The organism is Amnibacterium flavum (assembly GCF_003097495.1).
Classification (GTDB): domain Bacteria; phylum Actinomycetota; class Actinomycetes; order Actinomycetales; family Microbacteriaceae; genus Naasia; species Naasia flava.
The window spans coordinates 1,365,618-1,422,120 of the sequence record NZ_QEOP01000001.1; the positions used below are offsets into that span (position 1 = coordinate 1,365,618).

56 protein-coding genes (2 of these 56 only partly in view) are annotated in these 56,503 nt (G+C 70.1%); 33 read left to right on the forward strand and 23 right to left on the reverse strand.

The genetic code is table 11. From position 1 onward, the window contains the following. The 6 genes from cofD to DDQ50_RS06325 form a co-directional block, all read right to left on the reverse strand. On the reverse strand, window positions 1-7 hold the 5' end (the start) of the coding sequence (cofD, locus tag DDQ50_RS06300) for a 2-phospho-L-lactate transferase (RefSeq protein WP_116755784.1). It extends 1,001 nt beyond the left edge of the window; the window shows 7 of its 1,008 coding nt (coding positions 1-7); the start codon lies at window positions 5-7; the stop codon falls past the left edge of the window. Then, a complete protein-coding gene (locus DDQ50_RS06305) occupies window positions 4-822 on the reverse strand; it encodes an ABC transporter ATP-binding protein (protein WP_116755785.1) in 819 nt (272 codons plus the stop codon). The genes cofD and DDQ50_RS06305 overlap by 4 nt, the downstream gene beginning before the upstream one ends. Next, a complete protein-coding gene (locus tag DDQ50_RS06310) occupies window positions 819-1,883 on the reverse strand; it encodes a putative F420-0 ABC transporter permease subunit (RefSeq protein ID WP_116755786.1) in 1,065 nt (354 codons plus the stop codon). Before DDQ50_RS06310 ends, DDQ50_RS06305 begins: the two co-directional genes overlap by 4 nt. Window positions 1,884-1,906: 23 nt before the next feature. Then, window positions 1,907-2,938, reverse strand: a complete 1,032-nt coding sequence (locus DDQ50_RS06315; protein ID WP_377940293.1) for a putative F420-0 ABC transporter substrate-binding protein — start codon at window positions 2,936-2,938, stop codon at window positions 1,907-1,909. Between the two features lie 145 nt (window positions 2,939-3,083). Next, entirely contained in the window at window positions 3,084-3,797 is a 714-nt protein-coding gene (locus DDQ50_RS06320) for a ferredoxin reductase (protein ID WP_240614252.1), read from the reverse strand. A gap of 49 nt (window positions 3,798-3,846) precedes the next feature. Continuing rightward, window positions 3,847-4,446 carry a molybdopterin-dependent oxidoreductase gene (locus DDQ50_RS06325; protein WP_116755788.1) on the reverse strand — a complete coding sequence of 200 codons (600 nt, stop codon included), beginning with the start codon at window positions 4,444-4,446 and terminating at the stop codon, window positions 3,847-3,849. A gap of 142 nt (window positions 4,447-4,588) precedes the next feature. Between DDQ50_RS06325 and moaA the strand changes: the two genes are divergently transcribed. The 3 genes from moaA to DDQ50_RS06340 all read left to right on the forward strand — a co-directional run bounded on the left by moaA (window position 4,589) and on the right by DDQ50_RS06340 (window position 6,437). Beyond that, on the forward strand, window positions 4,589-5,653 hold the full coding sequence (moaA, locus tag DDQ50_RS06330; protein WP_116755789.1) for a GTP 3',8-cyclase MoaA: 1,065 nt from the start codon (window positions 4,589-4,591) through the stop codon (window positions 5,651-5,653). Window positions 5,654-5,658: 5 nt separating this feature from the next. Beyond that, a complete protein-coding gene (locus DDQ50_RS06335) occupies window positions 5,659-5,904 on the forward strand; it encodes a MoaD/ThiS family protein (protein ID WP_116755790.1) in 246 nt (81 codons plus the stop codon). A gap of 158 nt (window positions 5,905-6,062) precedes the next feature. After that, window positions 6,063-6,437, forward strand: a complete 375-nt coding sequence (locus DDQ50_RS06340; RefSeq protein ID WP_116755791.1) for a hypothetical protein — start codon at window positions 6,063-6,065, stop codon at window positions 6,435-6,437. A gap of 39 nt (window positions 6,438-6,476) precedes the next feature. Here DDQ50_RS06340 and DDQ50_RS06345 read toward each other — a convergent pair whose 3' ends face one another. From DDQ50_RS06345 to DDQ50_RS06380, 8 genes are all read right to left on the reverse strand, one after another. Beyond that, window positions 6,477-6,827, reverse strand: coding sequence for a VOC family protein (locus DDQ50_RS06345; protein WP_116755792.1), 351 nt, complete (start codon window positions 6,825-6,827; stop codon window positions 6,477-6,479). A gap of 150 nt (window positions 6,828-6,977) precedes the next feature. Next, entirely contained in the window at window positions 6,978-7,391 is a 414-nt protein-coding gene (locus tag DDQ50_RS06350; RefSeq protein ID WP_116755793.1) for a molybdenum cofactor biosynthesis protein MoaE, read from the reverse strand. Further along, window positions 7,388-8,479, reverse strand: coding sequence for a bifunctional molybdenum cofactor biosynthesis protein MoaC/MoaB (gene moaCB, locus DDQ50_RS06355; RefSeq protein ID WP_116755794.1), 1,092 nt, complete (start codon window positions 8,477-8,479; stop codon window positions 7,388-7,390). The genes DDQ50_RS06350 and moaCB overlap by 4 nt, the downstream gene beginning before the upstream one ends. Next, window positions 8,476-9,690: a molybdopterin molybdotransferase MoeA gene (locus tag DDQ50_RS06360; protein ID WP_116755795.1), complete on the reverse strand. Its 1,215-nt coding sequence runs from the start codon at window positions 9,688-9,690 to the stop codon at window positions 8,476-8,478. Before DDQ50_RS06360 ends, moaCB begins: the two co-directional genes overlap by 4 nt. Window positions 9,691-9,692: 2 nt before the next feature. Beyond that, window positions 9,693-10,892, reverse strand: a complete 1,200-nt coding sequence (locus DDQ50_RS06365; RefSeq protein ID WP_116755796.1) for a ThiF family adenylyltransferase — start codon at window positions 10,890-10,892, stop codon at window positions 9,693-9,695. Window positions 10,893-10,933: 41 nt separating this feature from the next. Continuing rightward, window positions 10,934-12,301 carry a hypothetical protein gene (locus DDQ50_RS06370; RefSeq protein ID WP_116755797.1) on the reverse strand — a complete coding sequence of 456 codons (1,368 nt, stop codon included), beginning with the start codon at window positions 12,299-12,301 and terminating at the stop codon, window positions 10,934-10,936. Window positions 12,302-12,419: 118 nt separating this feature from the next. Beyond that, a complete protein-coding gene (locus DDQ50_RS06375) occupies window positions 12,420-13,202 on the reverse strand; it encodes a TIGR03943 family putative permease subunit (protein WP_116755798.1) in 783 nt (260 codons plus the stop codon). Next, a complete protein-coding gene (locus tag DDQ50_RS06380; RefSeq protein WP_116755799.1) occupies window positions 13,195-14,199 on the reverse strand; it encodes a permease in 1,005 nt (334 codons plus the stop codon). The genes DDQ50_RS06375 and DDQ50_RS06380 overlap by 8 nt, the downstream gene beginning before the upstream one ends. A 100-nt stretch (window positions 14,200-14,299) precedes the next feature. Between DDQ50_RS06380 and DDQ50_RS06385 the strand changes: the two genes are divergently transcribed. Next, entirely contained in the window at window positions 14,300-14,710 is a 411-nt protein-coding gene (locus tag DDQ50_RS06385) for a TOBE domain-containing protein (protein ID WP_116756140.1), read from the forward strand. A 24-nt stretch (window positions 14,711-14,734) separates the two neighbouring features. Here the strand turns inward: DDQ50_RS06385 and DDQ50_RS06390 are convergent, their stop codons facing one another. The 4 genes from DDQ50_RS06390 to DDQ50_RS06405 form a co-directional block, all read right to left on the reverse strand. Beyond that, window positions 14,735-15,352, reverse strand: a complete 618-nt coding sequence (locus DDQ50_RS06390; protein ID WP_116755800.1) for a sulfate/molybdate ABC transporter ATP-binding protein — start codon at window positions 15,350-15,352, stop codon at window positions 14,735-14,737. Then, window positions 15,349-16,146 carry an ABC transporter permease gene (locus DDQ50_RS06395; RefSeq protein ID WP_116755801.1) on the reverse strand — a complete coding sequence of 266 codons (798 nt, stop codon included), beginning with the start codon at window positions 16,144-16,146 and terminating at the stop codon, window positions 15,349-15,351. Before DDQ50_RS06395 ends, DDQ50_RS06390 begins: the two co-directional genes overlap by 4 nt. Continuing rightward, on the reverse strand, window positions 16,143-16,946 hold the full coding sequence (gene modA, locus DDQ50_RS06400) for a molybdate ABC transporter substrate-binding protein (protein WP_116755802.1): 804 nt from the start codon (window positions 16,944-16,946) through the stop codon (window positions 16,143-16,145). The genes DDQ50_RS06395 and modA overlap by 4 nt, the downstream gene beginning before the upstream one ends. A 70-nt stretch (window positions 16,947-17,016) precedes the next feature. Then, the gene (locus DDQ50_RS06405; RefSeq protein WP_240614253.1) at window positions 17,017-18,357 is read right to left on the reverse strand and encodes an aminotransferase-like domain-containing protein; all 1,341 of its coding nucleotides are present in this window, start codon (window positions 18,355-18,357) and stop codon (window positions 17,017-17,019) included. 106 nt (window positions 18,358-18,463) lie between these two features. On the opposite strand from DDQ50_RS06405, the gene DDQ50_RS06410 reads away from it, so the two are divergent. The 8 genes from DDQ50_RS06410 (at window position 18,464) to DDQ50_RS06445 (ending at window position 27,381) form a co-directional block, all read left to right on the forward strand. Continuing rightward, the gene (locus DDQ50_RS06410; RefSeq protein ID WP_116755803.1) at window positions 18,464-19,312 is read left to right on the forward strand and encodes a nitrilase-related carbon-nitrogen hydrolase; all 849 of its coding nucleotides are present in this window, start codon (window positions 18,464-18,466) and stop codon (window positions 19,310-19,312) included. A gap of 129 nt (window positions 19,313-19,441) precedes the next feature. Further along, window positions 19,442-20,881 carry a dihydropyrimidinase gene (hydA, locus tag DDQ50_RS06415; protein WP_116755804.1) on the forward strand — a complete coding sequence of 480 codons (1,440 nt, stop codon included), beginning with the start codon at window positions 19,442-19,444 and terminating at the stop codon, window positions 20,879-20,881. Between the two features lie 95 nt (window positions 20,882-20,976). Next, window positions 20,977-22,017, forward strand: coding sequence for a TIGR03842 family LLM class F420-dependent oxidoreductase (locus DDQ50_RS06420; RefSeq protein ID WP_116755805.1), 1,041 nt, complete (start codon window positions 20,977-20,979; stop codon window positions 22,015-22,017). Window positions 22,018-22,065: 48 nt separating this feature from the next. Further along, window positions 22,066-22,983 (forward strand): ABC transporter permease, encoded by a 918-nt coding sequence (locus DDQ50_RS06425; protein WP_377940294.1) that lies wholly within the window; start codon window positions 22,066-22,068, stop codon window positions 22,981-22,983. Next, window positions 22,980-23,789 carry an ABC transporter ATP-binding protein gene (locus tag DDQ50_RS06430; RefSeq protein WP_116755806.1) on the forward strand — a complete coding sequence of 270 codons (810 nt, stop codon included), beginning with the start codon at window positions 22,980-22,982 and terminating at the stop codon, window positions 23,787-23,789. The genes DDQ50_RS06425 and DDQ50_RS06430 overlap by 4 nt, the downstream gene beginning before the upstream one ends. Continuing rightward, entirely contained in the window at window positions 23,786-24,580 is a 795-nt protein-coding gene (locus tag DDQ50_RS06435; RefSeq protein ID WP_116755807.1) for an ABC transporter permease, read from the forward strand. Before DDQ50_RS06430 ends, DDQ50_RS06435 begins: the two co-directional genes overlap by 4 nt. A gap of 37 nt (window positions 24,581-24,617) precedes the next feature. Then, window positions 24,618-25,772 (forward strand): ABC transporter substrate-binding protein, encoded by a 1,155-nt coding sequence (locus DDQ50_RS06440; protein WP_116755808.1) that lies wholly within the window; start codon window positions 24,618-24,620, stop codon window positions 25,770-25,772. 277 nt (window positions 25,773-26,049) lie between these two features. Next, complete coding sequence (locus DDQ50_RS06445; protein ID WP_116755809.1) at window positions 26,050-27,381, forward strand: aspartate aminotransferase family protein; 1,332 nt, start codon at window positions 26,050-26,052, stop codon at window positions 27,379-27,381. 118 nt (window positions 27,382-27,499) lie between these two features. On the opposite strand, the gene DDQ50_RS06450 is transcribed toward DDQ50_RS06445, so the two are convergent. Continuing rightward, complete coding sequence (locus DDQ50_RS06450) at window positions 27,500-28,384, reverse strand: LysR family transcriptional regulator (RefSeq protein WP_116755810.1); 885 nt, start codon at window positions 28,382-28,384, stop codon at window positions 27,500-27,502. A gap of 148 nt (window positions 28,385-28,532) precedes the next feature. On the opposite strand from DDQ50_RS06450, the gene DDQ50_RS06455 reads away from it, so the two are divergent. Next, the gene (locus tag DDQ50_RS06455; protein WP_240614254.1) at window positions 28,533-32,009 is read left to right on the forward strand and encodes a bifunctional proline dehydrogenase/L-glutamate gamma-semialdehyde dehydrogenase; all 3,477 of its coding nucleotides are present in this window, start codon (window positions 28,533-28,535) and stop codon (window positions 32,007-32,009) included. 24 nt (window positions 32,010-32,033) lie between these two features. On the opposite strand, the gene DDQ50_RS06460 is transcribed toward DDQ50_RS06455, so the two are convergent. Continuing rightward, entirely contained in the window at window positions 32,034-32,738 is a 705-nt protein-coding gene (locus tag DDQ50_RS06460; protein WP_116755811.1) for an HpcH/HpaI aldolase family protein, read from the reverse strand. A gap of 151 nt (window positions 32,739-32,889) precedes the next feature. Between DDQ50_RS06460 and DDQ50_RS06465 the strand changes: the two genes are divergently transcribed. From DDQ50_RS06465 to DDQ50_RS06515, 11 genes are read left to right on the forward strand one after another with little or no spacing between them, the layout of a single operon-like run. Then, entirely contained in the window at window positions 32,890-34,071 is a 1,182-nt protein-coding gene (locus tag DDQ50_RS06465; protein WP_165829720.1) for a pyridoxal phosphate-dependent aminotransferase, read from the forward strand. Window positions 34,072-34,094: 23 nt separating this feature from the next. Beyond that, window positions 34,095-36,116 (forward strand): hydantoinase/oxoprolinase family protein, encoded by a 2,022-nt coding sequence (locus DDQ50_RS06470; protein ID WP_116755813.1) that lies wholly within the window; start codon window positions 34,095-34,097, stop codon window positions 36,114-36,116. Beyond that, window positions 36,113-37,795: a hydantoinase B/oxoprolinase family protein gene (locus DDQ50_RS06475; RefSeq protein ID WP_205663577.1), complete on the forward strand. Its 1,683-nt coding sequence runs from the start codon at window positions 36,113-36,115 to the stop codon at window positions 37,793-37,795. Before DDQ50_RS06470 ends, DDQ50_RS06475 begins: the two co-directional genes overlap by 4 nt. Window positions 37,796-37,827: 32 nt before the next feature. After that, complete coding sequence (locus DDQ50_RS06480; RefSeq protein WP_116755815.1) at window positions 37,828-39,408, forward strand: ABC transporter substrate-binding protein; 1,581 nt, start codon at window positions 37,828-37,830, stop codon at window positions 39,406-39,408. Beyond that, window positions 39,408-40,511 carry an ABC transporter permease gene (locus tag DDQ50_RS06485; RefSeq protein ID WP_116755816.1) on the forward strand — a complete coding sequence of 368 codons (1,104 nt, stop codon included), beginning with the start codon at window positions 39,408-39,410 and terminating at the stop codon, window positions 40,509-40,511. Before DDQ50_RS06480 ends, DDQ50_RS06485 begins: the two co-directional genes overlap by 1 nt. Further along, entirely contained in the window at window positions 40,508-41,365 is an 858-nt protein-coding gene (locus DDQ50_RS06490) for an ABC transporter permease (RefSeq protein ID WP_116755817.1), read from the forward strand. The genes DDQ50_RS06485 and DDQ50_RS06490 overlap by 4 nt, the downstream gene beginning before the upstream one ends. Then, a complete protein-coding gene (locus tag DDQ50_RS06495) occupies window positions 41,362-42,246 on the forward strand; it encodes an ABC transporter ATP-binding protein (protein ID WP_116755818.1) in 885 nt (294 codons plus the stop codon). Before DDQ50_RS06490 ends, DDQ50_RS06495 begins: the two co-directional genes overlap by 4 nt. After that, on the forward strand, window positions 42,243-43,067 hold the full coding sequence (locus DDQ50_RS06500) for an ABC transporter ATP-binding protein (protein WP_165829721.1): 825 nt from the start codon (window positions 42,243-42,245) through the stop codon (window positions 43,065-43,067). The genes DDQ50_RS06495 and DDQ50_RS06500 overlap by 4 nt, the downstream gene beginning before the upstream one ends. Continuing rightward, the gene (locus DDQ50_RS06505) at window positions 43,064-43,966 is read left to right on the forward strand and encodes a TIGR03619 family F420-dependent LLM class oxidoreductase (protein WP_116755820.1); all 903 of its coding nucleotides are present in this window, start codon (window positions 43,064-43,066) and stop codon (window positions 43,964-43,966) included. Before DDQ50_RS06500 ends, DDQ50_RS06505 begins: the two co-directional genes overlap by 4 nt. Beyond that, window positions 43,963-44,415 (forward strand): DUF4440 domain-containing protein, encoded by a 453-nt coding sequence (locus DDQ50_RS06510; protein ID WP_116755821.1) that lies wholly within the window; start codon window positions 43,963-43,965, stop codon window positions 44,413-44,415. Before DDQ50_RS06505 ends, DDQ50_RS06510 begins: the two co-directional genes overlap by 4 nt. 44 nt (window positions 44,416-44,459) lie before the next feature. Further along, window positions 44,460-45,662, forward strand: a complete 1,203-nt coding sequence (locus DDQ50_RS06515) for a M24 family metallopeptidase (RefSeq protein WP_116755822.1) — start codon at window positions 44,460-44,462, stop codon at window positions 45,660-45,662. A 192-nt stretch (window positions 45,663-45,854) separates the two neighbouring features. Here the strand turns inward: DDQ50_RS06515 and DDQ50_RS06520 are convergent, their stop codons facing one another. Beyond that, window positions 45,855-46,619: an SDR family NAD(P)-dependent oxidoreductase gene (locus DDQ50_RS06520; RefSeq protein WP_165829722.1), complete on the reverse strand. Its 765-nt coding sequence runs from the start codon at window positions 46,617-46,619 to the stop codon at window positions 45,855-45,857. Continuing rightward, a complete protein-coding gene (locus tag DDQ50_RS06525) occupies window positions 46,616-47,368 on the reverse strand; it encodes an SDR family NAD(P)-dependent oxidoreductase (RefSeq protein WP_116755824.1) in 753 nt (250 codons plus the stop codon). The genes DDQ50_RS06520 and DDQ50_RS06525 overlap by 4 nt, the downstream gene beginning before the upstream one ends. A gap of 127 nt (window positions 47,369-47,495) precedes the next feature. Between DDQ50_RS06525 and DDQ50_RS06530 the strand changes: the two genes are divergently transcribed. From DDQ50_RS06530 to mutM, 7 genes are read left to right on the forward strand one after another with little or no spacing between them, the layout of a single operon-like run. Next, on the forward strand, window positions 47,496-48,470 hold the full coding sequence (locus DDQ50_RS06530; protein ID WP_116755825.1) for an LLM class flavin-dependent oxidoreductase: 975 nt from the start codon (window positions 47,496-47,498) through the stop codon (window positions 48,468-48,470). Next, window positions 48,467-49,228, forward strand: coding sequence for an LLM class flavin-dependent oxidoreductase (locus tag DDQ50_RS06535; protein WP_116755826.1), 762 nt, complete (start codon window positions 48,467-48,469; stop codon window positions 49,226-49,228). The genes DDQ50_RS06530 and DDQ50_RS06535 overlap by 4 nt, the downstream gene beginning before the upstream one ends. Before the next feature lie 48 nt (window positions 49,229-49,276). Further along, window positions 49,277-49,831, forward strand: a complete 555-nt coding sequence (locus tag DDQ50_RS06540; RefSeq protein WP_165829723.1) for an Lrp/AsnC family transcriptional regulator — start codon at window positions 49,277-49,279, stop codon at window positions 49,829-49,831. Between the two features lie 48 nt (window positions 49,832-49,879). Continuing rightward, entirely contained in the window at window positions 49,880-50,413 is a 534-nt protein-coding gene (locus DDQ50_RS06545) for a YceD family protein (RefSeq protein ID WP_116755828.1), read from the forward strand. Between the two features lie 3 nt (window positions 50,414-50,416). Further along, on the forward strand, window positions 50,417-50,620 hold the full coding sequence (gene rpmF / locus DDQ50_RS06550; protein WP_116755829.1) for a 50S ribosomal protein L32: 204 nt from the start codon (window positions 50,417-50,419) through the stop codon (window positions 50,618-50,620). A 19-nt stretch (window positions 50,621-50,639) separates the two neighbouring features. Then, window positions 50,640-51,356: a ribonuclease III gene (gene rnc / locus DDQ50_RS06555; protein ID WP_240614255.1), complete on the forward strand. Its 717-nt coding sequence runs from the start codon at window positions 50,640-50,642 to the stop codon at window positions 51,354-51,356. Between the two features lie 44 nt (window positions 51,357-51,400). Next, on the forward strand, window positions 51,401-52,309 hold the full coding sequence (gene mutM, locus DDQ50_RS06560; RefSeq protein ID WP_116755831.1) for a bifunctional DNA-formamidopyrimidine glycosylase/DNA-(apurinic or apyrimidinic site) lyase: 909 nt from the start codon (window positions 51,401-51,403) through the stop codon (window positions 52,307-52,309). Between the two features lie 3 nt (window positions 52,310-52,312). Here the strand turns inward: mutM and DDQ50_RS06565 are convergent, their stop codons facing one another. Continuing rightward, window positions 52,313-52,906: a hypothetical protein gene (locus tag DDQ50_RS06565; protein ID WP_116755832.1), complete on the reverse strand. Its 594-nt coding sequence runs from the start codon at window positions 52,904-52,906 to the stop codon at window positions 52,313-52,315. Window positions 52,907-53,210: 304 nt separating this feature from the next. Between DDQ50_RS06565 and DDQ50_RS06570 the strand changes: the two genes are divergently transcribed. After that, entirely contained in the window at window positions 53,211-54,002 is a 792-nt protein-coding gene (locus DDQ50_RS06570) for a metal-dependent hydrolase (protein WP_165829724.1), read from the forward strand. 26 nt (window positions 54,003-54,028) lie between these two features. After that, window positions 54,029-56,503, forward strand: the 5' portion of a protein-coding gene (gene smc, locus DDQ50_RS06575; RefSeq protein ID WP_116755834.1) for a chromosome segregation protein SMC. The gene runs 1,077 nt beyond the window's last position; only the first 2,475 of its 3,552 coding nucleotides appear in the window; its start codon is at window positions 54,029-54,031; its stop codon lies beyond the right edge, outside the window.

The window sequence follows — 56,503 nt, forward strand, 5'->3', positions numbered from 1 at the left end:
CGGTCATCGGTTCCCCTTCGGGTCGGCGGACAGGCCGAGCGAATGCTCGGGAAGCGAGAAGGCGAGCACCGGAGCGCCCGTGACGGGGTGCGTGAGCACCGTGGTGTCGACTCCGTAGACGGAGCGCACGAGCGAGGCGGTGAGCACGTCGGTGGAGGGCCCTGCCGCGACGACCTGTCCATCGGCGACGACGATCACGTGCTGCGCCCACGCGGCGGCGAGGGTGAGGTCGTGGAGGGCGGCGATGACGGTCGTCCCCGATGCAGTGAGGCCGCGCAGCAGCTGGAGGGTCGCCAGCTGAGCGGCGATGTCGAGATGGTTCGTCGGCTCGTCGAGCAGCAGCAGCGGCGTCTGCTGGGCGAGTGCCTTCGCGAGCATGACGCGCTGCCGTTCCCCGCCCGAGAGCGTGCTGAAGTCGCGGTGTTCGAATCCGGTCGTGCCGGTGGTCGCCATCGCCTCGTGCACGATGTCGCGACCGCGCTGATCCTCGGTGCCGAAGAGGCCCTCGTGCGGCACCCGTCCGAGACCGACGACGTCGAAGACGGTCGAGTCGAGGTCGGTTCCGGCATCCTGCTCGACGAGGGCGGCGAGCTTGGCCCGTTCGCGGCGGCGCAGGGCGAACAGGTCGGATCCATCGGCCTCGACGCGTCCCGACTCGGGACGGTCGATGGCGGCCAGGGCGCGGAGAAGAGTGGATTTGCCCGCACCGTTGGGCCCGACGAGCGCGGTCAGCGTGCCCGTCGGCGCGGTGCAGTCGACGCCGTCGATGAGGATCCGCCCGCCGGCGCGTACGACGACCCGGCGCGCCTCGAGCGCGGTCACGCCCTGCTCCTGCGTCGGATGAGGAGGGCGGCGAACACGGGTGCACCGACGATCGCGGTGACGATGCCGACCGGCAGCTCGCGGGGGTCGAAGAGGGTGCGGGCGAGGGTGTCCGCCCAGATCAGGAAGACCCCGCCGACCAGCGCGGACAGCGGGAGCAGTGCGCGGTGCCGGGATCCGACGACGAGTCGCACGGCGTGCGGGACGACGAGTCCGACGAATCCGATCGATCCGCTCACCGACACCATCGCTCCGGTGAGCAGCGCGGTCGCGATCAGGAGGATCCATCGTGTCGACTGGACGTTCACGCCGAGCCCTGCGGCGGCGGTGTCGCCGAAGCCGAACGTGTCGAGCACGCGGGACCCGAGGAGGAGCGGAACGCCGATCACGACGAGCGCGGTCACCGCGATCGCGACGGCGGGCCAGCGGGCGCCGGCGACCGATCCGAGCAGCCAGCTGAGGATCTCGCGGTAGGAGTCACCCGTCGCGGTCCAGAAGATGACGAGGCTCGTGATCGCGCTGGCGAGGGCCGAGACGGCGATGCCGGCGAGCACGGTCCGCGTCGGTGTGATCCTTCCCGCTGCGCGCGCGAGAGCGAGCGTGGCGACGAGGGCCGCGAGGGCGCCGACGAACGCCGCGACGGGCAGCAGTGCGCCGATCCCGAGGAGCAGGACTCCGACGGCACCGAGCGACGCGCCGGACGACAGCCCGAGCAGATACGGGTCGGCGAGCGCGTTGCGGGTGAGCGCCTGCATGACCGCGCCGCTGATGGCGAGGCCGGCTCCCACCGCGGCGGCGGTGAGGATCCGGGGGAGGCGCAGCTCCCAGACGATTCCGTCACGGAGCGTGCTGAGCGGCGTGGCTCCGATGCCGAGGTGCGAGGCTATCGAGCTCCACACATCGCCGAAGCGGATGTCGGCGGGTCCGATCGTCACCGCGAGTCCGATCGAGAGGACCAGCACGGCGGCGGCGATCGCGCCGGCCCCGACCGAGATGCGCGCCGACCGGGCCCACGCGGGCGCGGCGGCCCGCGTGGCCGGGAGTGCTCGGTCGGACGCCATGCTGTTAGCTCTTCGGACCCGGGTCAGTCGAGGTCGAGGGATGCGAGCTGGTCGGCGAGGTCGACGGCGGCAGGTGCGCTGCGCACTCCCGCCTCGCCCGCGGCGAACGGGATGATCAGGTAGCGCGAGTTCTTGACGGCGTCGAGTTCGGCGGTCGCGGGGCTCGAGGTGAGGCGGTCGATCTTGGACTGAGCCGTGTTCCAGGTGGCGTCGACGAGCACGATCACGTCGGGGTTCGCGTCGACGACGGACTCCCAGCTGTAGGAGGTCCAGGTGTCGTGCACGTCGGCGGCGATGTTGGTGAGACCGACGGTGTCGAGGAGCAGCTGCGGGTTGCCGATTCCGGCGCCGACGTAGGGGGTGTCGCTTCCGGACGAGTACCAGAGGGCTGTGAGACCGGAGTCGTTCGGGGTGATGGAGTCGATCTCGTCCTTCTGCTCGGCGATCAGCTCATCGGCCGCGTCGGTCACGCCGAAGATCGAGCCCACCTCGCTGATCTCGGAGAAGACCTCGTCCCAGGTGAGCGGGTCGGGCTGGTAGCCGGCCTCCTTGCAGGCGGCGGGGGAGACGTAGGTGGTGATGCCGAGGCCCTGCAGTTCGCCGCGATCGCCTGCGCCGTCGGCGGTGAAGTTCGACTCCCAGCCGCCGTAGACCATGTCGGGTTCGAGTTCGAGCACGGCCTCTTCGCCCGGGACCTTGTCGGAGACCTGGACGAGGTCGGCGCCGTCGGCGGCGAGGTCCTCGGGGAGCGGGCCGTCCTGGAAGGCGGTGCCGATGATGCGGTCGCCGAGTCCGAGCGCGAGCATCATCTCGGTCGACGTCGACTTGATCGTGAGCACCCGCTCGGGCGGGCTGTCCACGGTGACCTCGGTGCCGCAGTTGTCGACGGTCACGGGCCCTGCCGCCTCCGCGGGTGTCGTCGTGGTCGGTGCGGCAGCGGGAGCGGACGCGCATCCGGCGAGCAGGAGGCCGACGGCGGACAGCGAGAGGAGTGCGGGAAGACGACGAGGCATGAGGCTCCAGGCAGAGGGGGATTCGGCAGTAGCGGCAGTCATCGCCGCAGGGAAGGAACCTGCCGACCCACAATCCGGGCCGTCACGCCGGGCCAGATGATGCCCGGGGGTCGCAACGAGTCTACTAGCCCGCCCCGCCCGCCCCGCTCGTCGAAACGAAGGCGCGCCCCCTCGACCGGTGCAGGCTTCAGCCCGAGGCGCCGAAGCGCTCGGTGCGCACCTTGGCGGGGTCGTGACCCATCTGCATCAGAGTGTCGGCGACGACCTCGACGAACGGGGTCGGACCGCACACGTAGATCGAACTACCCATCTCGGGCGCGAACGCGAGATCACGGAGGTCATCGGCGTTGAGCCGGTGCGCCCCGCGCGCATCCGACGGGGGAGCCTGCCGCGTGTAGAGGGTGTGCAGGGTGAACCAGTCGGCCTCGGCGTCGAGCGTCATCAGCTCCTGGCCGTAGATGAACCGCTCGGGCATGCGCGTCGAATACAGCAGGCGGAAGTCGCCACCGGTCTGCGCCGCCTGCCGGGTGCGGATCATCGACATCAGCGGGACGACTCCGGAGCCGCCCGCGATCAGCGTGATCGGCTCGACCTGGACCGGCCGCCAGACGAACCAGAGGCCGATCGGACCGCGCACCTCCAGCATGTCCCCGATCTCGACGCCGTCGACCAGGTAGGGCGAGACCTCCCCGTCGGGCAGACGGTCGACGGTGATCTCGAACGGCTTCGCGCCCGCGGGAGACGCGAGCGAGTACGAACGCTGCGCCGTGTAGCCGTCCTCCGCCGTCAGTCGAATGTCCACGTGCTGGCCCGCCAGCGCGGGGGTGAAGTCCTCGGAATCGATGACGAGCGTGCGTGTGCCCGGAACCTCGGTGCGACTGCCGACGAGCGTCGCCTTCACCCAGCGGACGCTACCCGGGGCGGGCATCGGCATCGGGGCCGCCGTCAACTCAGGAGCCCCAATAGCGCTCCTCGCGCCACGGGTCGCCGTGCATGTTGTAGCCGTTCTGCTCCCAGAAGCCCGGCTCGTCCTGCTGCATGAGCGTGAGGCCGTTGACCCACTTCGCGCTCTTCCAGAAGTACAGGTGCGGGACGAGCAGTCGCGCGGGCCCGCCGTGCTCGGCAGGGATCGGCCCGCCGTCGTATCCGACCGCGACCCAGGCCTTGCCGCCGAGCAGGTCGTCGAGGGGGACGTTGGTCGTGTACCCGCCGTACGAGTGCGCCATCGAGTATTCGGAGCTGTACTCGATCCCGTCGAGGAACTTCTCGATCGGGACACCCTTCCAGTCGGTGTCGAGCTTCGACCAGCTGGTCACGCAGTGGATGTCGGTGTGGATGTCCTCGACACCCAGCGCGATCATCTCGTCCCACGTCCACGAGTGCTTCTCACCGGTCTCGGTCGTCAGCGTGAACGTCCAATCGGTCGTCGCGACGCGCTGGGTCGGACCTGCCGACAGGACGGGGAAACCGTGCTCGAGGTACTGGCCGGGCGGGATGCGCCCGTCGTCGGCGTGCTCGCGACCGCGGAATCCGGGGGAGAAAAAGCCCATGGCGGGAATCCCTTCTCGTATCCGTCCACCTTGGCACGTAGGGGACCCGTCATCCACTTGCGGGACGAAATAGTGCGGCGAGAAGACGACCCTCGGAGGGCCACCCAGCCGCGGGTACCCGGGAGGGGTTTACGGTAAGGGGGTGACGGCGATCTCGCTCGGCCTCCCCGCGCTCCCGCGGCCGGTCGGCGCGCCCTCGATGGCCGGCCGCCCCGAGAGCGCCGACCTCATCGACCGCTTCGGTCGCGTGGCCCGCGATCTCCGCGTCTCGATCACCGAGAAATGCACGCTGCGCTGCACGTACTGCATGCCGGCGGAAGGCCTTCCGCTGATCCCTCGGGATGACCTCCTCAGCTCGCAGGAGATCGCTCGACTGGTCGGCCTGGCCTGGCGCGACCTCGGCGTTCGCGAAGTGCGCTTCACCGGCGGTGAGCCTCTCGTGCGTCGCGACCTCGACGAGATCATCCGGCTCTCGGCAGAGGCGGCGCCCGGCATCGGCATCGCCATGACGACCAACGGGATCGGCCTCGACAAGCGCCTCCCCGGCCTTCTCGCCGCGGGACTCGAACGCGTCAACGTCTCGCTCGACACCATCAACCGCGAGCACTTCGCGCGGCTCACCCGCCGCGATCGGCTCGAATCGGTCGTGGCCGGCATCCGCGCCGCCCATGCCGCCGGGATCGCGCCGCTCAAGATCAACGCCGTGCTCCTCCGCGAGACGCTCGAAGGTGCGACCGACCTCCTCGCGTGGGCGATCGAGAACGACTGCCAGCTGCGCTTCATCGAGCAGATGCCCCTCGACGCCGACGCGCTGTGGCGCCGTGAGAACCTCCTCGACGCCGAAGAGCTGCTCGCCGTCCTCGGCGAGCGCTTCACCCTGACACCGCTGGAACGAGATGACCTGTCATCGCCGGCCGAGGAGTGGCTCGTCGACGGCGGCCCGCACACGGTCGGCATCATCGCCTCGGTCACGCGCCCGTTCTGCGAGGCGTGCGACCGCACCCGTCTGACCGCTGAGGGAACGGTCCGCTCCTGCCTGTTCGGCGACGACGAGATCGACCTGCGCGCACTGCTGCGTGGGGGAGCCTCAGATGCCGAGATCGGCGACGCCTGGCGCGGCGCCATGTGGAACAAGCAGGCCGGTCACGGCATCAACGCCGATGGTTTCGCCCCGCCGGTGCGCAGCATGGGCGCGATCGGGGGCTGAGTCCGATGGCACAACTGCGGATCCGCTACTTCGCGGCCGCCGCCGAGATCGCCGGCGTCGAGGAGGAGGTCGTCACGACCTCCGCAGCGACGACGGGTGAGTTGAAGGCCGAGCTGCTGTCCCGCTTCGGAGGCGGGATGACACGCGTGCTGGCCGGCGGATCGCTGCTGGTCGACGGGGTCGTCCGCCGCGACGACTCGACCCCGCTGGGGGCGGCCGTCGATGTGCTGCCCGCCTTCTCCGGCGGCTGATTCGCTCCGTCCGGTCGCACGGTTCAGGATTCTCGCGAACCGACCACGGGTCAGGAGCGATCGGTGAGGATCTCCTGATCCGTGCGGGACCGCCGATCCGCGGCTGTCCCCCCTGAGTGGGAGTTATCCGCAGGCCCGCACGGTGGTTCGATGCCCACATGACCCCGAACTACGCGGAGGCGATCCTGCCGCTGCTCGCTGTGCTCGGGATCGTGCTGCTCGGCATCCAGTTCGTCGTGAGCGGTGTGCGCGGGCGGGCCAAGGCACGCAGAGACGCCCGCTACCGCCTGGACCACGCCACTGAGCTGGGGACCCGGCTCCTCAACGAGATCGGACCGATGTCGGACCTCGATCTGCTCCACTTCTACAACCTGCTCGCCATCCATGTCTCCGCGTTCGGCCACGCCGACGCGGATGCCCTGCGGTCGCTCGCGGCGGACGCCCGTGCTCTCGGCGCGCAGCGGGGGCGACCGCTCGGGGGACTCCCGCCGCTCGCGCCCGTCTCGCCGATCGGGCCCCGGACCAGGAAGTAGTCCGCTCCAGGTGCGCGGACCAGCAGACCCGCGCCGACCTCAGGATCTGCAGACGCAGAAGTAATTGCCGTCGGGGTCGGCGAGCACGATGTAGTTCGCGTCGTCCTCGTACCGCCACTCCGGCACCTCTGTCGCTCCCAGATCGAGGAGCCGAGCGACCTCGGCGGCCTGGTCGTCGGCGTCGAGGTCGAGATGGTGACGTCGACGCTGCTCGGCCGGCGCGGAGACCTGCATGATGTCGACGCGCTGACCCCGGCCGTCACGCGAGGTGAGGAACGCCCAATCGCCGTCGTCGCCCAGCTCCACGTCGTAGTCGAGGGCAGCCGACCAGAACTCCACAGCACGCGGGAAGTCGCGTGCGCCGATCACGATGGCACCGATGCCGAGCATGGAATCAGTCTGGGCCCGGTGCTCGTCAGATGCCAGAGGTATGCGTTTCGCTGCGCTCAACGGGCGGGGAGGCAGGTGCTCGTTTCGCTGCGCTCAACGGGCGGGGAGGCAGGTGCTCGTTTCGCTGCGCTCAACGGGCGGGCGCTCGGGTCAGAGGCCGACCCAGTCGCTCTCACCGTCGGGGTAGTGCTGCTTCTTCCAGATCGGGACCTCGACCTTGATCCGGTCGACGAGGAGCTGACAGGCGGCGAACGCGTCGCCGCGATGCGGGGAGGCGGCGACGGCGACGAGTGCGACGTCGCCGACCGTCAACGCTCCGACACGATGGACCGCTGCCAGCGTCACGCCGGTTTCGGCGGCGACGGATTCGCACGTCTCGCGGAGGATCCGCGCCGCGTCGGGATGCGAGCTGTAGTCGAGCGCGTTGACCTCGCGTCCGCCGTCGAGCTCGCGGACGACACCGCGGAAGGTGACGAGCGCGCCATCCGTCGACGAGAGGACGAGCGCCTCGAGCGTGTCCGCATCGATGGGCGTCTCCGTGACATCCGCGTGGACGACGGTCATTCGGTACCCCCGTGCTTGTGGCCGTGCCTGTGGCTCTCGCCGTTCGCGTGGCTGCCGTGATCGTGGGGCGCGGGGCCACCCGCGGGGGCGGAATCGTGGATGGGCGCCTCGATCGAGTGATCGCCGCCACCCGAGACCTGCGCGAGCAGGTGCTCGAGCACCCCGCTGAGGACCCCGAGCCCGTCGCGTACCCCGCCGGGCGAACCCGGGAGGTTGACGACGACCGTGCCGCGAGCCAGTCCCGCGACCCCGCGGCTGAGCGCCGAGGTGGGGATCGCCGAACCGGCGTTCCGGATCGCGTCGGCGAGGCCGGGCAGTTCGCGGTCGAGGAGAGGAGCGGTCGCCTCGGGTGTGGCGTCCGTCGGGCTGGGGCCCGTGCCGCCCGTCGTGACCACGATGGCCGGACGCGAGGCCACGATGCGTCGGAGGGTGTCTGCGATGTCGGCATCCGCGACGACGGCGACCTCGTCGATGGTGAGCCCGCGAGCATCGAGCCAGTCGGCGATGAGAGGACCCGTGGTGTCCTCACGGGTACCGGCGGCCGCGCGGGTCGAGGCGACGACGACCGCCGCGGTCCCCGGACGCAGACTCGGTGCCGCGACCTGGTCGGCCTGATGGTTCTCGCGGGTCCAGTGCCCGCGTTTGCCGCCGGTCTTCTCGAGCAGCCGGACATCCGTGAGCGTGGCGGCGGGGTCGACCGCCTTGACCATGTCGTGCAGGGTGAGCCCGGCGATCGTGACCGCGGTGAGCGCCTCCATCTCGACTCCCGTGCGACCGCTCGTCGATGCGGTCGCGGTGATCGTGACCGAGTCGCCCGCGGGCACCAGATCGATCGAGACCGAATCGAGGGGGAGCGGATGGCAGAGCGGGATGAGGTCGCTCGTGCGCTTCGCGCCCGCGATGCCGGCGATGCGTGCGGTCGCGAGAGCATCCGCCTTCTTGAGGGCGTCGCGCAGCAGCAGATCCACGACCTCGGCCGTCGTGACGAGGGTTCCTCCCGCCGTCGCGACGCGCTGGGTGACCTCCTTGCCGCCGACATCGATCATGCGCGCGCGACCGTCGGAGTCGACATGGGTGAGTTCGTTCACAGCGGCACCACTTCGATCGCGTCGCCCACGTGCAGGCGAGTGACATTCTCCGGGACATCGAGCAGAGCGTCGGCCGCAGCCATCGTGGCGACGAGATGGGAACTGGGTCCCGAGACCACGCGGACCCGACCGCCCGGCAGGCGCTCGGCACGCAGCCACTGGCGTCGGTTCGGCACCGAAACGGCCTCGTCGGTCAGGGTGCGCACCTCGTTCACGATGGCGGGCAGCCCGGAGAGTCGCCTCAGGACGGGACGCAGGAACACCGCGAAGGACACCTGCGCGCTGACCGGATTACCGGGGAACGAGACGACGGGCACGCCCTCCACCGTCGTCGTCGCCTGCGGGCCGCCGGGCTGCATCGCGACCTCGGCGACGTCCGCGCCGAGCGGCTCCAGCACGTCGCGGACGACCTCGAAGTCGCCCTTGGACACCCCACCGGAGGTGATCACGAGATCGGCGGTGCGGACGGCTTCGTCGAGTGCGGCACGGAACGCAGCGTGATCGTCGCTCGTGCGGGCGATGAGCGCGATCTCGGCACCCGCCTCGCGGGACGCGCTGGCGAGCGCGATCGTGTTCGCGTCGAACACCTGGCCGGGCGCGGGCGTCTGGCCGGGGGCGACCAGTTCGGCGCCCGAGCTGATGACCGCGACGCGGATGCGCGAGAGCACGGACACCTCCGTCAGGCCCGATGCGGCGAGGGCCGCGAGGTGGCGGGGTGCGAGCACAGTCCCCTCGGAGAGGATCCGCGCCCCCGTGCGGACATCGGATCCCGGCTCCCGCACATAGTCGCCCGCCGAGCGTGCGACGAGAACGGTCAGCCGATCGCCTTCGACGCGGGTGTGCTCGACGGGGACCACGCAGTCGGCGCCCTCGGGGACCACGGCGCCCGTCATGATCCGGGATGCGGTGCCGCGCGCGAGCGGGCTCGGCGAGGTGGGTGCGGCGGCGATCGTCTCACCGATGGTCAGGGTGACCGGAACGCTCACCAGGTCGCTGCTGGACAGGGCGAAGCCGTCCATCTGCGAGTTGCGGAACAGCGGTAGGTCGACGGGGGAGAGAACCGGCGCCGCCGTCACCCTGCCGCGCGCGCGCTCGAGGGGGACGGTCTCGGACCGGAGTGCGATGTCGGCGAGCAGCGCCTCGATGCGGCGCGCGTGCTCGTCGACACTGCGGCGGGGTTCCTCGACGACTCCGTCGTTCGGGGCGGCCATGCTCAGTAGCGGGCGATGCTGGGGTCGATGATGCGGGCCCAGGAGTCGATTCCGCCCTGGAGGTGGGTGCCGGTGAGTCCGGCCCCGCGGAACGCCGCGAGCATTCGCTCGGACCGGCCGCCGTGGTGGCAGTAGACGATGATCGGCACGTCGGGATCGAGGGCCTCGACGTCCTCGCGGGTGGTCGAGGACATGGGCAGCGAGATGGCGCCGTCGATCGCGGCGATCTCGCGCTCCCACGTTTCGCGCACGTCGATCAACTGGAACTCCGTGCCCGAGCGGCGCAGCGCGTCGAGTGTCGTGGCGTCGATCTCGTCGGCGGTCTGCCAATCGGCGGCGGGGGTCGCGTCCGCGGTCATGGTGCTCTTCTCCTCGTCCAGGGTGGCCTCGCCGGGCTCGGCGGGCGCGTCTCCGAGCGTATCTGCGGTGCCTGACCGTCCGGCGGCGGTGCGCCACGGGGCGTCGGGGTCGGCCCCGTAGGCGAGCTCGCGGGTGCGAGCCGTCCGCGCGTCGTAACTCGTCACCTTGCCGAGCAACGGCTCGGTCGTGCCGCTCAGCACGGCGAGGACCTGGGCTGCCATGAGCGCTCCCGCGACCGTGCACACCGTGGGCAGGATGCCGCCCTCCGCGCAGGACAGCACCGTGCCCGGTGCGGGCGGCTCGGGGAACAGATCGCGGTAGGTCGGTCCGCGACCCTCCCAACTGAGCCCGACCTGTCCGCCGTACTGCGACACGGCACCCCAGACGACCGGGATTCCGCGCCCGCGGGCGAGGTCGTCGACCAGGTAGCGGGTGTCGAAGTTGTCGCTGCCGTCGACGATCAGGTCGATGTTCTCGAGCAGGCTCGGGCCGGTCTCGGCCGTGAAACGCTCCCGGTGGCCCACGACAACGCCCGCGCCGAGAGCGGTGAGCGTCTCGACGGCGGAATCCACCTTCGAGCGTCCGACGTCGGCGGCGCCGTGCAGGGACTGGCGCGGCAGGTTGGAGGCCTCGACGACATCGTCATCGACCACGTGGACCTCGCCGACGCCTGCCGCGACGATCGCGGGCAGCACCGCGCTGCCGAGTCCGCCCGCCCCGATGACCAGGACGCGCGCGTCGCGCAGACCGGAGAGTGCGGGGCCGTCGAATCCGGGCAGCACGGTGAACCGATCCCAGCGGCCCTCCAACGAATCGGTGGATGGCAGGGAGATGAACGACATGCAGCAATCCTGCACCCAGTCGACGCTCGCTCGGCCTGCGGTCAGCCGCACCAGTCGGGGAGGAAGCCGGCCATGCCGCCGGCGACGACCCCGTCGGCGATGTCGACGAAGTAGGTCGTGGTGTTGCTGTAACCGAGGATCAGGTCGTAGTCGTCCGGAACGCCCTCCGAGGTGACCTCGACCGCGAGGAACTCGGCATTCGGCGAGACGCAGAAGTCGCCGATGCGGCTCGATTCCGCGGACGGGCGGTAGAGCTCCCTCGTCCACGTCCGGTCGGTGATCCAGATGGACGAGGACACACTCGACGGCGTGGTGCTGAAGTCGACCTCGTCGTACACCCGGATGAAGCTGCGATCGCTCAGAACCGAACGCTTGCCGGGGTAAAGGAGGGGGTCGATGTCCGCTTGCGGCAGCTCGAGTGGGGTGACGTCTCCGCTCAGGAGGTCGATGAGGGAGTCGCCCGACGGGTCGCTGACGACGGCCTCGACGGTGCCCGGGACGAAGCCCTCGAGCTGGAGATGCTGCCCGAGGGGCTCGACCGAAGCGACGTCGAGGGAGTCGATGAGGTACAGCTGGAGGTCGATGCCCTGCACGAGGACGGACGTCGTCCCCGGCACGAAGTACCAGTCGATGACGGGCAGGGGTGCGCCGCCGATTCCCCGGATCTCGGTCGGCACGGCGGATGAGTCGGTGAAGTCGTAGACGAAGAGCGCGTTGTTGTAGCTGCGCCCACCCGGGTCGGCGCCGCCGTTGATCACGTAGCCGAGAAGATCCGACGACGGGGCCCCGCGCAGGTCGCGGACCGTGCTCGCGCCCCCGGTATCGATGCGAGCCGTCGTCGACCCGGCAGGTCCGTAGGCGAGGACGAGCGACGGCGAGGAGTCCTCGATGACGACGGCCGCGATCGTGTCGTCGACCACGGCGTACTGCTGGATCCGCGGGGCCTCGAAGACCGCCTCGTTGACCGACTCGCCCGAGACGCGGTGACGGAGGATCTGATCGGGCGCGTCCGACCCGTCCGCTCGCGTCCCGGTGTTCCGGAGGAGCGAGTGGACATCGCTGTCGGGGGTGGCGAAACGGTAGGCCAGCTCGGAGCTCGCTCCCGTGTAGAGCCCCACCGCGGGATCGATCCGAACCGTGTACTCGGTGTCGTACCGGAGAAGATCGGTGAACCGGACGGTGACGCTGCCGCCCTCCGCGGACACCTCGAAATCCGCCGCCGGCGTGACCTCGACGGAGCCGGGATCGAGGTGCGCCAGGGACTGGTTCGCGGTCAGCACCAGGCGCTGACCGGAACGGGTCGTCGTTCCCTGGATGTTGATCTCCGCCGAGGTCAGTCGCGGTCCCTGAGCGGCGCTGACGAAGCCGAGGCCCACGGCGCCCGCGCCGAGGAGTGCGATCACGGCCACCGAGAGAATGCGGAAACCACGACGGCTCGGCCCGCGGGATCCCTCTCCCGGACTGTGCGGCTGGGAGGCGTCGTCGTGTCTTCGGGGGTCAGCGGGCGTCTCATCCGGCCGCGGGCGCTCAATAGACATACGGTTCGGCGGGTTGCTCGGCCGGCGTGATGTCGCTCGGCTCGATGACGGTGACCTGGGTGGACGTGATGCTCGGGTTCTCGACGAATCGCCCGGTGACGCTCACCCATTCGTCGACCTCGAACTCGTCGGCCCACCCGGGGTGGTAGACCGGAACGCCGACCGGCTGAGCGTCAACGGCGCAGCAGGTCACGACGAATCGCGCCACGTAGAAGATGTTCTCGGGGTCGTCCCGATCGGGGGTGACGAAGCCCACCATCGTCGCGGTCTTGTCGGCGAGGAAGTCGCCGCTCGTTCCCTGCCTCAGCAGTCCGGCCCAGTCCTTCACGGTGAACGAGGTGTAGTCGCCGCCGACCAGTTCGGGCGCGTCAGCGTCCGGTGCGCTCGCTGACCCGTTGATGTCGCGCTGCTCCACGGTGGAGGTGGTGAGAGTCGCCGGTGGCAGCACGAGCAGGGAGGCCGCGGTGGCCGCGATCAGCGCGGCGCTTCCGATGATCCAACCCCACCGGCCCCGCCGCGGAGCCGGCGGCTGCTCGTCGTGTTCGTGGTCGTGTCCGTGGTCGTGGTCGTGTTCGTTGCCGCGCTGCGGCAGGACTGCGAACGCCACGAGTGCGAATACGGCGGCGATGACGGCCATGACGGTGGTGAAGACGAAGTAGCGCGGGTGGATGTAGAGACCCAGCTGCCCCGTGGCGGCGAGCCACACGGTCGAGACGATGCCGATCAGGCTCAGCAGTACGCCCCGCCAGCGGGACAGGAAACGGCTAGGCAATGAGGTTCACCCCGAAACCGAGGATGGCGCAGCAGAGCGCGACGACGACCGTCAGCCGGATGAGTGTCGCGGCGGTGAAGGTGGTGCGCAGCAGGGCGAGCATCTTGATATCGACCATCGCGCCGAAGGTGAGGAAGGCGACGATGCTGCCCGGCATGAACGTCGAGCCGAACGAGAGGATGAAGAAGGCGTCGACGTTCGAGCAGATGGCGATGATGAAGGCGAGGCTCATCAGCGCGAGGACCGACCAGACCGGATTCGACCCCAGAGCGATGAGGATGTCGCGCGAGACCCCGACCTGGATGATGCCGGCGATCGCGCAGCCGAGCACCAGGGCGGGCAGCATCGCGCTCGTCTCCTCGGCGAAGCCGATCACGCTGCGGCGTACTCGCGATCCGCGGAGGGCGTGATCGTCGTGCGCGCGGCAGGTCGCCTCGAATCCGGGGGTCAGCAGCTCGTGCTGACGCGGATGCCTGCTGAACAGCCAGCCGACCAGGTTCGCGATCGCGAAGCCGCCGAGGACCCGCCCGATGAGGATTCCGTTGTCCCATCCGAACGCCTGATAGGTCGTGATGATCGTGACCGGATTGAGGATGGGCGCGGCGAGCAGGAACGTGATCGACTCCGAGACGGTCAGTCCTTTGATGATCAGCCCGCGGGCCAGCGGCACGTTCCCGCACTCGCAGACGGGCAGCAGCACTCCGAGCGTCGACATGACCATCCGGCGGAGGGCGGGACGGCGGGGGAGCAGGCGTGTGAACAGCGTCGCAGGGAGCCACACCTGGACGAGTATCGACAGCAGCACCCCGAGGAAGACGAAGGGCAGCGACTCGATGAGCACACTGATGGACAGCGTGAAGAAGTCGCGGATCGCCTCGGGCAGGGTGCTCCCGCCGGAGGCGGGGGAGAAGAGGCGGACCGCCAGCAGGACCGCTGCGGCGATGATGCCGAGGAGGAGTCCACGCAGCGGAGTCACGCGGAGGCGGTGCGGATGCATCCGTTCCAGCGTAGGTCGAGCTCAGCGGCTGCGCCGGTTGCCGCGGCCGATGATGCCGAGTGCCCGCGGTCCGAAGCCGCAGTCCAATACCCTGAACCCCATGACGGCAGGCCGGATCCGGATCAGCGAGGCGGCAGCGCTCCTCGGGGTGAGCGACGACACGATCCGTCGATGGGGCGAATCGGGCCGCATCGAGATCGACCGCACGACCCCCGGCCCCGCGACCGTCGACGGAGCGGCTCTCGCATCGCTCGCCGTCAGCGCGGCCGAGGAGTCGACATCGGCAACCCTCGCGGCCGGTGGCACGTCATCGGCGCGCAACCGGCTGGCGGGAATCGTCACCCGGGTGGTGAAGGACACGGTCATGGCCCAGGTCGAGTTGCAGGCCGGTCCGTTCCGGCTCGTGTCGCTCATGAGCCGCGAAGCAGCCGATGAGCTCGGCCTCGAAGTCGGCTCGATCGCGGTCGCCTCGGTGAAGGCGACGAACGTCGTCGTCGATCTTCCCCGCTGAACCGAGCGCCCGAGCCGGGTGGAGTCAGCGGGTCAGGCGGATCGTGCGGGAGGTCAGGGCTGCGGCGTCATCCTCGTCGTGGCTGACGATCAGGCAGGTGCGCCCCGCGAGATGCGACCGCAGAACATCGCGGATCCCGTCCCGGCTGGCGGCATCCACGGCCGACAGCGGCTCGTCGATGAGCAGGACGCGCGGTCCCGCCGCGAGGGCGCGTGCGATCGCCACGCGCTGCGCCTGACCGCCCGACAGCTCCGACGGTCGGCGCCTCTCGAGCCCACCGGCTCCGACACTGTCGAGCAGCTCGAGCGCCTGCGTGCGTGCGGCGGATCGGGAGGCACCGCGCATCCGCGGACCGAAGGCCACGTTCGACACGCTGTCGAGGTGAGGGAACAGGGACGGCTCCTGGGGCAGGTAGCCGACGCTGCGCAGGTGCGGCGCGACGCTCCTCCGGGCGGTGGCGACGACCTCGCCATCGATCTCGACCCGTCCCTCGTCGAGTCCGATGAGTCCCGCGACGAGCAGCAGGATCGTCGATTTGCCGGCGCCGTTCGGTCCGGTGACGGCGACGGCCTCACCGGTCGCGATCTCGAGGTCGACCCGCACATCGCGTTCGCGCACGGACGCGTCGACGAGGACGCTCACCGGTACGACCTCAGTCCGCGTCGGAGCGGCCCGCTCGTCAACGCCACCACGGCGACGGCGACGACGACGAGCACGAGGGCCAGCGCGGCGGCCGCGTCGGGGTCGACCTCGCGCTGCAGATAGATCTCGAGCGGCAGGGTGCGGGTCACGCCTTCGAGGCTGCCCGCGAAGGTGATGGTCGCGCCGAACTCGCCCAGCGCGCGAGCGAACGCGAGCACACCGGCGGAGGCGATCCCGGGCAGCACGAGCGGCAGTGTGACGCGGGCCAGCACGCGCGTCGGCGATGCGCCGAGTGTCGCCGCGACCGCCTCGTACCGCGTCCCCGTGCTCCGGAGGGATCCCTCGAGGCTCACGATGTAGAAGGGGAGCGACACGAACGTCTGGGCCAGGACGACGGCGACGCTCGTGAACGCCACCGTGATCCCGAGCGCCTCGAGCCCCTGCCCCACGATGCCGCGCCGGCCCAGCGAGTAGAGCAGCGCGAGTCCTCCGACGACCGGAGGCAGCACGAGCGGAACCAGGATCAGCGACCGCAGCAGTCGCCGGCCCGGGACCGCGTCGCGAGCGAGGAGGAGGGCGACTGGCGTGCCGAAGAGGAGGCAGAGCAGAGCGCTGATCGAGGCTGTCGCGACGCTCAGCGTCAACGCCGCGACCGCCGAAGGTGCGGTGATGAGCTCCCCGAACCGCGGCCAGGGCACTCGCGCGGCGAGCGCGAGGAGCGGGACGACGATCAGGAGGAAGGCGACGGCTGCCGGGGCGAGGAGCCACGGCGGCGTGCCACGGTAGCTCGTCACGGTGCGGCTCCGAACCCGGCGGCGGCGAGCAGCCTCTGGCCCGTGTCACCGAGCACGAACGCGACGAACGCGGCGGCGGTCTCGGGATCGGCGGCGCCCCGGGTGACGGCGATCGGATAGAGGTTCACCGCGGCGGCCGATGCGTCGAACGCGATCCCCTCGACGGCGTCGCCCGCTCGCTTGACGTCGGTCACGTAGACGAGTCCGGCATCGGCCTCGCCGGAGCTGACCTTGGCGAGCACGTCGGTGACGGACTGCTCCTCGCTCACGGGCGCGAGAGCGACGCCCGTCTCGGCTTCGACCTTCTCGGTCGCAGCACCGCAGGGCACCTGCGGGGCGCAGACCACGACGCGGACACCCTCGCCTGCCAGATCCGCGAAGTCCTCGACGCCGGCGGGATTCCCCGCGGGGACCACGATCGAGAGCGTGTTGGAGGCGAAGAGCTCCGGCTCGCCCGCGATGACGCCGCCCTCGACCGCCTTCGCCATGTTGTTCTGATCCGCCGAGGCGAACACGTCGGCGGGGGCGCCTTCGATCAGCTGACTGACCAGGTCGCTCGATCCGCCGAAGCTGAAGGCGATGTCGGTGCCGGGGTTCGCTGCCATGAACTCGTCGGCGATCTGGCCGAAAACGTCGGTCAGAGAGGCCGCGGCGAATACGGTCACCGTTCCGCTGAGCGTCGACTCACTGGCGGTGGGACTTGCGGCGGGGGTCTCTTCGGTGGATGCGGGGGCGCTGCATCCGGTGAGGGTGACGAGGGCGGCCCCGATGACCGCAAGAGCGGAAAAAGATCGTCTCATGCTCCGAGGATACGGAAAAACACCTGTATCCCTCCATCGTCGCCCTCATGGGGTCAGTCGCGGCGGAAAACTACTCCGCTCCTGCGCGGCTCGCTGTCGCCAGGGCGGAGGCCACTCGATGGACATCCGCCCGAAGCACGCCGACCGTAACGCGCACGTGAGGGCTGCTCGTCCCGACCTGGAATGGCTCGCCCGGCGCCACACGGATCCCCTCCGCGGCGAGCGCGACGAGGGCCGCGCGTTCGTCTGACACGGGCAGCCAGAGGTTGAGGCCGTCGCTCTCGGGCAATCGCACCCCGTGTGCCCCGAGGGCGTCGAGCAGTGCCCGTTGCCGAGCCGCGTACTCGGTGCGAGCGCGGGCCACTGTCGCGACGGCCTCGTCGTCGGTGAGCAGGTCGAAGAGCAGTCGCTGGGTCATCCGCGAGGTCCAGCCGGCGCCGAGCATCCGCCGGGAGACCACGCGATCGACGAGTGCGCGGGGGCCGCCGAGAGCTCCGATGCGCAGATCGGGTCCGTGCGATTTCGCGAAGCTGCGGATGTGCAGGGTCCGCTCCGGGAGCAGTCCCGCGAGCGTCGTGTCGGGGGAGGAGCTGATCTGCCCCGAGTGGTCGTCCTCGATGACGAGGGGGCCTGCCCCTCGTGAGACGCGGCCGATGGCCCGCGCGAGAGCCTCCGCGCGATCCTCCGTCATCGAGGCGCCCGTCGGATTGTGGGCCCGCGGCTGCAGCACGATCGCGGCCGGATGCGACGACAGGGCCGATGCGAGCGAATCGGGGCGCATCCCGTGCTCGTCGACGTCCGCTCCGACGGGTTCGACGCCGTAGTGCTCCAGCAGGTCGATGATCGGCGGGAAGCCCGGGTTCTCGACGACGACGCGGTCGCCGAAGCGGAGCACGGTGCCGAAGACGCGGTCGAGCGCGTCGAGCGCGCCGTTCGTCACCGTGACGGATTCGACGGGAGCGGGCCAGGTCTCGCGGAGCAGGTCGTGCAGCTCGGGGATATCGGGCTTCTGCTGGTAGCTGGCGGTCTCGGCTCGTGGAGACAGGCGTGACAGCGAGCCCTCGAGCGCGGGGAGGAGCTGCGGATCGGGGGTGCCCCGCGAGAGGTCGAGTGCGGCGTCGGCGGACGCGTCGAGCCCGCGGTACCGCTCCGGCATCCAATCGCGGGGGGCGCCGCGCACCAGGGTGCCGCTGCGTCCGCGCGACACGACGAGTCCGGCACGGGAGAGCGCCTGCCAGGCGTTGCTCACGGTCGCGGGACTGATGCCCAGATCGGCTGCGAGCTCGCGGACCGTCGGCAGGCGATCGCCCGGAGCGAGCTCGCCCGAGTGGATCAGACGCGCCACCGCCGCCGCGATCGAATGCGAGGTGGGGTCTTCGATGAGAGCGGTCAGAGCGGAGGAATCAAGCACGTCGCACCCCGCCGTCCGACTGTTTACGCCCCTGTCATGCGGCGTAACCGAAGAGAAATGTCCACCGCGAATAATAACAAAGCGAACCACCCGCGTTAGGAGCATCATGACCGTCGTCCGTGCCGCGATCACCCAGACCACCTGGACCGGTGACAAGGAGTCGATGCTCGACAAGCACGAGCAGTTCGCCCGGGACGCGGCCGCCGACGGCGCGCAGGTCATCTCGTTCCAGGAGCTCTTCTACGGGCCCTACTTCGGCATCACCGAGGACAAGAAGTACTACGACTACGCCGAGCCGGCCGACGGTCCGATCGTGCAGCGCTTCGCGGCGCTCGCGGGGGAACTGGGGCTGGTGATGATCCTTCCGATCTACGAGGAGGACCAGCCCGGCGTCTACTACAACACCGCGGTCGTGGTCGATTCCGACGGCACGATCCTCGGCAAGTACCGCAAGCACCACCTGCCGCACCTCGAGAAGTTCTACGAGAAGTTCTACTTCCGCCCCGGCAACCTGGGGTACCCGGTCTTCGACACGGCGGTCGGGAAGATCGGCGTGTACATCTGCTACGACCGGCACTTCCCCGAGGGGTGGCGCGAGCTCGGCCTGAACGGCGCCGAGATCGTCTTCAACCCCAACGCGACCAAGCCGGGTCTGTCGAACCGGCTGTGGGATCTCGAGCAGGCTGCCGCCGCGGCGGCGAACGGATACTTCGTCGCGGCACCGAACCGCGTCGGCCGCGAGGACAACGAGTACGGCGACCTCGCGGTCACCTTCTACGGCACCAGTCAGTTCGCCGACCCCCAGGGCAACTTCGTGGGGGAGCGCGGCAGCAGCGAGCACGAGGAGATCGTCATCCGCGACCTCGACCTCGACATGATCCGCCAGGTCCGCAACGACTGGCAGTTCTACCGCGACCGCCGCCCCGACTCCTACAAGGCGATCACCGCCCCTTAGTCGGATATTCCGGGCGCGAACGCACGTTCCGGCGTGCGCAATCGCCCGGAACGTGCGGTCTCGCGACACGCCGCACCATCGCAGACGCAGCACATCGCAGACGAGCCCCACCCCAGAGACGAGGACAGGATGGCCAAGACCCTCATCAAGAACGGAACCGTCGTGAACGCGACGGGAACCGCACAGGCCGACGTGCTGATCGACGGCGAGACGATCGCCGCGGTTCTCGCACCCGGATCCAGGCTCCTCGGCTTCGACATCGAGGCCAACGTCGACCGCGTGATCGACGCCACCGGCAAGTACGTCATCCCGGGCGGGGTGGATGCGCACACGCACATGGAGATGCCCTTCGGCGGCACGTTCGCGAGCGACACCTTCGAGACCGGCACCCGCGCGGCGGCCTGGGGCGGAACCACGAGCATCGTGGACTTCGTCGTCCAGTACCCCGACGAGAACCCGCTCGAGCGCTACGCGGCCTGGCAGGAGAAAGCCGCCGGCAACTGCGCGATCGACTACGGCTTCCACCAGATCCTGTCCGATGTCCAGGACAGTTCGCTCACCGCGATGGACGAGCTGATCGACGAGGGCGTCACGAGCTTCAAGCTGTTCATGGCCTACAAGGGAGTGTTCCTCTCGGACGACGGGCAGATCCTGCGCGCCTTCCAGAAGGGCGCGAGCAACGGGGCGCTCATGATGATGCACGCCGAGAACGGCGCCATGATCGACGTCCTCGTCAAGCAGGCTCTCGAGGCGGGCAACACCTCGCCGTACTTCCACGGCACCTCTCGTCCGTGGCAGGCGGAAGAGGAGGCCACGCACCGCGCGATCATGATCGCCAACCTCACCGGGGCGCCTCTCTACGTCGTGCACGTGTCGGCCAAACAGGCGGTCGACCAGATCGCGATGGCCCGCGACAACGGGCAGAACGTGTTCGGCGAGACCTGCCCGCAGTACCTCTACCTCTCGCTCGAGGAGCAACTCGGAGCGGTCAGCGATCAGTGGGGCGACTTCGAGGGTGCCAAGTGGGTGTGCTCGACGCCGCTGCGGTCGCGCGCGGAGGGTCACCAGCACCACATGTGGGAGGCCCTGCGCACCAACGACATCCAGATGGTCTCCACCGACCACTGCCCGTTCTGCATGAAGGGTCAGAAAGACATGGGGATCGGCGACTTCTCCAAGATCCCGAACGGCATCGGATCGGTCGAGAACCGCATGGATCTGCTCTACCAGGGCGTCGTCGACGGCAACATCTCCCTCGAGCGCTGGGTCGAGGTCACCTCCACCACTCCGGCCCGCATGTTCGGCATGTACGGCAAGAAGGGCGTCATCCAGCCCGGCGCCGACGGCGACGTCGTCGTGTACGACCCGAACGGTCACACCTCGATCGGTGTCGACAAGCAGGCCCACCACATGAACATGGACTACTCCGCGTGGGAGGGCTTCGAGATCGACGGACACGTCGACACCGTCATCTCGCGCGGCAAGGTCATCGTCGATGACGAGCAGTACATCGGCACCAAGGGCGACGGTGGCTACATCAAGCGCGGGCTCAGCCAGTACCTCATCTGAGTGCGCACGTTCCGGGCAGAAACGCACGCCGGAACGTGCGCTTACGCCCGGAATATCCGAGTTGGTCGCATCAGTAGTCGAAGTGAAGAGGACGCATGGATTTCGGAGCAGTTGTTCAGACCGATCCGCCCGCCGCGCGCACGGTCGCGCTCGCGAAGCTGAGCGAGCAGTACGGGTTCGACTACTTCTGGACCTTCGACTCGCACGTGCTCTGGCAGGAGCCGTACGTGATCTACAGCCAGATCCTGGCCGAGACGCACAAGATCAAGGTCGGCCCGATGGTCACCAACCCGGCCACCCGCGACTGGACCGTCACCGCGTCGACCTACGCGACCCTCAACGAGATGTACGGCAACCGCACCGTCTGCGGGATCGGCCGCGGCGACTCGGCGGTCCGCGTCGCCAACGGCCGACCGACCACGCTGAAGGCTCTGCGCGAGTCGATCCACGTCATCCGCGAGCTCGCCAACTCGCGCCCCGTCGAATACAACGGTGCGACCCTGCAGTTCCCCTGGAGCAAGGGCAGCTCGCTCGAGGTGTGGGTCGCCGCCTACGGCCCACTCGCCCTCAAGCTCGCCGGTGAGGTCGGCGACGGATTCATCCTGCAGCTCGCCGACGTCGACATCGCCACCTGGATGATCGGCGCCGTCCGCGAGGCCGCCGCGAACGCGGGCCGCGACCCCGACTCGCTCCAGTTCTGCGTCGCAGCACCCTTCTACATCGGCGACGACTGGGCGCACATGCGCGACCAGTCCCGCTGGTTCGGCGGCATGGTCGGCAACCACGTCGCCGACATCGTCGCGAAGTACGGCACGCCGGCGGAAGGCTCGGAGACTTCGGGGGCCGCGGTCCCGCAAGCGCTCACCGACTACATCGCCGGCCGCGAGTCGTACGACTACAACGAGCACGGCCGCGCCGGCAACTCGCACGCGAACTTCGTGCCCGACGAGATCGTCGACCGCTTCTGCATCCTCGGCACCGCCGCCCAGCACATCGAAAAGCTCGAGCAGCTGAAGTCCATCGGCGTCACCCAGTTCGCCGGCTACCTGCAGCACGACAACAAGGAGGAGACCCTCCGCGTGTACGGCGAGACCGTGATGCCGGCGCTGCGCGACTCGATCGTCGCCAAGGCGTGACCCCGTGACACGACCGGGGGAGACCATCATCAGCACCGGGGGAAGCCGGTGACGGCTCTCGACGCGCCACCGGCGCTGCGACGTCGGCGCTCGCCGCGAGTCGCCCTCACCCGCATCGGGATCGGTGCTCTCGGGATCCTGGCCATCGCCGCGATCTGGGAGCTGTACAAGGCGTTCGGGCCTGCCGACGGCGTCGTCATCGGCGACTCCCGCATCCTGCCGCGCACCAGCGACCTCGCGATGCCGCACATCGTCGACATGGTGTCGCGTCTCTTCGAACCCGTCACCCGGGCGGACGGCTCCCCGCCGCTGTGGCTCGAGGTGTCGGGCGCCGCCGCGGTCACGCTCGGGATCGCCGCCGTCGGCTGGGTCGTCGGCCTCATCGTCGGGGTCGCGCTGGCGCTCGTGATGGTCCGCTCGCGCCTCGCCGAATCGAGCCTGCTGCCCTGGATCGTGCTCAGTCAGACGGTCCCGCTCATCGCTTTCGCCCCGGTCGTGCGCAGCTGGGGATCGAAGATCGAGATCGGCGCGTTCGAATGGCAGGACTGGATGTCCGTCGCCGTCATCGCCTCGTACCTCGCGTTCTTCCCCGTCGCGATCGGTGCGCTGCGCGGACTGCAGTCGCCGGATGCGATCCACACCGAGCTGATGCGGTCGTACGCCGCCGGCTGGTGGGCGACTCTCGTCAAGCTGAGATTCCCGGCGAGCGTGCCCTATCTGCTGCCGGCCCTGCGCCTGGCGGCCGCGAACGCCGTCGTCGGCGCCATCGTCGCCGAGGTCTCGACCGGTCTGCGCGGTGGCATCGGCCGGATGATCGTGCAGTACGCCGGTCAGGCGAGCGGCGATCCCGCCAAATCCTGGGGTCCGATCTTCGGAGCCATCGTCCTCGGGCTCGTCGCTGCCGGCTCCGTCGCCCTCATCGGCGGCACCCTGGGCAACTACCGCCGTGCGGAGGTCAACTCGTGAGTCCCCTCGATGAGACGACGGACGCGGTGGTCGCGACCGGCGTCGGCAAGGTGTTCCCCGCCGGAAACGTCACTGCGCTCGAAGGCGTCGACCTGGTCGTGCGCTCCGGCGAGTTCGTCTCGCTGATCGGGCCGTCCGGCTGCGGCAAGAGCACGCTTCTGCGCCTCATCGCCGACCTCGATGCGCCGACGAGCGGCACGCTGACCGTGTTCGGCAAGTCCGCCGAGAAGGCGCGGATCGATCAGGACTACGGCATCGCGTTCCAGCAGGCGGGCCTGCTGCCCTGGCGCACGGTGTCGGCGAACATCGAGCTGCCGCTCGAGCTGCACGGCGTCGGCAAGGCGGCGCGCAAGCAGCGATCCGCCGAGCTGCTGTCCCTCGTCGGACTCACCGATTTCGCCGACCGCTTCCCCGACCAGTTGTCGGGCGGCATGCAGCAGCGCATCGCGATCGCCCGTGCGCTCGCCGAGCAGCCCAGCCTGCTGCTCATGGACGAGCCGTTCGGTGCGCTCGACGAGATGACGCGCGAGCGGATGCAGACCGAGCTCTCGAACATCTGCGCCGAGACGGGCGCCGCCGTCGTCTTCGTGACCCACTCGATCCCTGAAGCGGTCTTCCTGTCGGATCGCGTCGTGGTCATGTCACCGCGGCCGGGTCGGATCGAGACGGTCCTGTCGATGGATCTCGGTTCCGCGAGCGAGCGAGCGGAGTCGCTGCGGGAGGACACGGCTTTCTTCGAGATGGTCACCGCGGTCCGTGAAGCGCTCCACCAGGGCGCCCCGGCCAGGGGAGTGGACGACCGATGAACGGCCCCGCCTCCTCTGCCGCGTTGCGCATCGGGGCGCCGGTCGCTCTCGGTGTCGTCGTGCTCGTCGCGTGGCAGCTGCTCGTCACGCTCGCCGGCATCGACGACTACCTGCTGCCCAGCCCGCTGAGCATCGTCGAGCAGATGATCGAGTTCTGGCCCGCGCTGATCGCCGCCATCGCCTCGACCGGGCTGAACGCGCTGATCGGCCTCGTCGTCGGATCGATCGTCGGCATCGCCGCGGCGCTCGTCGCGTCGCTCAGTCGTTTCTTCGACCAGCTGACCGCGCCGATCGTCGCCGCCCTCGCGGTCGTGCCGATCGTGGCCCTCGCGCCCGTGCTCAACACCATGTTCGGCGCCGACTCCGAGGTGGGGCGGCGCACGATGGCGGGCCTCGCGGTGTTCGTGCCGGTCTTCATCAACACCCTCCGCGGGCTGCAGCAGACGCGGCCCGTCCATCGCGACCTGATGCGCGCCTACGCGGCCACCCGGCCTCAGACCCTGCGGGTCCTCACCCTTCCGGCGGCGCGCGGGTACATCTTCACCGGCATCCGGATCGCCTCGTCGCTCGCCGTCATCTCCGCGCTCGTCGCCGAGTACTTCGGCGGCCCCCGCGGCGGTCTCGGCAGCCTCATCTCGACCTCGGCATCCACGAGCGCCTACGCCCGGGCATGGGCGTACGTGGTCGGCGGGATCGTGCTCGGCCTGATCTTCTTCCTCGTGACGGCCGCACTGGAGCGGCTCGCCTCCCCGATGTCCCGCAGCCTCACGGTGACCGGGCGCAGCAAATGACCGACGCACCATCCACGCACCAGGAAAGGCAACTGACATGACCCACAGCACACGTCGTGCCATAGCGGTCGGGGCCGGGCTCCTCGCCTCGGCACTCGTCCTCTCGGCCTGCTCATCGCCCGCGTCGAACGAGGAGGGCGCCGGGGGAGGCGGCGAGGAGGAGCTGACCCCGGTCAGCCTGCAGCTGCAGTGGCTGCCCCAGGGGCAGTTCGCGGGGTACTACGCCGCACTCGACCAGGGCTTCTTCGAGGACGAGGGCCTCGACGTCGAGATCATCCCGAGCGGTGGCGACATCGTGCCCCAGGATGCGCTCGTCGCGGGCGACGTCGACTACGCGATCGCCTGGGTGCCGAAGGCGCTGGGCTCGATCGAGGCGGGCGCGAACATCACCGACATCGCGCAGATCTTCCAGCGATCCGGCACCCTGCAGGTGGCATGGGCCGACAGCGGCATCGACTCGGTCGCCGACTTCGAGGGCAAGAAGATCGGCAGCTGGGGCTTCGGCAACGAGTGGGAGATCTTCGCGGCGATGGCGGCGGAGGGTCTCGACTCGACCACCGTGCAGATCATCACGCAGGACTTCAACATGAACGCCTTCCTCGAGGGCGACATCGATGCTGCCCAGGCGATGACCTACAACGAGTACGCGCAGCTGCTCGAGGCGACCGACCCCGACACGGGCGAGCTGTACCAGCCCGAGGACTTCAACGTCATCTCCTACGAGGAGGCGGGCGGTGCCATGCTCCAGGACGCGATCTGGGCCGACACCGAACGACTCGAGAGCGACGAGGAGTACCAGGAGACGACGGTCAAGTTCCTGAAGGCCGTCATCAAGGGCTGGGTGTACGCGGCGGGCGACCCCGAGTCGGCAGCCGACATCACGATCGCGGAGGGCTCCGGATGGGGTCTCAGCCACGAGCTGTGGATGGTCAACGAGACCAACAAGCTCATCTGGCCGTCCGACAACGGCATCGGCATCATCGACGAGGCCGCGTGGGACGCGACCGTCGAGGGCGCCCTGTCGGCGACGAACGAGACCGGCGCGAAGCTGATCACCGAGGAGCCGCCGGCGTCCGCCTGGACGAACGAGTGGATCCAGAAGGCTCTCGATGAGCTGGAAGGTGAGGACCTCGACCTCACGGGCGCCGACTTCACCCCGATCGACGTCACCCTCACCGAGGGCGGCGCGTAACACCACCGCCCGGACCCCCGCTCGCAAGATCGGATGTGCCGGGCAGGACCGCACGTTCCGGCGTACGCATATGTCCGGAACGTGCGGTCACCGACACCAGGCGTTCCGGGCGAACGCGCACGTTCCGGCGGGCCCCACCCGCCGGAACGTGCGCGCGGTCCTTGGCTTCGTCCGCTAAGACTTGAACTGCAGGATCGTCGCGCGCACGTTGCGGCGTTCGGGGCCCGCCGCAACGTGCGACCTCGCCCGGAACGCCCTACAGAGGAAGAAGAGAGTCATGGAACTGGATGCCGAGCTCGGCGAGCGCGCCCACGATCTCGACCGGGCGCACGTCTTCCATTCGTGGTCGGCGCAGGCGTCGCTCGATCCCATGGTCATCGCAGGCGCAGCGGGCTGCGAGGTCTGGGACTTCGACGGCAACCGCTACCTCGACTTCTCGAGCCAGCTCGTCAACACGAACATCGGCCACCAGCACCCCAAGGTGATCGCCGGCATCAAGGCGCAGGCCGACGTGCTCGCCACCGTCGCTCCCGCGCACGCCAACCTGACCCGGGGCGAGGCGGCGTCCCGCATCCTCGCCCGCGCCGGCGACGAGTTCTCGAAGGTCTTCTTCACCAACGGCGGCGCCGACGCCAACGAGAACGCGGTCCGCATGGCCCGCCTCGTGACGGGCCGCGACAAGGTGCTCTCGATGTACCGGTCCTACCACGGCAACACCGGCGCGGCGATCGTCGCGACCGGCGACTGGCGCCGCGTGCCGAACGAGTACGCGCGCGGCCACGTGCACTTCTTCGGACCCTTCGCCTACCGCAGCGAGTTCTGGTCCGACTCGCCCGAGCAGGAGAGCGAGCGCGCCCTGCACCACCTCGAGCGGGTCATCCAGGCCGAGGGGCCCGCGGGGATCGCGGCGATCCTCATCGAGACGGTTCCCGGCACCGCCGGCGTGCTGCTTCCGCCGCCCGGATACCTGGCAGGAGTGCGCGCGCTCGCCGACAAGTACGGCATCGTCCTGATCTTCGACGAGGTCATGGCCGGCTTCGGCCGCACCGGCGACTGGTTCGCGTTCCAGAACCCCGAGCTCAACCCCGAGGGCGTCGTACCCGACCTCATCACCTTCGCGAAGGGCGTCAACTCGGGCTACGTTCCCGCGGGCGGTGTCATCATCCCCGCCTGGATCGCCGAGGCGTTCGACGACACCGTCTTCCCCGGCGGCCTGACCTACTCGGGCCACCCGCTGGCGATGGGCTCGATCGTCGCCACCTTGGACGCGATGGCGGAGGAGGGCATCGTCGAGAACGCCGCCCGTGTCGGCCGCGACGTGATCGGCCCCGGTCTGCGTGCTCTCGGGGAGAAGTACGACGTGATCGGCGAGGTCCGCGGAGTCGGTGTCTTCTGGGCGCTCGACCTCGTGGCCGACCCCGTCACCCGCTCGCCGATCGGCCCCGCCGAGATGGCGACCCTCAAGAAGGCGCTGCTGTCTCGGGGCCTGCTCCCGTTCGCCGCGGACAACCGCATCCATGTCGTCCCGCCCTGCATCGTCACCGACGCCGAGGTCGAGCGCGCCCTCGCGATCTACGACGAGGCGTTCGCCGAGTACTCCGCCCGCTGACACTCACCGCGCTCCGAGACCGATGTCCCGGACTCAGGCGCACGCCGCATCCCTCTGCAAGCGTGGCCGAGGACCCAGTGGTGACGAGTCCGGGATATTCGAAGGGGGTGCTCCGGGCTCAGGGGGTGGAGGCGGCCAGGGCCTCGCGGACCGCGCCCACGGCCGGTGAGGTGCGCGCCGCCAGCCTCGTCGAGGTGATCAGGGTTCGGCGCGGGGCTCCCGGGAGGGGGAGCAGGTGCACGGTCGGTTCCTCGCCCGCCCAGATGAACTCCGGCAGCAGACCGACGGCGTTGCCCGACCGCACCAGGCGGATGTGCGCCATCAGGTCCGCCGTCTCGTAGCGCACGTCCGGCTCCACCCCCGCGGTGCGGCACAGCTGCGTCGCCCACGCCCTGGAAAGGGTGCCGCGCGGCTCCATCACCCACGGCAGCCTCGAGGTGTCGGCGAGAGATCCCACCTGACCTGCCAGCGAGTCGGGCACCGCGAGCGAGATCGAGTCCGACGCGAGCACGACGCGATCAAGGTCCTCGCGGAGGGGTCGCGTCTGACCGGGATACTCCTCGGCGATCACGAGGTCGAACGATCGCGCCGCGGTCTCGAACAGCGCCTCCTCCGGCTCGCGCTGCTCCACCTCGACGCGCAGTCCGGGATGCCGGCCCGCGAGCAGCGTCAGCATGGCGGGCACGAGCGCGTGCGCTGATGACTGCAGGGTCGCGACCCGCACGGTGCCCGCGAGCTCGGATTCGGACGACTGCAGCGCACCCTCGGCCTCCTCGACGAGGTCGAGCAGTCGGACCGTGTAGTCGCAGAGGATCTCGGCTCGCGCGGTGAGAGCGACCCGGCGGCCGCGACGCTCGAGCAGCGAGTGCCCGACCTCGCGCTCCAACAAGGCGAGCTGCTGCGAGATGAACGAGGTCGTGTAGCCGAGCGCCTCCGCGACGGCGCCGAGCGTGCCGCGCAGCTGCAGTTCGCGCAGCAGGCGCAGGCGGCGGATCTCGAGCATGAGGACCTCCGGGGCGGGGACAGGAACGACCCACTCGATTAAGTGATGCTGAACGGTTCTGTTCATTCTTACGTACTTTCGCTTCACTGGCGGGATCCGCAGACTGGAGCCATCCCGCAAGGGATGCCCTGACCTCGAGGAGCACGCCATGACGATCACGACGCCGCAGGGACCGGGTGCGATGGCCGACGCGCCTGACGACCTCTCGGAGATGGCCGACGCGGCCGTCCTGCTCGCTCGCGACTGGGCTGCCACCGCCGCGGGCGTGGCCCCCGACGCCTCCGCTGCACGCCTCGCCGGAGTGCTCGCCGACCCCCGCGGCCTGCCGTTCACGCTCGGCTTCGTCGACGGGGTGCTGCGCCCCGACGACGCCCGCATCGCCGCCGCCAACCTGCGCGAGGTCGCGCGGATCACACCCGCGTTCCTGCCCGCCTACCAGCGAGGAGCGATCCGCCTCGGGGCCGTCGCCTCCCGCGTCGCCCCCGGCATCGTCGTCCCCGCGGCGAAGTCGGTGTTCCGGCGAATGGTGCAGCACCTCATCATCGACTCCGCACCCGGTTCGCTCGGTCGCACCATCACCCGCCTCCGCCGTCACGGCGACGCGCTCAACATCAACCTCCTCGGCGAGGCCGTTCTCGGCGAGCGCGAAGCCGCGCGTCGCCTGGCGGGCATCAAGTCCCTCCTGGCGCGCGACGACGTCGACTACGTCTCGATCAAGATCTCGGCGATCGCGCCGGCCCTGTCGATGTGGGCATTCGACGAGACCGTCGACCTCGTCGAGAGCCGGCTCGCACCCATCTACGAGATGGCCGCCGCCAGCACCGCGGCCGGCCGCCCGAAGTTCATCAACCTCGACATGGAGGAGTACCGCGACCTCGACCTCACGATCGCGGTCTTCACGAGACTGCTCGACCGACCCGGGATGACGCAGCTGGAGGCCGGTATCGTCCTCCAGGCCTACCTCCCCGATGCCCTCGGTGCCATGCAGCGCCTCTCCGAATGGGCGACGGCCCGTGTCGACGCGGGCGGCGCGCGGATCAAGGTGCGTCTCGTCAAGGGCGCGAATCTTCCGATGGAGGTCGTCGAGTCGCGGGTCCACGGCTGGCCGCTCGCGACGGCGCCCAGCAAGCTCGCGACCGACGCGAACTACAAGCGCGTGCTCGACTGGGCGATGACCCCCGAGCGCACCCGCTCGATCCGCCTCGGCGTCGCCGGCCACAATCTCTTCGACATCGCCTTCGCCCGCACGCTCTCCGAGCGTCGCGGGGTCACCGGCGACGTCGAGTTCGAGATGCTGCTCGGCATGGCGACCGGCCAGGTCGCGGCCGTCCGCGCGGCCGTCGGACATGTCCTCCTCTACACGCCCGTCGTCGCGCGCGACGAGTTCGATGCGGCCGTGAGCTACCTCGTCCGCCGCCTCCAGGAGGGGGCGTCTCCCGAGAACTTTCTCTCCGCGTCCACGCGGATCACGAGCGACCCGTCGCTGTGGACGCGGGAGGAGACCCGGTTCCGGGCCTCCGTCGACGCCCTCCGCGAGACCCGAGGCGAGCTGCCCGGTCCGAATCGCACGCAGGACCGCACCGCCCCGGCCGCTGCGCCGCGCGGAGTCGACGAGCCGTTCGCGGGGGAGCCGGACACGGACCCCGCCCTGCCCGCCAACCGTGCGTGGGGCCGCGCCGCCCTGGTTCGGGCGACGACCAGCACCGCCGGCATCGAATCGGACGCGGACGCGCCCACCGACTCCGCCGGTGTGGATGCCCTCGTCGAACGCGTCCGCGCGGCCGGAACGGTGTGGGGAACCCGCCCCGCCGCCGAACGCGCCGCCCTCCTCGAGACCGCGGCCTCCGCGCTGGCGGCAGGTCGCGATCGACTCATCGAGGTCTCCGCCTCCGAAACCGGCAAGACCATCGCCGAGGCCGACCCCGAGATCAGCGAGGCCATCGACTTCGCCCGCTACTACGCGCGTCAGGCGCTCGGGCTCGAGTCGGTCGACGGTGCTCGCTTCGAGCCGGTCGCCCTGACGCTCGTCGTCGGCCCCTGGAACTTCCCCGTCGCCATCCCGTTCGGCGGTGTCGCCGCGGCGCTCGCCGCCGGCTCCGCCGTCATCCTGAAGGCCGCCCCGCAGGCCCGTCGCACCGCCGCCGTGGTGTGCGAGCTGCTCTGGGCCGCGGGTGTTCCGCGCGATCTCGTCGCGCTCGCCGATGTGCCCGAGGATGAGACCGGGAAAGCGCTCATCACGCACGAGTCGATCGACCGGGTCATCCTCACCGGGTCGTTCGAGACCGCCGAGCTCTTCCGCTCCTGGAACCCGCGTCTGCCGCTCATGGCCGAGACGAGCGGCAAGAACGCCGTGATCGTCACGCCCGCGGCCGACCTCGACATCGCGGTCGCCGAGACGGTGCGGAGCGCGTTCGGGCATGCCGGCCAGAAGTGCTCGGCCGCGAGTCTCGTCGTGCTCGTCGGGTCGCTCGAGAAGTCGGATCGCTTCACCGCCCAGCTGATCGACGCCGTCACCTCACTGCGCGTCGGTCCCGCCGATTCGCCGCTCACGCAGATGGGACCGCTGGTCGAGGAGCCGGGGGAGAAGCTGCTCGGTGCACTCACCCGCCTCGAGCCGGGGGAGAAGTGGCTCGTCGAACCGCGCCGTGTGAACGACTCGCTCTGGACGCCGGGCGTCAAGACCGGGGTGCGCCGCGGATCCGCTTTCCATCGCACCGAGTACTTCGGGCCCGTGCTCGGCGTCATGACCGCGCCGACCCTCGCCGACGCGATCTCCATCGTCAACGAGACCGATTTCGGGCTCACCTCGGGACTCTTCACGCAGGACCCCGCCGAGCTGGCTCAGTGGCTTCAATCGGTGGAGGCCGGCAATCTCTACGTCAACCGTGCGACGACCGGCGCGATCGTCGAGCGCCAGCCGTTCGGCGGATGGAAGCGCTCGTCGGTCGGCGCCGGCACCAAGGCGGGCGGCCCGAGCTACCTCGCCGCACTGGGCGACTGGCGCGATGCGCCGACCGTTCGGACCGAGGAGCCCGGGATCAGCCCCGCGATCGACGCGGTCCTCGCCGCAACGGCTCCGCATCTCACCGAGACCGAGCAGGCGTGGCTCCGCGACGCCGCGGCATCGGACGAGTCGTCCTGGCGGACCGAGTTCGGCATCGCCCGCGACCGTCAGCAGCTCGGACTCGAGCGCAACCTGCTCCGCTACCTGCCCGTGCCCGTCGAACTGCGCGCCTCGCGCGATGCCTCGACGGCTCAGCTGCTCCGCGCCCTCATCGCCGCCCAGCGCGCAGGTTCGGTCGTGACGGTCAGCGTTCCGGACGGGGGAATCGCGGCGGCGCTCGGCGCGGTTGCGTCACCGCGCGTCGAGGCGGACACCGCCTGGCTCGAGCGGATGCGAGCGGAGACGCCCGCGCGCGTTCGGATCGTCGGCGGCGCCGCCCGCGCCGCCCTCGCAGACGATCTGGCGACCGCGGTCGCCGGTGCGCCTGATGTGTCGATCCACGCGGGCGAGTCGGTGCGCGCCGGTCGCGTCGAGCTGCTGGCGTACCTGCGCGAGCAGGCGGTCACTGTCGTCGCCCACCGCTTCGGCGAGGCCGACAGCTGGTCCGAGTCCGTCGTCTGAGCGCCAGCTCCACGCGAACGCGGGTCAGGCCAGCGCGGCCGTGGCGCCCAGCTGGACCAGAAGGGTGTCGCTCGCGACGGCGACCGTGTCGAAGCCGAGAGCGGCGAGCGTCGCCGCCCGGGCGGGAGTGCCGCCGAACGCGCCGGCCTTGATCCCGGCTCGCTTCGCGGCGTCCACGATGCGGTGCAGCGGGGCGTCGGGACCGTCGGCCAGCAGCAGGGTGTCGAGTTCGACGCCGAGCGCGAGCGCGAGGTCGAACGGGCCCACGAACAGCATGTCCACCCCCGCGGTGGCAGCGATCGAGTCGACATCGGCCAGTGCGGCAGCGGTCTCGATCATGACTGCGCACACCATGTCGGAATGCGGCGCCTCGCCTGGCGAGGAGTAGCCGCCGGCGAACGGACCCCAGCTGCGCGCTCCACGCGGCGGGTATCGTGTCGCACGTGAGGCTTGCTCGGCCTGGGCGCGCGAGTCGACCATCGGGACGACGACGCCCTGGGCCCCGGCATCGAGGGCCCGTCCGATGAGCCCGTCGTCGAGGGACCTGACCCGCACCCAGCGCGGTACGCCTCCTTCGGTCGCGGCCAGCAGGGAGATCATCTCGCTGTCGCCGAGGCGTCCGTGCTGCTGGTCCAGGACGATCCAATCGAACCCGGACGCGGCGATGGCGGCGGTGATCCCGGTGTCGGTGCCGAGGATCCAGGCTCCGCGTGTCAGTGCTGTAGGCATGATCGATTGTATGCAGAGCTCCCTCGCCTGCGCTCAAACAGAAAGTCACAGACGCCAGCGCCTTACATTTAGCAAGCTTGTAACAATCGGCGCTGTCATTCGACATATTTAGTTCGTACGGTGGGTGTACCCCCCCCGACGAAAGAGCACCGTGCCGCACCTCGCCCCCCACATCGATCACCTCGGAGCCTCCGGCATCCGCGAGATCGTCAACCTGGTGCTCGCCAGCGACCGTGACATCGCGCGGCTCGAGGTGGGCGAGCCCGGCTTCCCGACGCCCGACCACATCGTCGAGGCCGCCGTCCGCGCGGCGCGCAGCGGGATCGGCTACACCCACAGCGCAGGCATGCAGGCACTCCGCGAGGCCATCGCCGAGTCCGTCGAGCGCCGGTACGGAACTGCCGTGCCGTTCGATCGCGTCATCGTCTGCCAGGGTGCGGGCCAGGGGATCTCGGCGGTCCTCAGCGCCGTCCTCAGCACGGGCGACGAGGTGCTCGTCCCCGATCCCTCCTGGCCCAACTACGCCATGCTCACCGTGCTGCACGGTGCGCGTCCTGTCTTCTACGGCCTCCGCCCCGAGAACGGCTTCGCGCCCGACCTCGCCGAGCTCGAGTCGCTCGTCACCGAGCGCACCCGCGTCATCATCCTCAACTCCCCGGGCAACCCGACCGGCGCCGTGCTTCCGCGGGACGTCATCGGCAAGATCGTCGCGTTCGCGGCCGACCGCGGGATCCTGGTCATCTCCGACGAGGTCTACGACGAGCTCATCTTCGACGGCGAACCCGCCGATGCCGCCGGGTTCGGAACCGACAACGTCGTCTCCGCCTTCTCGTTCTCGAAGACCTACGCGATGACCGGATGGCGAGTCGGCTACGTCATCGCCCCCGAATGGCTCGCGCCGACCCTCGTGCACGTGCAGGAGCCTCTGCTGTCCTGCATCTCCGGTGTCTCGCAGATGGCCGCGATCGCCGCACTGCAGGGGCCGCAGGCGCCCGTCGCCGCGATGCGCGACGCCTACCGCGCGCACCGCGACCTCGCCGTGTCCCTGCTCGAGCCCACGATCCCGGTGGTCCGACCCGAGGGCGCCTTCTACCTCATGATCCCGCTCGCGCCGGGCGTCGACAGTCGCACCGCGGCCCTCGAACTCGTCGAGTACGGGGTCGCCGTCGCTCCCGGCAGCGCATTCGGGCAGGTCGCAGCCGACCACGTCCGCATCTCCCTGGCGAGCGGCACCGATGTCCTCCGCACGGGCATCGAGAGATTCCTCACCTGGCACGACGTCACGGAGGCCGGACTGCGCCCGGCCATCGCGGCATCGACGGCAGTTCACTGAGAGACGGAAAGGGCGCAGCCACCATGGGATTCAGAGTCGGTGTCGATATCGGCGGCACATTCACCGATGCGGTCGCGGTCGGAGACGACGGGACGCTCCGCACCGCGAAGGCGCTGACGACGCCCGGCGTGCTCGCCGACGGCGTGCTCGCCGCCGTCGCCGGCCTCGACGTGACCCTCGACGAGGTCGACTCGTTCGTGCACGGCACCACGGCCGGTCTCAACGCGTTCCTCGAGCGCCGCGGGTCGCGGGTCGCTCTGCTCACGACCCGCGGGTTCCGCGACGTCTACGAGATCGGGCGCGCCAACCGGCCGGCGATGTACGACCTGCGCTTCACCGCACCCAAGCCGCTGGTGCCCCGTCGCGACATCCACGAGATCGACGAGCGCCTCGCGCCCGACGGCAGCACGGTGACCGAGCTGGACGTCGCCCAGGTCGAGTCCCTCGCCCGCGAGCTCGACGGGACCGTCGACGCCGTTGCCGTCGTGCTGCTGCACGCCTACGCCAACCCGGTGCACGAGAAAGCCATCGCCGAGATCTTCGCGCGCGTGGCCCCGACGATCGCCGTAGTGTGCTCGAGCGACATCGCCCCCGAGTGGCGCGAATACGAGCGCACCAGCACGACCGCGGTCTCGGCGTACATCGCGCCCATCGTCCTCGAGTACCTGCGGGTCCTCGAATCGTCGCTCCAGGACGGCGGCCTGAGCAGTGCGCTCAAGGTCATGCAGTCCAACGGCGGCGTCATGACAGTCGACCGGGCCAGGGAGCGTGCCGTGCAGACACTCTTCTCCGGTCCGGTCGGCGGCACCATGGCCGGTGTCGCCGTCGCGAACGACCTCGGACTCGACAAGCTCCTCTGCGTCGACATGGGAGGCACGTCCTTCGATGTGAGCCTCGTCGTCGACGGCGAGGCCGACATCGCCTCGCAGACCGAGCTCGAAGGTCACCCGCTCCTCGCCCCGTCCGTCGTCATGCACACGATCGGTGCAGGCGGCGGATCTGTTGCGCACGTCGTCGCCGGCGCGCTCCGGGTCGGACCCCGATCGGCCGGCTCGGTCCCCGGACCCGCGAGCTACGGCCGCGGCGGCACCGAGCCGACGGTCACCGACGCGAACCTGCTGCTCGGGCGACTGCCCGACGTCGCGCTGCTCGGCGGAACCCTCGCCCTCGACAAGTCCGCCGCCCGCGACGCGGCCGAGCGGGTGGGCGACGCCCTCGGACTCGACGTCGAGCAGACCGCGCTCGGCATCGTCGCGGTCGCCGATGCGGCGATGGCGAACGCGATCCGCGAGATCACCGTCGCCCGCGGCATCGACCCGCGCGACTTCGGGCTGCTCGCCTTCGGCGGTGCGGGTCCCCTGCACGCCGTCTCGATCGCGGATGAGCTCGAGCTCGGCCAGGTCATCGTGCCCGGCAGCCCGGGCGTGCTCTCCGCCTGGGGCATGGTCCACACGGACCTGCGCCACGACCTCGTGCAGAGCTTCTTCCACGGTCTCGACGACCTCGGACCCGACGTGCTGAAGGGAGCGACCACAGCGCTCCTCGACCGCGGCGCCGCACTGCTCGACACCGACGGCGTCGCGCCCGACCAGGTCGACCTCGCACCCGGCCTCGACGTCCGCTACCTCGGCCAGGAGTACACGCTGACCGTCGGCTTCGATCCGGACGCCGAGCCGGAGGAGGTCCTCGCCGGACTGCAGACCCGCTTCGACGCCGAGCACCTCGAGCGCTTCGGGCACAACAACCCGGGGGAGAAGGTCGAGGTCGTCGCCCTCCGCCTCGTCGCCCGCGGTCTCACTCCTCGCCCACCCGCCGTCGACTCCGCTGCGGGGGACGAGCCCGTCGTCCTCGGCCAGCAGAGCGTCCGCTACGCCGGCGACACCCTCGACAGCGTCGTCTACGACCGCGCATCCGTCCGGCCCGGCCGAGCGGTCGCGGGGCCGGCGATCCTGCTCGAACCCGGCTGCACCGTCCTCGTTCCGCCCGGATGGGTCGCGACCCCGTCGGCTCACGGACACCTCGTGCTCGAAAGGAGCGCCTCGTGACTCTCCAGACCACCGAACCCGACGTCGCGCTGCGCGTCGACCCCGTGACCGTCGAGGTCATCCGCAACGCGTTCGACTCGATCGCCGCGCAGATGAACAACAACCTCGCGCGATCCGCCTACACGCCGATCATCTACGAGATGAAGGACTGCAGCGTCGGTCTCTTCAACGCCGACGGCCACCTGCTCGGCCAGGCGCCCGGCCTGCCCATCTTCCTCGGGGCGCTCGACGCGGCCATCGCCGTCACGACCGAGCACATCGGCGGACCCGAGAACTACCGCGAGGGCGATGTCTTCGCCATCAACGACAGCTACCTTGTCGGCAGCCACCTCAACGACCTGTCGATCTTCTCGCCCATCTTCTACGAGGGGCGGCTGATCGGCTTCGGCGCGACCAAGGCGCACTGGCTCGACATCGGCGCGAAGGACGCCGGTCAGGCGATGGACTCGACGAACATCTACCAGGAGGGCTACCGTCTCGGCCCCACCTACCTGTACCGCGCGGGCGTCCGCGACGACCAGACCATCGACTTCCTGATGCGCAACTCGCGCCTGCCGCGCTCCATCTGGGGCGACATGCACGCGCAGGTCGCTGCCTGCCACACCGGCGAGAAGATGCTGCAGCGCCTCTACGACAGGTTCGGCGGCGAGACCGTCGAGGCCGCGTCCGAGCAGGTCTTCGAGCAGTGCGAGCGCCTCGACCGCGAGACGGTCTCCGCGATCCCGGACGGGGTCTACTCCGCCGAAGCGTCACTCGACTCCTGGGGACCCAACGGCCAGCCCGTCCCGGTGAAGGTCACCGTCACCGTCTCGGGCGGCGAGATCCTGCTCGACCTCAGCGGTTCCAGCCCGCAGACGCCCGGATCGATGAACTGCGGCTACGCCCAGACCGTCTCGGCGGCACGCCTCGCCTACAAGTTCCTCATCAACCCCGAGACGCCGGTCACCGCCGGCACGTTCCGCAACATGACGGTCAAGACCGAGCCGCGCACCGTCTTCGACGCGCGCGAACCCGCGGCCTGCCAGTTCTACTACCCGCACCTCGGCATGATGATCGACCTGTTCATCAAGGCGCTCGCGCCGGCGCTGCCCGACATGGTCAACGCCGGCCAGACCGCCGACTCGATGAACATCCTGTTCGCCGGCACCGACAACTCGGGCGAGCCGTTCTTCTGCGGCGAGGCCACCGGCGTCGGCTGGGGTGCGCTCTCCGACCGCGACGGCGCCAACGGCCAGATCAACTACGGCGGAGGCGACCTCAAGAACTACCCCATCGAGGTGATCGAGTCGCGCTACCCGATCCGCATCACCGGATACGGCCTGCAGGCCGACTCCGGCGGCGAGGGCACCCACCGCGGAGGCCTCGGCATCTGGCGGTCCTACGAGACGCTCGCCGAGTCGACGACCGTGTCGCTGTGGTTCGAGAGGTCGAAGCTCCCCGCCTGGGGACTCTTCGGCGGCTCGAGCGGGCAGCCGACCGATGTCGTCGTCGATCGCGGCGACGGCGAGGAGCACATCCTCAAGGTCAACGCCCTTCCCCTCCCCAAAGGCTCCCGCGTCCGCATTCAGACCGGCGGCGGCGGCGGGTACGGCGATCCGACACTCCGCGACGCGAAAGCGATCGAGGAGGACCTGATCGACGGCTACACCACGGCTCCATCCCTTGCACCGCAGTCCTAATCCCTCCAAGCCAAAGTAAGGACCATCCCCACATGATCCGCAGAAGATCCGCCGCCGTCGCGGCCGGCGCCGCCGTCACGGTGTTCGCGCTCACGGCGTGCGGCCAGCAGGCCGCCTCCTCCTCGGGCTCCGACGAGGTCACCGCCGTGTTCTCCAACATCGCAGAGACCACGACCCTCGACCCCGCGATCGCGTTCTCGTCCGACGGCTTCGAGTTCGTACGCAACGTGTACGACTCGCTGACGCAGTACGAGCCCGGCGGCGTCGAGATCGGCCCCGGCATCGCCGAGAGCTGGGAAGCCAACGACGACGCGACCGAATACACCTTCACCCTCCGCGAGGGGCTGACCTTCCACGACGGCACCGACCTGACCGCCGACGACGTCGTCTCCTCGATCGAGCGAGTCCAGGCCGTCAACCAGGGTCCCGCGTCGATCATCGCGGGCATCAGCTCGGTCGAGGCCACCGACGACACGACCGTCGTCGTCGACCTCTCGGCATCCGACGTCTTCCTCCCCGGCAAGCTGCAGAAGATCGCGATCGTGAGCGGCGACGCCATCGAGGCGAACGCCACCGACGACGACCCGTGGGCTCAGGACTGGTTCGCCGACAACGAGGCGGGCTCCGGCGCGTACGAGCTCGACTCGTGGGCCAAGGGGAGCGCCATCGAGCTGACCGCGTTCGAGGACTACTACCTCGACTGGGACGACGCAGCGCCCAAGAAGGTCACCCTCCGGGTCGACGCCGACGTGCAGACCGCGCTCCAGCTGATGGGCCAGGGCGAGATCGACATGCTCGGTGCCGTCGGACCCGACGACTCGGCGTCCGCGGCCGCCATGGACGGCGTCAAGCTCGTCGAGCAGTCCGGGCTCTCCGTGCAGATCCTGCCGCTCAACACCCAGAAGGGCGCCCTCGCCGACGTCCGCGTCCGCGAGGCCCTCTCGAAGGCGTTCGACTACCAGGCGATGCTCGACTACTACCAGGGCTACGGCGACCTCGCCGTCGGACCCCTGCCGACGGGCTTCGGCGGCGGCATCGAGGATCTCGCGGTCCCCGAGCGCGACGTCGAGGGCGCCAAGGCGCTCCTCGCCGAGGCGGGATACGCCGACGGGCTCACCGTCAGCTACCTGGGCCTGTCGGGACTGTCCTACGAGGAGTTCACCGGCACCCTGCTCGAGCAGAACTTCGCTGACATCGGCGTCAAGGTCGAGATCCAGATGGTGCCGTGGGCCCAGATGGTCGAGATCCAGTCGAACCCCGACACCGCCGCGGACATCTCGTTCCTCAACATGTCGGCCGTCTCCGACGACCCCAGCTCGATGCTCACGCAGGGCTACGTGTCGGCGACGATCGCCTCCAACGGCGGGTACAACTGGTCCTACTTCCAGGACCCGGAGGTCGACGCCATGGTCGCGGAGCTCCCGACGATCAGCGACGAGACGGAACGCGACCAGGCCGTCATCGACGCGGTGACCGCGATCAACGAGCAGTACGTCGCGATCTTCGCCTCGCAGCCCAAGCTCGCACAGCCCGTCCTCGACAAGTGGGACGTGCAGTACGAGGTGATGGACTACAACTACGTCGTGCGATTCTTCTACGCACGAGCGAGCTGATGACGAACGACGCGACCCTGCAGAAGTCCCCGGTCCGGCCCTCGCGCCGGGCCGGGGGCTCCGGCCCGGGTGCACGCCCGGCCCGCGGAGGATGGCTCCGTCGCCTCGCGACCAGGATCCTGTGGATCTTCGTCGTCGTCTGGGCGGCCGTGAGCCTCACCTTCGTGCTCGGTCGCGTCGTTCCCGCAGACCCGGCACGCCTGGCGGCCGGCCTCAACGCCGGCCCCGAGCAGGTGGCGGAGGTCCGGCGTCAGCTCGGCCTCGACCTGCCGCTCTGGGACCAGTACCTCAACTACCTCGGCGGCATCCTCCGCCTCGACTTGGGCGACTCGATCCAATCGCGCCAGCCCGTGCTGCAGGACATCCTCTACTTCCTGCCTCCGACCCTCGAGCTCGTCTTCATCGCGGCATTCACCTACGCGGTGATCGGTGTCAGCCTCGGCGTCGTCTGGGCACTCCTCCCCGACGGCTTCCGATCGAAGCTCATCAACGTCATCTCCGTCATCGGTGCCGCCCTCCCGGTGTTCTGGATCGGCCTGCTCCTGCAGTTGGCCGTCGCATCCGGCCTCGGCTGGCTGCCCGTGTCGGGGACCCTCGACTACGGCGATTACGGGCTCGCCCGCATCACCGGGTTCACGGTCCTCGACTCCCTCCTCGGCGGCAACACCTACGCCCTCGGAGACGCGATCGCCCACCTGATCCTCCCCGTCACCGCTCTCGTCGTCAGCCAGCTGGGCATCGCGCTCCGGCTGACCCGCACGACCGTCTCGGCGGAACTGAAGAAGCCGTACGTGCGCACCGCCCGGGCGCGCGGCGAGTCCGAGGGCAAGGTCGTGATCGTCGACGTGCTCCGCAACTCGCTGGCCCCGGTCATCACCATGCTCGGGCTCCAGTTCGGCTGGCTGCTCGGCGGCACGATCATCGTCGAGGTCGTCTTCTCCTGGCCCGGTCTCGGCCTCTACGCCTTCAACGCCTTCCGCACGTTCGACTACAACCCGATCCTCGGCATCACGCTCGTCATCACGGCGACGTTCGTGATCGTGAACGAGCTCACCGACCAGATCATCCGCTGGCTCGACCCCCGAGTGAAGGAGCTCGCATGACCTCCGCAGCGCTCATCACCCGATCGACCGCGCGCGTCCGCCCGACCGCCCGCCGCATCGTCGGCGTCATCGCCCTCGTCGTGCTGGCCATCCTGGTGTTCTATCCCCAGCTGTTCGTGATCGCCGACCCCACATCGATCAACGTCGGTCAGCGCTTCCTGCCGCCGTCGTTCGCGCACCCGTTCGGAACCGACGACGCCGGCCGCGACATCTTCTCCCGCATGGTGCTCGGTGCCCGGATCTCGATCGGCTGCGCGATCATCGTCGTCGTCTCGGCCGCCGCCGTCGGAACCGTCATCGGCGCCATCGGCGGCTGGATCGGCGGCTGGTTCGACACGCTCCTCAGCAAGGTCACCGATGTCTTCCTCGCCTTCCCCTACCTGGTTCTCGCCATGGCCATCTCCGCCGCGGTCGGCCGCGACCTGTGGTCGGCGGTCCTCGCGCTCGTGATCGTCTGGTGGCCGTCCTACGCGCGGATGGTGCGCACCGTCGTGCGCGGCCAGAAGGGCGAGCTGTACGTGAAAGCCGCGCGCACCCTCGGCGCCTCCGGCAGTCAGATCCTCCGCTGGCACGTCATCCCGCAGACGACCGAGCAGCTCGCCGTGCGCATGACCCTCGACGTCGGATACGTGCTCGTCTCCTTCACCGGGCTCTCGTTCCTCGGGCTGGGCGCCCAGGCGCCGAGTCCCGAGTGGGGCCTCATGATCGCGTCGGCGAAGAACTACGTGCTGAACGCCTGGTGGTACCCGTTCTTCCCCGGGCTGGTGATCCTCGGCGTGGTGTCGCTGTGCGTCTGGCTGGGCGACGGGATCGGCGCCGTCAAGACGGCGAAGAAGGGCAAGGCCAAGCGATGAGCGCGACCGATACCGTCCGTTCCTCCGCGACCGTGCACGAGGATCGCACCGTTCTCGAGGCCGCCGACCTGCACGTCAAGTACTACGGGGCGCCGACCGAGGCGGTGACGGGCGTCGACTTCCGCCTCACCCGGGGCTCGTGCATCGCCTTCGTGGGGGAGACCGGGTCCGGCAAGACGACCTCGGTGCTCGCCGCGACCCGCCTTCTCGAGGGTGCTGCGATCACCGCCGAGCGGCTCGCCTTCGGCGGGCAGAACCTGCTCGGCATGCCCGGCAAGGAGCTGCGGGAGCTCCGCCGCCGCTCCATCGGAATGGTCTTCCAGGATCCGACCGCGTCCTGGAACCCCACCCGCGCCATCTCATCGCAGCTGCTCGGAACCACGCCGCGCAAGGAGCGGCCCGAGATGCGGGAGAAGCTGCTCACGCTCTGCGACCGCGTCGGCATCAAGAACGCGGCCGCCAAGATCGACAGCCACCCCTACCAACTGAGCGGCGGGCAGCTGCAGCGGTTCATGATCGCGGGTGCGCTGCTGCACGATCCGGTCCTCCTCGTCGCCGACGAGCCCACGAGCGCCCTCGACACCTCGGTCCAGGCTGAGCTGATCGATCTGCTCGACGAGCTGCGCCGCGAACGCGACCTCGGCGTGCTCCTCGTCAGTCACGACCTGGGTGTCGTCGCACGGATGGCGGGCGAGGTCATCGTCCTCTTCCGCGGCGACGTCGTCGAGCAGGGCACGGTCGCCCAGGTCGTCGGCGCACCCGAGCATCCGTACACCCGCTCGCTGCTCGCCTCGTCGCTCGGCATGACGGGTCCGCGCAAGACCCGCCTGCGCACCGACGCGGGATGGAGCCCCGAAGCAACCGTGGAGGCCACCTCATGAGCGCACCGCTTCTCGAGCTCCGAGACGTGCACAAGGTGTTCGGCGAAGGCGACACCCGCACGGTCGCCGCGAACGGCATCGACCTGTCCATCGCCCCCGGCGAGATCGTCGGTCTCGTCGGCGAGTCCGGATCCGGCAAGTCGACCGTCGCCAACCTGGTGCTCGGGCTCGTCGAACCGGACTCCGGCGACATCGAGTTCGAGGGCCGGCCGCTCGCGCAGTGGCTCGGCCGCGAGAACCGTGCCTACCGGGCCAAGGTCCAGGCGGTCTTCCAGCAGCCCCTCCTCGCCCTCGACCAGCGCCGCACCGTCGGCTGGTCGATCGCGGAGCCCCTCGTCGTGCATCGGATCGGGAACGCCACCTCGCGGCGGGAGCGCGTCGTCGAACTCCTCGAGTCGGTCGGCTTGAACGCGGAACTGGCCGAGCGTCGCCCCGGTCAGCTGAGCGGCGGACAGCTGCAGCGCGTCAACATCGCTCGCGCACTCACGCTCGAACCCCGCCTCCTGGTCTGCGACGAAGCGGTCTCCGCTCTCGACGTCTCCGTCCAGGCGCAGGTCCTCGACCTGTTCCTCGAGGTCCAGGAGCGGTTGGGAGTGGCCATGCTCTTCATCAGCCACAACATGGCCGTCGTCCGGCACATCTCCGACTCGATCGTCGTCATGTACCACGGCGATGTCGTCGAGCAGGGGCAGGCCGACCAGGTCTGCGACTCGCCTCGCTCCGACTACGCTCGCGCGCTGATCGGCTCGTGGCTCGAACCGCGCGTGCCCGAGTCCCGCGAATCCCGTGACCCGGCCGTCCGGTCGGAGGCGAGCGCGTGAGGATCGGTGTGCGCCTCCCGGTGCCGAGCGTCGACGAGGGCCTCGGCCTCGCACCGTTCGCCCGGGAAGCGGAGCGGGTCGGCTTCGACTCGCTCTGGGTGAGCGATCACGTGCTCATGCCCGCCAGCATCGACAGCCACTACCCGTTCAGCCGCGACGGTCGCGCGACCTGGTCGCCCGACTCCGACTGGTACGACCCGATCGTCCTCCTCTCCATGGCGGCGTCAGCGACCAGCCGGGTCCGTCTCGGCACCGCCGTCCTCATCGCGCCGCTGCGTCAACCCGTCGTGCTCGCGAAGCAGTGGGCGACCCTCGACCGGCTGTCGGGCGGCAGGACCGCGCTGGGCATCGGGGTCGGCTGGCTCGCCGAGGAGTTCGAGGCCCTGGGAGTGCCGTTCCGGCAGCGCGGGGCGCTCACCGACGAGTGGATCGACGTGGTCCGCGCCGTCTGGACGGGCGCGCCCTCGGCGACCGACGGACCGCACTACCCGCTCCCCGCCGGCCTGATCACGAAGCCGGCGCCCGAGGGCGGGATCCCCGTCCTCCTGGGCGGCACGAGCGCCGCCGCACTGCGTCGCGCGGCGGCGGTCGGCGACGGCTGGATCGCCCACGACTCTCTCGCCGAGATCGAACCCGATGAGCTGGGGTCGACCATCCGCTCCCTGGACTCCGCTCTCGCGGACCTCGGCCGACCGCGCGACCGCTTCGAGGTCGTCCTGAGACTCGTCGGCACCTCGGCGATCCACGAGGGCGGAGGCGGGATCCTCGCCGATCTCGCCGCGATCGGCGTCGACGAGGTCGTCCTCGACCCTCCCGAGGGCGGCGTCGAAGCGCTCGCCGCCTTCCACACCGAGCTGCGCCGAGCCGCGGCCCAGACACCCCAGGAGATCTCCCGATGACGGCAGCCACCGAGGTCACCGACCTCGCCGACACCTCCGCCTTCGACGCCGACCAGAACGCCATCTGGGCCGAGCAGAAGGCCATGTACACCGCGTTCCTCGCGGGCGACCGGACGCGCATCGACCGCTTCATCCTGCGCGACGCCACCATCTGGGACGCCGTCACCGAACGGATCGCCCGCGGTCTCGACGACCTCGACGCCATCCGCGCCACCCGCCCGAAGGGCGGCGACGCGCCGGTCACGACCTCGCTCATCGTCGACGACCCGATCGTCACGGTCGACGGCGATCTCGCCTTCTCGCGCCACATCCTCCGCGTCGAGCGCGAAGGAGGAGGCGAGCGCGTCCGCGAGCTCATGCGCGTGAGCGCCGGCTGGCGCCGCATCGACGGCGACTGGTGGGTCCAGCACAGCCACGAGGACCTGTTCTCCGTCACCCCGCTCGACTGATCGCGCCACCGCGCATCCCACGACCCTCCAACGAAAGGCTCACCATGGTCACCTTCGACTACGCCGCTCGCCGTGCACGCCTGTCCGAGAAGCTCGACTCCGCCGGCATCGACGTCCTGTTCCTGCCCGCGTCGCAGACCGACCTCGAGTACTTCACCGGCGTCAAGCGCCCGGCGCCGACCTTCGGCGAGATCGGCTACACGAACCACTGGATCTCGGGCGCCTTCTTCGCTCCCGGCAAGGACCCGCTGTTCATCCTGACCCGGCACGCGCAGGAGTTCCACCTGCCCGACGGCGTTGTCGGCGACATCGTCACGGTGAACGAGTCGCAGGACGGACGCGAGTGGTTCCGCAAGGCGCTCGACAGCTACGTCTCCGCCGACAGGCTGGCCGTCGGCGGCAAGCCCCTCGACGAGACCTGCGGTCATGAGAAGGACGGTCTCGCACGTATCGCCGTGTCGGGTCGGACCTGGTCCGAGACGACACTCGAACTGCGCAGCCACAAGCCCGACGCCGAACTCATCGTCGCCGACGGCCTGCTCAACGAGATCCGCCGGATCAAGGATCCGCAGGAGATCGAGCTGATGACCCACGCCGCCCGTGTGGCAGACACTGTCATCGCCGATGTCGAGAAGATGGTGAAGCCCGGCATCACCGAGCTCGAGCTCGCTGCCGAGATCGACTACCGGATGCGCAAGCTCGGCTCCCCGGGCGCCAGCTTCGACACCGCCGTCTGGGCGATGGGACCCGGCCTCAGTCGCGACGCGTCGGTGCGGCTCTCGACCGATGTGCTCACGCCCGGTTCCGGGGTCAGCTTCGACTTCGGCGCCATCACCGAGGGGTACTGCTCGGACTTCGGGCGCACCGTGCACATCGGCGACCCGAACGCCGAGTACGAGCTCGTCTACGACGTGGTCATGGCCGCGCAGGAGGCCGGGCGTGCTGCCGCGATGCCCGGCGCGACCGGGGGAGACGTTCACCGCGCGACCCGTGCCGTGATCGAGGAAGCGGGCTACGGCGACTGGTTCCGCCACCGCACCGGTCACAACATCGGCCTCGACGTGCACGAGCTGCCGTACCTCTCGGAGGAGGACAACACGCCTCTCGAGCCGGGGATGATGTTCACGATCGAGCCCAGCGTCTTCTGGCCCGGCCGCGTCGGCGCACGGGTCGAGGACGTCTTCCTCCTCACCGAGACGGGCACGGTGAAGATCAACGAGCACGCGAACACCCTCGTCGCCAACTGAGCCGCCCCGCCCGCCCCGCCCGTTGAGCTCGTCGAAGCGAAGGGGCGGGCCCCGCCCGTTGAGCTCGTCGAAGCGAAGGGGTGGGTGGGTCTCGGTACGCCGCTTCGCGGCTACTCGACCTCCAAGGTTGCCCGCCCGCTGAGCGCAGCGAAGCGAAGGGCCTCCGCCCGTCGCAATCAGGGGCGCGTCGGCCTACGCCCTCGAGGACCAGCCGCCGTCGACCGGGAGGGTGATGCCGGTGATGTAGCTCGCGGCCGGCGACAGCAGGAAAGCGACAGCCTCCGCGATCTCCTCCGGCTGAGCGGGTCGCGCCATCGGGATCCGCGCCAGCAGCGCCGCCCGCTTCTCCGGATCTCCGAGGGACCCGGCGGACATGGCGGTGTCGGTCACTCCGGGGGCGACGGCGTTCACCCGGATCCCCGACGGCGCCCAGTCGACGGCGAGCGCCGACGCGAGAGCGATGACGCCGCCCTTCGATGCCGTGTACGCGGCCTGGCCGGGGAACGCGGTGCGCCCGTTCACGCTGGCCACGAGCACCATCGCCGCCTCACGGTCGTCGGCCTGCGCCGACCGGGCGACCGCGGCGGCGGTCCAGAAGCTGCCGAGCAGGTTGACGTCGACCACGGTGCGCACCACGCGCTCGGGGAGCTCGGTCGCCGGGCCGGTGATCTCGACCCCGGCGCAGGTGACCACCCCGGTGATCGGGCCGAGCTCGCTCTCGGCGAATGCCACGGCGGTGTCGGCCTCGGGGGCGTCGGTGACCTCGTGGATGACGGCTGCCGATCGACGACCGGCTGCGGCGACGAGCCCGGCCGTCGCGGCGGCTTCCCCGGCGTCGCGATCGGCGCAGGCGACATCCCAGCCGTGCGAGGCGAGCAGCAGGGTGACGGAGCGACCGATGCCGCGTCCCGCCCCGGTGACGAACGCGACGCGGCGGCCGGGATCGGCGACGCTCACGCGAGCCAGCCGCCGTCGATGACGAGGATGTGTCCGACGACGTACGACGCGGCGGGGGAGCTGAGCCACGCGGCGCCCTCCGCCACCTCGTCGGTTCCTCCCAGGCGGCCGACCGGGATGCGTGCGGCGGCGAGCTGAGCGAGCTCGTCGTCGCTGCTGCCGAGACCTCGCACGAGCGGGGTGTCCATCGTGCCGGGGGCGAGCCCGTTGACGCGGACGCCCGTGCGTGCGAGCTCCCGGCCCGCGGCGCGTGTCATCATCGCCGCGGCGCCCTTCGACGCGTCGTAGGCGATCATCGGACCGGTCGACGCGGTGAACGACGACGTCGAGCAGATGTTGACGATGGATCCAGCGCCGCGGGATGTCATGGCGCGTGCCGCCTCGCGCATCACGAGGAAGGTGCCCCGCACGTTGACGGAGAAGAGCAGGTCGAAGCGCGACATCGGAGTCTCGAGCAGCGGGGACGAGAACGCGACGCCCGCATTGTTCACCACCGTTGAGAGAGGGGTCCTCGAGTCGATCTCGGCGATCGCGGCCACGACCTGCTCCTCGTCCGTCACGTCGAGCACGCGGTGCTCGGCGGAGAATCCGGCGGAGCGGAGTTCGTCGGCCCGGGCGGCGGAGGCGTCCTCGCCGAGGTCGGCGACGACGACGTGGTCGCCCCTCTCCGCGAGCCGACGGGCGATGGAGAAGCCGAGACCACCCGCGGCCCCGGTCACGAGCGCGGTGGGCAGATCATGCTCTGGCATGTCGCAATCGTAGGGAAGTCCGGTAGACGACTTGCCATCCGAGGGCGCGAGAGCAACGGACTTAACGCGTTTGTAACGTGAGACACCTAGAGTCCTTACGTCCGCAAACCACCGGAGGAATCTGAAAATGAAGTTCGGCGCTGGGCTCTGGTGTCTCCAGGCCACGGCCACCTCTCCCCGCCATCACTCGGCGGCCTACCGCGGACTGCTCGAGGACGCGCGGGCGATCGAGGCGTACGGCTACGAGTCGCTCTGGCTCAGCGAGCACCACTTCTTCTACGACGGCTACAGCCCCGCGCTGCTTCCGGCCGCCGCCGCCGCGCTGCAGGTGACGAGCACCCTGCGCCTCGGCACGGGCATGATGCTCATGCCCCTGCAGGATGCGGAACGCGCCTCCACCCTCGCCGGTGTCATCGCGGAACGCTACGCGGGCCGACTCGACGTCGGGCTGGGCCTCGGCTACCGCGACACCGAATTCGACGGCAAGGGCGTTCCCCGCACCGAACGCGTGGCCCGCCATCGCGAGGGCATGCGCCTCATGACCGAGCGCGTCGTCCCGCACGGCGGAACCGTCTGGGCGGGATCGGCGACGCCTAAAGCCGTCGCCCGCGCCGGAGCACGCGGGCAGGGCATCCTGCTGAGCGGCGCCAACCCGTTGAGCCTCGTCCGCGAGCTGGCCCAGGCGCACCGCGCCGGGTGGGAGGACGCCGGCCGGCCCGGGGGAGCGCGCCCCACCGTCGCCGCCCTGCGCAATGTCTGGATGACCGACGACCCCGCGGAGAAGGCGGCCGCGCTCGACTGGCAGCGCGCCAGCTACGTGCTCTACGCGGGACTCGGCTGGAGCGTCGCCGCCCGTGACTCCACGCCCACCATGGACTTCCGGCGCGACGCCGACAAGGCGATCGCCGACGCCGTCGCGACCACCATCGCGGGGCCGGCGGGCTATGTCATCGACGGCCTCCACGAGGTCGCGGATGCGGGAGTCGACACCGTCGTGCTCCGCGTCGGACTCGAGGGAGCCTCGTCCGAGGCGATCCGGGCGATGCTCGGCAGGATGGCCGATCAGGTCGTGCCCGCCATGGAAGGGGTGAAGGCCGCGTGAGGATCGGACTCGCACTCGCCGACGGTGACGGCGTCGAGACCGCCGCTGAGGCCGACAGGCTCGGAATACCGGCCGTCCTCGTCCCGCCCGGGCCGCTCGGGGCGGGTATCGCGCTCGCGTCCGCCATCGCGGCCGTGACCCGCGACACCCGCATCGTCGTGACCGTCCTGCTCGGCGTCGAGCATCCGGTGACGCTCGCCGAGGAGATCTCCGTCGTCGACCACATCTCCAGCGGACGCGTCGTAGCGCTCGTCGACCCCGGAGGTCTGAAGCTCGAGGAGGCCGAGGAGGATCTGGCGCTCCTGCGCGCGTCGTGGTCCGGTCGCTGGGTGCGCCATCGCGGTGCGCGGTGGACGGTGCCCGCCGGCATCCACGGTGAGAACTCGCCCGAGTCCGTCGCCGTCACCCCGCTGCCCGCGCAGCTGCAGATGCCCGTCTGGCTGAGCGGCGCGCTGGGTCCCGCGCTCGCCCTCGGTCGCGGACTGCCGTACTTCGTCGACAGCCCGGAAGCCCTCGTCGCACGCGACGTCGAAACCCTCTCGCTGGCGCGGGTGCCCGTCTCGGGCGATCTCGACGCCGATCGGGCGACCGTACTCGGCTGGGCCGAGGCCGGGCTGTCCCACGCCTTCGTCGTCCCGCCCGACGGCGGTGTCGACCTCGAGCAGCACGTCGCTCGCTACCTCATTCCCGAGGTCGCCATGCCCGGATTCCCCCGCATCATCGCCGAGTCGGAATGGCCCGCTCGGTGGCCGGTATAGCCTCAGCGCACAGCACGCACGGGGGAAACTCCAAGGAAGGGGACGTCAGTGGCGAAACGAAGCCCGATGGCCGCACTGGTCGGTGCCGTCGAGAGGCCGCACGAGCCGATCACGCTCGATGAGACCGACATGGCGCTTCTGCGTGCACTGGCGGGCGATTCGCGACTGTCCCAGCGTGCTCTCGCCCGTGAGGTGAACATGTCGGCTCCTGCCGTCGCGGAGCGGCTCGCCCGCCTCGAACGGCTCGGCGTCATCAAGCACTACGGGATCGAGGTCGACTGGGACCGGCTCGGATTCGATGTCGTCGTCTACATGCCGATCACCCTCGAAGCGGGCGGGGATCTCGAGCCGACGATCGCCGCGTTCCGGCAGATCCCCGAGCTCGAGGAGCTGACCGTCATCACCGGGCAGTACGACCTCCTGGCCCGCTTCCGGCTGAGCAACCACGGCCACCTGCGCGAGCTGCTGCTCGACCGCCTGTGGCAGATCCCGAACGTCCTGCGCATCGAGACGATGCTGAGCCTCGGCAATCTGATTCCGACCACGTACACCGCCCGCATCCTCGGGGCGACGCCGGGACTGGCCGAGCCCGCCGCCGAATGAACGCCCCTGCGGCGCCGGGAGCCCGCAACGCAACTAGGCTTTCCTGCCGTGGCCGATAAGAACCCGTACCTCATCAACGTCCGCGACCTGCTGCGCCAGCCCGGCGAGCAGCGCGAACGCGACCTCGTGTTCGACAACCCCGAGAAGCTCGGCGAGGGCCTGGCATGGGTGCCCGTCGGTCGAGAGATCAGCATCCACCTGCGTCTCGAGGTGATCCACGAGGGCATCCTCATCTCCGGAGAGGTGTCGACCGTCGCCGATGCGCAGAGCGCTCGGACCCTGACCGACTTCGAGCTGCCCCTCGAAGTCGATTTCCAGGAGCTTTTCGCGTATCCTTCTGAGGATCCTTTTGACTACGAGGTTCAAGGCGACCACGTGGATCTTGAACAAGTAGTCCGGGATGCGGTGGTGCTTTCACTGCCGTTCCAGCCGGAGATGCCCGGAGAGCCCGAAGAAGTCGAGCTCGCTGACGGAATCACTCTGGTGCTCGCTGATGACGAGGCAGAAGCCCCGCTCGATGAGCGATGGGCAGCGCTCGGTCAGCTGCGCGAGCAAACAGACGTTCCTAGAGAAGAGAGATAAGCCATGGCTGTTCCCAAGCGGAAGAAGTCACGTGCGAACACGCACGCCCGCCGCTCGCAGTGGAAGGCCGAAGTGCCGACCCTGGTGAAGACCGTCGAAGGCGGCAAGGTCGTCTACAGCCTTCCCCACCGCGCCAAGATCGTCGAAGACTCCGCGGGCACCCCGCTGTTCTTCGAGTACAAGGGCCGTAAGGTCGCCGACGTCTGATCGGCGAGCGGTGACTGCCGTGACCGGCACCTCTCCGCGCCTGCTCGAAGCTCTCGGACTCGACATCGAGCCCGAGCTGCTTCAGCTGGCACTCACGCACCGCTCGTACGCGTACGAGAACGGCGGCCTCCCGCACAACGAGCGCCTCGAGTTCCTCGGGGACTCGATCCTCGGGCGCGCCGTGACGGTGATGCTCTACCTCGAGAACCCCGGTCTCGACGAGGGCGAGCTCGCCAAGCGGCGCGCCGGCCTCGTCTCGACCGTCGCGCTCGCTGAGATCGCGCGCACCATCGGCCTCGGCGAGCACATCCTGCTCGGCAAGGGCGAGATGCAGACCGGTGGCGCCGACAAATCGTCGATCCTCGCCGACACCCTCGAGGCCGTGTTCGGCGCGACGTTCCTCAGCGCCGGCAGCGAAGCCGCCGAGCAGCTCGTTCTGCGGCTCGTGCGCCCTCTGGTCGACGACCCCGATCGCCTCGGTGCCGCCCTCGATCCGAAGACGACGCTGCAGGAGATCGCCGCTCGCCGCGGTGCCGGAGTGCCCGTCTACGTCGTCGCCCCGTCTGGACCCGACCACGCCCGGGTGTTCACCGCGACCGTCACGGTCGGCAACCTGGTCACCGAGACCGGCGTCGGTTCGAGCAAGAAGCAGGCCGAGATGATCGCCGCCCTCGCCGCGTGCACCGCTCTCACGAAGACGCGGGGCCGCGCCGCGAGCGCGACCGCCGCCAAGTGACTCGGGTCCCGCCTCTCCGCGAGATCCGGTGACCCGCAGGACTCATGCCTGAACTCCCCGAAGTCGAGACGGTACGCGCCGGTCTCGCCCCCGTCATCGCCGGGTCGACCGTTCGCGCCGTGCGAGTGCTCGACTCGCGGTCGCTGCGCCGCCATCTCGGCCCTGCCGAGAGCTTCGCCGACGAACTCGTCGGATCCCGCTTCTCGTCGGCCATGCGCCGCGGCAAGTTCCTGTGGCTTCCGCTCGACGACTCCGAGCGCGCTCTCGTGGTCCATCTCGGCATGAGCGGGCAGGTGCTGCTGCGCACCCCCGACGCCGACGACGACCGGCTCCTCCGCATCCGGCTCGAGGTCGACTCTCCCGAGCACGGACCGCTCAGTCTCGCGTTCGTGGACCAGCGGATCTTCGGTTCGATGGCGATCGACGACCTGGCACCCGGCGACGGCCGCCCCGCCGGCTTCGGCTCGGACGACCCGCGCATCCCCGGGCAGGTCTCGCACATCGCGCGGGATCCGCTGGACCCGGCTTTCGACGACCGACTGTTCTTCGCGGCCCTCGCCCGCCGTCAGACCGGCATCAAGCGAGCCCTTCTCGACCAGACGCTCGTGAGCGGAATCGGCAACATCTACGCCGACGAGGCGCTGTGGGCGTCGAAGATCCATTACGAGACGCCCACCGCGTCGCTCTCGCGGGCCCGGGCCGGCACGCTCCTCGCCGAGCTGCGCTTCGTGCTCGCCCGCGCGCTCGAAGACGGCGGCACGAGCTTCGACGCCCAGTACGTCAACGTCAACGGGGCATCCGGGTACTTCTCGCAGCGACTCAACGCCTACGGTCAGCAGGGTCTGCCCTGCGCCCGGTGCGGTCGGCCGATCGCGCGCGCCAACTTCATGAACCGGTCGAGCCACTTCTGCCCGTTCTGCCAGCGCCTCCCGCGAGTCGCGGCGACGCGCTGACCGTCAGCCCTCGGTGGAGGTGCAGGTCTGCGCCTGCGCGGTGAGGGTGAGTACGACCTCGTCTGCCGCCGACTCCCAGCGCTCGTAGTGCCGAGGATCGGCGTTGCGCTGCACCCGGTGCGCCGCATCGGATGGTGCGAGTGACGGCCATTCCGGGACGTTGTTCGTCAGTGCACGATAGAAGTTGGTGGCGCTGATGACCGGATCCATCCGGTCCTCGTAGCTGCCCCACGCGCCGCTGCCCCGCTGCTGGAAGAGGCCGCGGCTGTCGGGGCCTGCAGTGTCGCCGTAGTCGAGGATCTGCAGCGCCGACTCGCCCATGGCGGTCATGACCGCGATCTCCTGCGCGTCGCGGGGGAGCCCCATCGCGATTCCGGCATCGATGATGTGGGCGGCATTCGTCAGCTGCTCGCCGGAGTAGCCGGCGATGCGGGCGTCGGTCGTGTCGACGGATCCGGCAACGCCTTCGCCGCCCGCGCAGGTCAGCGAGAGGTCGCCCGCCTTCAGCACGTTCTGAGTGGTGATGACCCCCACCGCGAGGACGGCGACGAGGAGGAGGCCCAGTGCGATGCTGAGCGGAAGCGCCTGAACCCGCATGCGGCGTGTGCGGCGCTTCCGAGCCGCCGAGGAGCGCCCCGCGGTGCGCCTGACCGGGGTGGATGGGGTTCTCGGTCGAGACCCCGGCCGGCGCGCACCCGTGCTCCGTGCGCCGCCCCCAGACATCGAGACGAGGATACCCGGGCGCGCTGACAGGGGCGCGCCTCCGGGTCCTGCGGTCCCGCTTCGCGAGCCGCCGTGTGCGGTGAACGCGACGCCGGCGCGTCGCGCTGCTCGACCTCCACGGGTGGGTGCGGCGCGGCATCCCCGACGGCGCGGAGGCCAGGGTGACGATGGAGGGGTGATGGGATTCACGCACGCCACGAGCGGCACCGCGGCCTGGCTCGCGGTCACCGCGGCGTTGCCCGCGCTCGGCACCGACATCCTGCCGCTCACCTCCGCGGGCGTCATCGCAGGCGCCATGGTCAGCGCCGGCGCCGCACTGCTGCCCGACGCCGATCACAAGAGCGCCACCATCGCCCATGCGGTCCCGGTCCTCGGACCCCTCGTCACGGGGACGATCGGCGATGTCAGCGGCGGGCACCGTCACGGCGCCCACACTCTGCTCGCCGCCGCCCTCGTGACGGTCGCGGCGGTCGCCATCGGCCAGTGGCACATGGACATCCCCGAGATCGGGCCGACCCCGATCGGGCCGGCGATCGCGACGGTCGCGCTGATCACCTTCGCCGCCAAGGCGCGCGACCTGGTGCGGCACTGGACGACCGCGTGGGCGCTCGGACTGCTCTCCGCCGCCGTGGTGTTCTTCTTCGCACCCGACTCGAGCATCTGGTTCCCGCTCGCCATCGCCATCGGCTACATCGCCCACCTCGTCGGCGACGCGCTCACCATCGGCGGCATCCCCGGTCCGCTGTGGCCGATCACGATCAAACCGCCGAGGTGGTGGGCCCGCACCAACGTGCTGAACGACATCTGGAAGCGCAACGGGTACATCGCGTTCCCGATCCTCGGCAAGGCCGGCTCGGCTCGTGAGACGGTCGCCGCCGTCCTGCTGGGCCTCTACTGCGCCTACGGGCTCGGCAATGTCGCGATCCGCGCGGCGCAGACCCTGCCGGACTGGGCCGCCGCGGTACTTTAGGAGCTTCCCAGTCTCCCGGAGGTCGCGTGTATCTGAAGAGCTTGACTCTCAAGGGGTTCAAGTCCTTCGCGCAGCCGACGACGTTCGCGTTCGAGCCTGGGGTCACCTGCGTCGTCGGACCGAACGGATCGGGCAAGAGCAACGTCGTCGACGCGCTCGCCTGGGTCATGGGCGAGCAGGGGGCGAAGACGCTCCGCGGCGGGAAGATGGAGGACGTCATCTTCGCCGGAACCGCGACCAAGGGTCCGCTCGGTCGGGCCGAGGTCACGCTGACGATCGACAACAGCGACGGCGCTCTGCCCATCGAGTACTCCGAGGTCACGATCCGTCGCACCCTCTTCCGCAACGGGGGCAGCGAGTACGCGATCAACGGCGAGAACTGCCGCCTCCTCGATGTGCAGGAGCTGCTCTCCGACTCGGGGCTCGGCCGCGAGATGCACGTCATCGTCGGCCAGGGGCAGCTCGACACCGTGCTGCATGCCAGCCCGGTGGAGCGTCGGGGGTTCATCGAGGAGGCCGCCGGCATCCTGAAGCACCGTCGCCGCAAGGAGAAGACCCAGCGCAAGCTCGAGTCGATGCAGACGAACCTCACCCGCCTCTCCGACCTTGCCGGTGAGATCCGCCGCCAGCTGAAACCGCTGGGCGCGCAGGCCGAGGTCGCGCGCGAGGCGGCGACCATCCAGGCCGAGGTCCGTGACGCGCGCGCCCGACTGCTCGCCGACGAGGTCACCGATCTGCGCCAGGCACTCGAGCAGTACACGCGGACCGAGCAGGAGCGCGGGGAGGAGCGCTCGGTGCTCAGCCAGCAGCTCGACGAACGCAGTGCGCGTGCCGCCGCGATCGAGGCGACGCAGACGAGTGACGAGGTCGACCTCGCCCGGCGCACCGCGTTCGGACTCGAATCGGTGCAGGAACGGCTGCGCAGCCTGTACACGCTCGCCAATCAGCGTCTCGCGCTGCTCGGCAACGTCGAGGAGACTCCGTCCGCGGGCCCCAGCGTCACTTCCGCGATGGTCGAGGACGCCCGGGCGGAACTCGAACGCCTGCGCTCCGCGGTCGGCGGTGCGGAGGCCGCGCTCGTCGAAGCGCAGCTCGCGCTGCAGTCGAGCAGGGCGGAACTCGACCGGGTCGACGAGACGATCGCGGCGCAGAGCGCCGAGGTCTCGCGGTACGACCTGTCGCTGTCGCAATTGCGCGGTCGAGCCGACACGGCCGCCTCGCGACTCGCCTCCGTGCGAGGAGAGGTGCTGCGTCAGCAGAACGCGCTCGATTCCGCCGCCGAACGACGGGCCAGCGCGCAGGCACGGCTCGAGCAGGCCGAGAGCGAATCGGTCGAGGCCGACGAGGGCGAGCACGGTCTCGACCTGGTCTACGAGCAGGCTCAGGCAGCCATCGCCTCGACCGAGGGCGAGCTGGAGCGTCTCCGCGATGCTCTGCACCGGGCCGAGCGCGAACGCGACGCGCTGTCCGCCCGGACCGGTGCTCTCTCGCTCGCCCTCGATGTGAAGGACGGCTCCGGCGCGCTCGCCGCAGCCCGCCTCGCGGGTGTGCGCGGGCTCGTCGCCGACACGGTCACCGTCGAACAGGGATGGGAGTCCGCGGTCGCGGCCGCCCTGGGCCCTCTCGCGGACGCCGTCGTGGCCGACGATGTCGATGCCGCTCTCGCCGCTCTCGCTCACGCCACGGAGGCGGATCTCGGACGCGTCGAGGTCGTCGTCGCCGACTCGGATGCTGCCGCATCCAGCGAGATCGACGGGGCAACCCCGGCGAACGCGATCGTCCGCGGTCCGCGCGGCATCGAGAGCCTGCTCGCCTCCACCGTCTTCGTCGACGACCTCGACGCGGGTCGCGCCGTCTGGCAGCGGGCGCGCCGGGCATCCCCTCCCGTCACCGTCATCACGCGGGCCGGCGAGGTTCTCACCCCGTACGTCCTCCGCGGCGGCACCGGCCGCGAGCGCAGCCGGATCGAGCTCACCGCGGAACGGGATCGCGCCGCCTCGCGCCTCGACGAGGTGCAGTCCGAGATCGCCGCCGCGCGCACCGCCCTCGACGAGAAGCGGGCGGAGCATGCTCTGGCCCGCGAGCAGTCCTCGTCGGCGCTGGCCGCTCTGCGCGAGGTCGACGCGAAGGTCGCCGCGCGGTCCGAGACCCTGTCCCGCCTGCGCGCGCAGGTCGACGCCGCCGACGCCGAGCACGAGCGACTCGCCCGCACGCTCGACGGCTCGGCGGCGCAGGTCGCCGACGCGGAGGCCGCTGCGGGCACGGCGCGCGCCGAATTCGATGCGGTCACCGCGACCCCGCGGCCGCTGTTCGACCCGTCGGCTCGCGAACCGCTGAATGCGGCGGTCGAACGGGCCCGCGAGGTCGAGGTCGAGACCCGTCTGTCTCTCGAGACCGCCCGCGAGCGGGTGCGGTCCGAGATCGCGCGCATCGCCGAGCTCGAACGGCAGGTCGAGGCCGAGCGGCTCGCCGCGGAGGAGGCCGCTCGCCGGGCCGTCATC

Bases quoted from the DNA above. Each gene is read 5' to 3' on its own strand.
- DDQ50_RS06420 (WP_116755805.1), top strand. From the start codon at position 20,977: ATGGATTTCGGAGCAGTTGTTCAGACCGATCCGCCCGCCGCGCGCACG.
- DDQ50_RS06380 (WP_116755799.1), bottom strand. From the start codon at position 14,199: ATGCATCCGCACCGCCTCCGCGTGACTCCGCTGCGTGGACTCCTCCTC.
- DDQ50_RS06460 (WP_116755811.1), bottom strand. From the start codon at position 32,738: ATGCCTACAGCACTGACACGCGGAGCCTGGATCCTCGGCACCGACACC.
- DDQ50_RS06455 (WP_240614254.1), top strand. From the start codon at position 28,533: ATGACGATCACGACGCCGCAGGGACCGGGTGCGATGGCCGACGCGCCT.
- DDQ50_RS06445 (WP_116755809.1), top strand. From the start codon at position 26,050: ATGGAACTGGATGCCGAGCTCGGCGAGCGCGCCCACGATCTCGACCGG.
- DDQ50_RS06385 (WP_116756140.1), top strand. From the start codon at position 14,300: ATGACGGCAGGCCGGATCCGGATCAGCGAGGCGGCAGCGCTCCTCGGG.
- DDQ50_RS06500 (WP_165829721.1), top strand. From the start codon at position 42,243: ATGAGCGCACCGCTTCTCGAGCTCCGAGACGTGCACAAGGTGTTCGGC.
- DDQ50_RS06345 (WP_116755792.1), bottom strand. From the start codon at position 6,827: ATGCTCGGCATCGGTGCCATCGTGATCGGCGCACGCGACTTCCCGCGT.
- DDQ50_RS06365 (WP_116755796.1), bottom strand. From the start codon at position 10,892: ATGTCGTTCATCTCCCTGCCATCCACCGATTCGTTGGAGGGCCGCTGG.
- DDQ50_RS06350 (WP_116755793.1), bottom strand. From the start codon at position 7,391: ATGACCGTCGTCCACGCGGATGTCACGGAGACGCCCATCGATGCGGAC.
- DDQ50_RS06410 (WP_116755803.1), top strand. From the start codon at position 18,464: ATGACCGTCGTCCGTGCCGCGATCACCCAGACCACCTGGACCGGTGAC.
- DDQ50_RS06490 (WP_116755817.1), top strand. From the start codon at position 40,508: ATGACCTCCGCAGCGCTCATCACCCGATCGACCGCGCGCGTCCGCCCG.
- DDQ50_RS06440 (WP_116755808.1), top strand. From the start codon at position 24,618: ATGACCCACAGCACACGTCGTGCCATAGCGGTCGGGGCCGGGCTCCTC.
- DDQ50_RS06485 (WP_116755816.1), top strand. From the start codon at position 39,408: ATGACGAACGACGCGACCCTGCAGAAGTCCCCGGTCCGGCCCTCGCGC.
- hydA (WP_116755804.1), top strand. From the start codon at position 19,442: ATGGCCAAGACCCTCATCAAGAACGGAACCGTCGTGAACGCGACGGGA.
- DDQ50_RS06495 (WP_116755818.1), top strand. From the start codon at position 41,362: ATGAGCGCGACCGATACCGTCCGTTCCTCCGCGACCGTGCACGAGGAT.
- mutM (WP_116755831.1), top strand. From the start codon at position 51,401: ATGCCTGAACTCCCCGAAGTCGAGACGGTACGCGCCGGTCTCGCCCCC.
- DDQ50_RS06565 (WP_116755832.1), bottom strand. From the start codon at position 52,906: ATGCGGGTTCAGGCGCTTCCGCTCAGCATCGCACTGGGCCTCCTCCTC.
- DDQ50_RS06315 (WP_377940293.1), bottom strand. From the start codon at position 2,938: ATGACTGCCGCTACTGCCGAATCCCCCTCTGCCTGGAGCCTCATGCCT.
- DDQ50_RS06310 (WP_116755786.1), bottom strand. From the start codon at position 1,883: ATGGCGTCCGACCGAGCACTCCCGGCCACGCGGGCCGCCGCGCCCGCG.
- DDQ50_RS06325 (WP_116755788.1), bottom strand. From the start codon at position 4,446: ATGGGCTTTTTCTCCCCCGGATTCCGCGGTCGCGAGCACGCCGACGAC.
- modA (WP_116755802.1), bottom strand. From the start codon at position 16,946: ATGAGACGATCTTTTTCCGCTCTTGCGGTCATCGGGGCCGCCCTCGTC.
- DDQ50_RS06360 (WP_116755795.1), bottom strand. From the start codon at position 9,690: ATGGCCGCCCCGAACGACGGAGTCGTCGAGGAACCCCGCCGCAGTGTC.
- rpmF (WP_116755829.1), top strand. From the start codon at position 50,417: ATGGCTGTTCCCAAGCGGAAGAAGTCACGTGCGAACACGCACGCCCGC.
- DDQ50_RS06530 (WP_116755825.1), top strand. From the start codon at position 47,496: ATGAAGTTCGGCGCTGGGCTCTGGTGTCTCCAGGCCACGGCCACCTCT.
- DDQ50_RS06450 (WP_116755810.1), bottom strand. From the start codon at position 28,384: ATGCTCGAGATCCGCCGCCTGCGCCTGCTGCGCGAACTGCAGCTGCGC.
- DDQ50_RS06510 (WP_116755821.1), top strand. From the start codon at position 43,963: ATGACGGCAGCCACCGAGGTCACCGACCTCGCCGACACCTCCGCCTTC.
- DDQ50_RS06515 (WP_116755822.1), top strand. From the start codon at position 44,460: ATGGTCACCTTCGACTACGCCGCTCGCCGTGCACGCCTGTCCGAGAAG.
- DDQ50_RS06335 (WP_116755790.1), top strand. From the start codon at position 5,659: ATGGCACAACTGCGGATCCGCTACTTCGCGGCCGCCGCCGAGATCGCC.
- DDQ50_RS06525 (WP_116755824.1), bottom strand. From the start codon at position 47,368: ATGCCAGAGCATGATCTGCCCACCGCGCTCGTGACCGGGGCCGCGGGT.
- DDQ50_RS06570 (WP_165829724.1), top strand. From the start codon at position 53,211: ATGGGATTCACGCACGCCACGAGCGGCACCGCGGCCTGGCTCGCGGTC.
- DDQ50_RS06340 (WP_116755791.1), top strand. From the start codon at position 6,063: ATGACCCCGAACTACGCGGAGGCGATCCTGCCGCTGCTCGCTGTGCTC.
- DDQ50_RS06435 (WP_116755807.1), top strand. From the start codon at position 23,786: ATGAACGGCCCCGCCTCCTCTGCCGCGTTGCGCATCGGGGCGCCGGTC.
- DDQ50_RS06470 (WP_116755813.1), top strand. From the start codon at position 34,095: ATGGGATTCAGAGTCGGTGTCGATATCGGCGGCACATTCACCGATGCG.
- DDQ50_RS06480 (WP_116755815.1), top strand. From the start codon at position 37,828: ATGATCCGCAGAAGATCCGCCGCCGTCGCGGCCGGCGCCGCCGTCACG.